Below are 57,671 nucleotides of genomic sequence, written 5' to 3'. Positions count from 1 at the left end.
CAGAGTTTTTGAAGATGCATATCAATTGTATGTCCAAAAATATGAAAATAATCTTGCGCTAAAAAAGACACTTCGGTTAACGTATTTATTAATAGCACTGTACAGCAAAGTATTTGATTTAATTGAAAAAATAAAAGAAAGTCAATTGTACCGTTTTGAAAATTTGCCTTAATTACAGGAGCACTGTTATACCGCAGAACTTCACAATGAACAAAACCCATGCTAACTCACTGTGATATATAACAAATTTTCAAGAAAAGAACTTTCATCAACTATTTTATGAACTAAAGTAAACTAAACACAGCAATTCAATATATCTAATGCTCCTACAACGTCCTAAAACCTATCCAGATGAAAGCCTTGAAAGCTTTTTTATCCGTGTAGCCAACAAAAATGGCTACGATGATATCCAACGATTTTTAGAAGCACTCAAGCGTTTCCTGATAGACAAAAACCCTAGGCAGTTCCAAACATTTCCAACTAACATCTGTAAAATCAACCCATACTCATCTAAAAATCATTCTATTTCACGAACAAATGCTCTCCTTGAGCTCAGCCATATGACATTCAACGAACCAGCCAATTTATTGGGTATGGCATTGAATAGAAACCAAATGAAGTTCTCACCATCAACGACTGCCCTAATACGTGGTGCTGAAGTTATTCCACGCTCACTTTTACTTAAAGACTCAGTTCCATGTTGCCCAATGTGTCTTCATGAAAAAGGATATGCGAATTACCGATGGCATTTCTCCGGCTACGATTATTGTCACGAACATAATGTTAAGTTAGTGAGTCACTGCACTTGCGGATCAACGTATGATTACCGAACAGCAGGCTTGTCAGGAATCTGCCCTGAATGTGGTGACATCATTGCTTCGGCTCAAGTCCATGATGATTCAAGTGGCGTAAAAATCGCATCTTGGTTGTCCGGCTTCGATGTGGATCCGTTGCCAATTATTCCTCAGAGTTACCGATGGGGGCTAATTCATTGGTGGTCTCAAATGTTCGGGGCAACTCAAACCAGTGACTCTGAAAAATTTGTGACTTTTTGGGAACAATGGCCAAACTCCTTCCACGACATGATTGAAACTGAAATCGAAACCGGCTTTGAATACGCCGTCGTTAGTCATACCGAATTACGAATAAAAAATGTTCTGGGCAAAATATTATTTAGCTCGATTAAACTTCCTGACCGAAACTTTCGCTCTAATATTATCTTGAAAGAACTCTTTCAGTATTTAGAAGCACACTTGTGGGATAATGATGGAAGGCTGGCAAATCTGAGACTGAATACGTCCGATATATGTATCGTGCTGAACTGTTCTAAGGAACAGGTAGCGTCGATGGTTGAACAGCGGATTCTTATCCCAACTCGACACCCTAAAAGTCGGGGAATCTTAATCGACACAAATTATGTCTATTATTTCGGCGATATTTATTGTCTTTGGCTTTCAGAATTTCAGACCGATGAGTTTAATCGCTCTTTCTATGTGTCGAGGTGGTAAATGAGGACACTGGCAGAAATACTAAAAAGCGAAACGGACGATCTCAACCGAGACTTACGCAGAGCATTTCGACCGCTTTCTCCTCCTGTGGATATATCAGATTTCCCTAGCGAAGCTTTAACCATACTAATAAACCTGACAGATACGGTCAAAGAACAAAAAGAGCTGCTTGACCGAAGTAAATGTAAAGAAAAGCTTAGAGATGAAAAATGGTGGTTAAGCTGTTTAAAGACCGTTAAATACCGTCAAAGTCATAATCCCAAGTTCCCTGACATCAGAGCAAGTGGAATCATCCGAGCTATCCCTATGGGTGATATACCACCTTTTATGCTCTCTTCAAGTAAGTTAGCAAGATGTAATTGGGCTTATGCTAATGATTCAAGTCAGGTTAATAAATCCTCATTTTTAACCAGCGAGTTTATCTGGCATAACCGTGTTCACTTCTTAGGGGAACTACTCACTGATATTGAACATCCTTTGTGGAATATCTTGAAAAATCTCGGGTGTTACGTAAAAACGTCCAAAGAAATATCTAAAAAACTGGCACTTATTCCTCCACATGAAATTAGCACACCGTTAGCAAGAAATTACCTGACACAGATATCTCTTCCGGATAATGAAGATTCATATATTTCATTGTCACCAGTGACATCCCAATCGATACAAAATAATTGTTATGAGACACTGAAAGAACACTACCGATTTTCTTCACTCACTCGGTTCAGTCGAGCAACAAACATGGGAACGCTGGCTATGAGTTGTGGTGGTAACTTCAGAATGATTCATTCATTACCTCCGATAGAAAAATACAAACACCATCATTTAACTGATGCAGAACAATGGCTCACGAAAAAATCGGTAAAGGCACTACGAGAATATACAGAATCTACCCATTGGATAATTTCACCAAATAAACTAGCCAAAAAAAGAAAATCCATCATCGAGAACATTCGGCTAATGCTTACTCAATGGTTAAATACAATTAGCGAAAGGGAGTACTCAAATAAAAAAGAATTAACTGAACGCTTCAATGCCGACTTAGCGAAAACAAAGTTCGCAAGTCGCTATGCTTATGACCCCCAGTTAACTCAATTAATCTACAACTCTATAGGTTCAATCATTCAATCACCACCTCAAGAGGTCCCAAAGCCTGAGGGAACCGAAGAAAATTACTTACTGTTGCCAAACCTTAAAATCTCTGGTGCATCTGCCATGAACACTCCTGTGAGTATTGGATTACCTTCTATGACGGCATTTTATGGGTTCGTGCACGCCTTCGAGAGAAATCTACAAACAGTAATTCCCAACTTTAAAATAGAAAGTTTTGCCGTATGCATTCATAACTTACACACAGAAAACCGAGGATTAACAAGAGAGTGGGCTCTCAATACCAAAGATGAAATTAAGGCTCCTGCAACGCGAGATGATTGGCAATCTGACCTTAACGTAAGTCTTATTCTTCAATGCAGCAATTACTCTCAACTAGTACCACGTGATTTCATGTACCAATTACCCAGAAGACTAGCCAGAGGAAAGGTAACGGTTGCGATTTCAGCCATTGAACGCTTAGGAAGAAGCTTAAGCTTAGCTGAAGCAATCAAAACAATACCAGTTGATACAGGCAGGTGGCTCAGCCTGAATAGCGAAGCGGTATTAAATGGTATTCAAGATATCATTGATGAATTGAAAGAAAACCGAATGCAAACAGTCAACTGCATTGGTTATCACCTGTTAGAACTTCCAATTGAAAAACGTTGCTCACTTCGCAGCTATAAACACGCTTTCGCCGAAACCATACTTGGCGTCATGAAATTATTCGCAATTAGTGAAAATACAAATCCCGACCAATACTTTTGGAAATATCACTATTCGAAGCAAGGCCCAATTTTACTTCCCAGGAGTCTATCCGATGAAGCTTCCTAATAGCTTGTCTTATATGAGATCTATCGACCCTTCTGATACTGTATTTTTTGTTAACTGGCCTAACGGCAAGAGAACACCACTCCCGTACTCCAGCCGAACAGCACTAGGTAGGAAAGAAGGTACATCATCTGCATATAAAAACGATGATGAAATTAATGAGGATGTCACCGAATATTCTTTAGCCCATGGTAACCCACACGAAATCGACTATTGTTGTGTGCCTTACGGTGCAGAGAGTATTGAGTGCGAATTTTCTGTTTCATTTGCCTCGAGTCTTCGTAAACCATTCAAATGTTCCGATCCACAAGTAAAACGAACCCTGATTCAGTTAATTGAGCTCTATGAGCAAAAAGTAGGTTGGGAGGAACTAGCCACCCGATTCCTCGAAAATATTTGTAATGGTAGGTGGCTTTGGAGAAATAACGAACGCACATACTCTACATCAATCAGTATTAAACCATGGCCATGGAAAGACGAGGAAGTCATTATCTCGTTCAACGACATACGAAGAAACTATACTGATATTAATAAGTTCAGGGATCATGAAGACTGGGAGGCTTTAATTAAGTTGATCACCGACGCTTTTTCCAAACCAAATGGACTCTGTATTTTCGAAGTCAACGCCACATTTCGTTTAGGCAAAAACGCCCCCATTTATCCTAGCCAAGTGTTCAAGGAATCCATCCAAGGAGAAAAAAATCGCATTTACCAAAAAACTGAAGTATGCGGAGAGAAAAGCCCTATACTAGGTTGCTATAAAACAGGAGCGGCAATAGCCACTATTGACGACTGGTATCATCCGGATGCAGAAGAACCATTACGTATCAGTCACTATGGAGCGCATAAGGAAGATGTTTACTGTTATCGTCACCCAAATACCGGAAAAGATTTATTTACGCTTTTGCAGCGAGCCGATGAATATGTCGAACAGCTTGATGCCGGAGATGTGTTATCTGATGAAACAATTAATGACCTGCATTTTGTTGTAGCAAACCTAATTAAAGGCGGGCTACTTCAACGAAAAGGAAGCTAAACTTGGATTGGTACTATAAAACTATCACCTTTTTACCTGAATATAGAAACAATGAAGCTATAGCTGCTAAGTGTTTGAAGGAATTACATTCTTTTAATTATGAATACAAAACTAGGTCAATTGGTATCTCATTCCCACTCTGGAACCAAGAAACAGTGGGACAAAAAATAACATTCGTTAGTACCAACAAAATGGAATTGGATTTTTTGTTGTCACGAAGGTATTTCACACAAATGACAAAACTTGGCTACTTCAGTATATCTACAGCTCAAATCGTCCCAGACGATTGTTCCTACGCTCTATTTAGGCGTAAACAATCTATAGACAAAGCCACACCTGCGGGCCAAGCAAGAGAACTAAAGCGACTTGAAAGAAGAGCGTTAGAACGTGGCGAGATATTTGAACCAGCGAATTATTCCCAAAACACTACTCACGCGTTCCATAATTACCACTCACTTGAAGAAAATAGTAGCGGTGGCAATGGGTTCCGACTAAATATACAAATGGAACAGTTAGAAGATACTTTAAGCACAGGAAAGTTTAGCAGTTATGGGCTAGGCAATACAGATAACTCATTACAGGTTGTACCTTTGATTTAACCTTACTTCTAAACCCTCTTCATAACCTATTGATTTTAAAGCCTATAACGTAGCATTAGGTTTAAAAGGGTAAATTAGTAGAATAAACATTAACTAACTGATGTTCATGTGTTCATGAACTATAATTAAATCGATAATAGTGTACTACCGCATAGGTAGCTGATAATGATACACAATGTTCAATTCCATCAAATGGTTACACACTGCCGAATAGGTAGATATCTTTAAAAAATCAATACTATTACCATCTCCAAACAGCTAACTCTTTAGCTGTTTGCTTTAGCTTAATATGAGGACTATAATCCTCACTACTACTGCAAAGTAGCTGATAATAAATTTACATCTCCCGCTCTGCCAAAAAACGAATACTGCCGAATAGGTAGACTATCAAATCAACAACAGCGGAGCTTTTACCAATTTTCTTACGGCAAAAGCTCTCGAACATCGCAACCAAGAACCGTTGCAATCTGATAGACTTTCTCTAGTGTGATGTTCACTTCACCTCGCTCAATTCGTCCTACATAGCTACGATCAATGTCAGCCGTTAAAGCCAATTTATCCTGTGAAATACCTTTGTCTTTCCGCATAGAGCGGACATTGTGACCAAATTTTTTCGCTAAGTCTTTCATTTCAAACGTACATTAAAAAGAAAGACTATCGGTTCTTGCTGCATACATTACCACGGACTATAATCCGTATTTAATTTTAACTATTCTTATCAATTGCTGAGAGTTTATACGTGTCAAAAGTCTTTACTGTTCACCCAGACATCATTGATATCCTAATTCAACCTGACATGGAGGAATTTCAAATTCCCGAAATTCGAGATCTACTGTTAGCGTCTAGTATGCAAATTAAAAACAAAGACAATGTACGTTCACTTGTATCTAGGCAGCTAAATGCAATGGTTAAGCAAGGACTATTAACGAGCACGGGAACCCATCGTAATAAAGTCTTTCGTAAGACTCCGTTGTTTGGTCAATCCAATCTTAAAATGCTTGAAACGAATGAAGACCAAAACAGAAATAAAGCTAGCATTCCCAATATGTTGAAACCTAGTCTCTATCTAAGTGAACTAGAGAAAATAAGAAGCCGACTTAATGCGGAGCTAGCGATACTGATAGCTGAGATGGACGAATATCGTTCAATTATGGAAAAATTTCCACAGGCTCAGGAAAAGGTAAGTAAACTGCATAAAGAGTCAACACAGCATTCTGCAACTTTAACCGGTCAGATAACCGCTATAACGAAAACAATAGAACTACTCCAATCGGAGGCTGCTTAATGCTTCGTAAGTGGCAATCTAACTGTATCAGACTAGCCTTAGAAAAATACAAATCAGGTAACAAACACTTCCTTACTCAAGCGACTCCCGGAGCTGGTAAAACTGTAATGGCTGCCCACGTAAGCAAACTATTATTAGATGAGAATATGATTGATCTGATCATTTGTTTTTCACCGTCAGTAAATGTTGCAAACGGATTTACAGAAACCTTTGCCCGCATATTAAAATGCCCGTTTAATGGAAAACTAGGTTCATTAGGAACCTCACTTACTTATCAAGCTATTCAATATCTTGATGAACAGTTTTGGGAAACGGTTTCAAAGTATAGAGTGTTAGCGATATTCGATGAAATCCACCATTGTTCAGGAGAGACACTATCTGAAGCCAATGCTTGGGGTGAACAGATTATTTTAAAGGTTCAGAAAGCAGCCACATACACATTAGCACTTACAGGCACGCCTTGGCGCTCAGATAGCCTGCCAATATCACTCAGTTCATATAGCGATCCCGAAGGAAAAATCATCTGTGATTTTCAGTACACCTTAGAGCAGGCTATTTTTGACAAAGTATGTCGTAAGCCGAAACTGGTGTTAGTTGATAACGAACAGCTGCAATATACCAGCCCAGATGAACGTAAATCTTACGCTTCTATTCAGGCCTTATTTAAAGAACAAAAGATCAGTTATTCCAGCATATTAGAAGATAGTGATGCATTAGCTCATATTCTCAAGCTTTCGGTAGATAAGTTACATTCGATTAGATCGACAAATCACAATGCTGCAGGGCTTATCGTTGCTTCGTCCGTAGTACACGCAAGACAAATTCAAACGACTCTTAACGAACAATTAAAGCAACCCAGCATGATGGTTTCTTATCATGACCCGAATGCTCAAAGCATTATTAATCAATTTAAAAATGGTTATTCACCCTGGATTATCAGTATTGGAATGATCAGTGAGGGAACTGACATACCAAGGCTACAAGTCTGTTGCCATTTGAGCAATATCCGCACTGAGTTATATTTTCGCCAAGTATTGGGACGTATTTTAAGAATCACAGATGGCGACAATCAAGAGGCTTGGTTATATACCTTTGCCGAAGAGAACCTTGTGAAATTTACTGAAGAAATTGAGCAAGATATTCCTGAGTCTTGCCTTTATGTAAAACAACCTGAAGACAAAGAATCAGAAGACCTACAATTACTTGAAACTAGCTCATCCGCTACTGGTAGTACCACCGTGAAATCAGGAGAATTGAAATGGAACACCTGCGATACCAGTGTACAAATTGGTAGCGAAGATTCTATTCCTTATAGGTCATTCACTCTGGGGCATTTTAGAGAACGGGTTATTGAGGCGTTTATTGGGATTTAGAATAGCAATCGAAAACCAATTAATAGATAGATTATTAATCAAAAAAATCCGGTCGACCTTTACCTTTCTTTTTACGACTGTTATTTTGTTGATAGTAGTCTTCCCACCCAATACTCTTTGGTGGCGACCGTAACATATCTTTGGTGACTTTGACGCCTTCTATGAATGGATTCTTCCAAAATGTTGACTTGTTACCGGAAGTTAGCTGAGACGCAAAAAGAAAATCATCCTTAGTTATTGACTCATGATGATTATCGATAGCTTCAATCGATGCGTGATAAATAAGGTCCCGAAGAGAGCGCATATTGCCTTGTGAAAACGCATATAGTTTTTTCTGTAGCCCCTCGTTAGCCAAACCAGCTTGTTTTTCAAATGGTAATGCCTCATCAAGGTGCTGTAAAAATGTTTTGAATGTTCCCTCACCTTCTTGATAACTGAAGGGGCGCAAATCGAATTGAATTGAGAACCGACCATGAAGCTGGGAGTTTGCTTGCAATACAAGTTTAGAGTATGGCATTCCAAAAAGTACGATTGGGCACTTCGACTTGTTTAATATTCCTTTCAGCCAATTTCCAACTTGCGTAAGAATTTTATTTGATGATTCTTCAACTAAATGCTGAAACTCATCGATAATAATCAGTTTAACACCTAACGCTGGAATTAGTTCAACGATTCTTTTAGTTAACCTAGCCAGGTCGGTATCGTAAAGGGCGAGTGGGTCCCCCATTTTCAACAACAATTCTCTTGCAGCATCGACTGGTTTCGCATTATCCGGCAGCTCTATATGAACTACTGGAATAGTATCCCCATCAATATCGGAATCTCCCTCATTTTTCTTCAAATATTTTTTTATTATTGTTGTTTTACCTACTCCTGACGCTCCATAAACTATCATACAAGTAGGCTCGGAATCCATGTCTGAAAAGTCCCTGCACCTATCCATATACCTAAGAACCTTAGCTACGCTTGGAGTTATAACAAATGCTTTTTTTGCTCTAGCAATTCGAATGTCCCTACTATCGTCCATATAAAATCACTTCCTTATAAGTAATCAATACCCCAAGCATTTTCGTCATAAACGTCCTCTTCTTGATGATGCCCCTGTTCTGCTTTTTCAAGTGATTTTTGATTCTGAGATTTTGCCCTTTCAGTATTCTCTTGATACCTAGCACCACGACGCCTATTCCTAATTTTCTTGGTTTTAACTATAGATTCTTCTGCTACTTCTTCCATTCGTATTTCCGCGTCAATTTCAGCATCTTCATCATAATCCGCTGAGTTTAAGTTTCTTTGATATTTGATATTAAATTTGTGCTGCCATAAAGAAATAGAACTCGCGTATTCGTAATCAATAGCAGGTACTGTAAAGTACTCATTGGCATCTTCATCTAACACCCAAATATGCCCCATACACTCGGGATTATACTTAAATGTAACTACATGATTTCCTTTACGTCCTCTATATTCAGCCAAACGGTCGCTAGTGTACGTCAAATCAACATAGACGGTTATTCCAGACTTATTCAGTTTCTTTTTATCTAATATTGCGAATTTGAAGTCTAGTTCGGCTGCTGTACCAGTAAACTCTTCTGGTTCCCATTCCTCACATCCTCTTTTCCAGGCCACATTTGGGCAGTTAGTGCCTCTTTGGTTGGGTTTTCTATGATATTTATCTACTAACCAAATAAGATATACCTCTTTCAATTCACTCAGTGTCAATGTTGCTTCACCAATTGAATCATACCCTTCTCTCTGGATGTAGTGACTAAATGCTTTCCCTGGTAAATCATCTAACACATTAGTATTGACGGTTCCATAATTGCGTTCGACGTGTGGTTTGTTATCTGGAGTTTCCACTTTATTTTGATGGACGGTTATCAATAAAGTCTCGCACGCGGCATCAAATGCTTTTGACAGAAACTCTTTGCCGTTATCAGTAACTAATAAATCCATAATCCCATAGCACAACCATTCATTTTTGACAGAAGGGTATGATGACAACAATGAGTCTTTCCGCTGTATCGCATTTTTTAAAGCTAAAGAAACTGAAACATAACTCGGTGGCTCAAATCCTAGATAAAAGCCAACCACAGCTTTACTATAGCAATCGACCAACTGTGTGAGATAAGGTCTTCCTAGAGGGATTCGATATTCTTCATGTACAACGAACACGTCCAAAACAGTATGATCCACCTCCACCCTTTCGAGGGCATAAGACGTAAGAATTTTTTTGCCCATCTTACGAAACTCTCGTTTAGCTACCCGTACCCCTTTTTTTGCAGACAAAATTTCAAATGGGGTCTTTTTGTTGACTCTTTTCCTTAGTGACTCATACTTTGGGTACTTGTGTTTAGTCCCGTTCTTCACGTTGTACTGTCGAACTTTCCTACGAACACGACGATAAGCTGAGCTAATATTAATTTTTTTACCTGAGATAACTCCCTCGACAGCTTGTTCCATCAGCGCGTCAACGATTTTTGGCACTTTGGGTTCTCTATTACCTCGGCCTTTGAAATCAGGCGCTAGACATGTAGGATTAAAATCTGACTGACTAAAATTTAGCCACCACCTATAAATTGTAATAGCACTAGGGATTTTTTTGTCATTGCACCTTTGCAATTCGACCCGATGTGGTTCAATGGTTTTAGGAGTAATCTTGTCACACTCTTTTCCTAAATACTTAAGAACCTTTAACCGGTAAGAAATTTCATTCGCAACTTTATCAGGAAAAGCTGTCAAGTCTTTATATGTGATGTCCTCTGCTAAAGCATCATTTAAAGAACTATCAATATCGACCAGATCTTCTTGATAGTCTGAAACTTCTAGCTTTGCTTTCCTATTAAAATTACTAAATGATTTTTTAGGCATAGCAATTTACTTTGAATTCGGATTTAAGGGATAATGGAGAATCTAATTCGGTTTCCAACAAATTTCGTGATAACAAGTTGCAAAGTACTGGCATAATTGCTCGCCTTGTCAAGCCCGCCTTGTGAATCAAATGTTGTGCCGACTGTGGGCCGTTGTCCCTGAGAATATTTAATACCAAATTGTGTGTATCAGTTAAGCAATCTCTTGAGGCATACCTATACATCAGCTTAAGATTCTTTAACAATGTCTTGTTTCTTATCTGCTTCTCTTCAACCAACTCCAGTTCCAAACCCATTTCCTCTGCAGCCTGTTGCTTTGCGCTCCACTCATCAAGAAAATCGGGTGAAGATGCTATATCATCGGGCTTTATTTCGTATAGAACATATTCACCAGTATCAAACTGTACAAGGAAATCAGGCACATACGTATGCCATTTGCCATTATAGTAATATGAATATCTAATTGGTTGAGAGCAAAACCGAATAATGTCTTTTTCAAAATCGAAGTGATAACAGGCATCACACTCTAAAGCTGACTCAACAGTAACCCTTTTACCCATCTTGGCACTAGCATAGCGATGTATGTTTTTACCTCGAGACTTAGTCAACTTCCGGGCAGGATTATGAAAAGCATTATCTAACGCTAATGTAATATCTTCAGAAAAACTATCATATTGACAGAGCATAAAAATCGCCTTTTCATGAAATTGTCGTAAACTTACATAAGTTTAGACAAAGAATAGGCAATATCAATTTATGGTTGTGATAAATATCACTTTATGGTTGTAAATATCATTTTATGGTTGTATCAACAACAACGCACAAAGGAATGACAGATGAGCAGTGGTCAAAGAGACATTACCCTTCGTTTTCTTGCTGAGCCGGGAGACGTTAACTTCGGTGGGAAAGTACACGGTGGCGCCGTGATGAAATGGATCGACTTAGCCGCTTACGCATGTAGCGCGGCTTGGAGTGGTAAATACTGTATAACTGCTTACGCGGGTGGTATTCGTTTCGTTGCTCCGATTCATGTTGGGAACTTGGTAGAGGTAAGTGCAAAGGTTATTTATACCGGTCGCAGTTCAATGCATATCGCGATTGATGTACAGGCTAGCGATCCTAAAGAACTTAAAAACCGCCTCACTACGCATTGTATCGTTATCATGGTTGCGGTAGATGAGAATGGAAAACCTACTGACGTACCTAAATGGATACCTGAATCAGCTGAAGACAAAGCTCTAGAGCAGTCGGCAATACGCCTTATGAACATGCGCAAAGAAATTGGCGAGGAGATGGAAGCTCACGTCAAGTATCTCAAATAGAGTGTTTTAGTGTGGAGCGATAACTTCCTAAGCATACTCGCTCCTTAGCTCTCAAGGTTTTCTTTCTTTATGGCTTCATTTTGAGGGCTCAGCTCAGTTCCCTTCCCTTTCCACTGTCATATTTCTTTCACTTTATTTTGCTTAAATCTCTGCACTGTCAGGAAGCTTGAGCTTAAGCCTTGAAAATAATTACAACTCTCAGTGAAACCACTCTTACTAATCTTAAAGCCGTAGAGTATCAATGGGTAAGAACCATGTATGTCGAAGGGTATAACGATGATGAAATAAACCATTACATCCAAACTTGCTTTGGAGGTGATGCTACTTTTGCCGATCTATTCCGTCGCGTCGCATTGCAACAAACAAGCATATATACATTGCTTCAATACGTAGGGTGCGCGCCATCCAGCAGAGAGTTTTAACTTTCTCCTCGCGCTTAACGGAACCGAACAACCTCCCACTATTTATGTGAAGTGCGACGCACAGCGTTCTAACCGTGCTGTGTAATCCTTTGCAAAACGGCTAATCTCACCTGACTAACCAAACGATTTATAGATATAAAAATGCCCGAGCTAAAACTCAGGCAATGGTTACAAAAACTGTTAGTGATTTTCATAGTAAGGAACAGAGCTAACAGCCAGCTATGCGTAACGCCAATATTGCTGATATTACTGATCGGCGGCCAAACCAAAAACGTAATATCGAAGCAAATACAAGGGCGACCAAGCGGTCGCCCTTATTCTTTTTATTCTTAATCCTTAGCGACCCACTAAGATTAACCTTTCACACCACCAGCTGTTAGTCCACCAACTAACCAGCGCTGTGCAAGCAAGAATACTACTGTGATTGGCACTGCAGAAAGAACTGCTGCTGCGGCAAAGTCACCCCACAGGTAGTTCTGAGGGTATAGGTATTGCTGCATACCAACCGCTAGAGTGTATGAGTCTACATCAGAAAGCAGTAACGATGCTACCGGAACTTCACCAATCACCATAATAAATGACAAGATGAACACTACCGCTAGGATTGGCACAGACAGTGGTAGTAGTACCAGGCGGAACGCTTGCCATGGTGTCGCACCGTCCAATGCCGCAGCTTCTTCTAGTGAAGAGTCAATGCTCTCGAAGTAACCTTTGATTGTCCATACGTGTAGTGCGATACCACCAAGGTAGGCAAAGATCAAACCACCATGCGTATTCAGGCCAAGGAACGGAATGTATTGTCCAAGCTTGTCAAACAGCGCGTACAATGCCACCAATGCCAATACAGCCGGGAACATTTGGAAGATCATCATCGCTTGCAGGATGGTGTTCTTGCCCTTGAACTTCATACGAGCAAATGCGTATGCCGACGTAGTAGACAGTGCCACAATCAAGATTGAAGAAATGCCGCCAACCTTAACTGAGTTCCACAACCAAGTTAGAACTGGGAACGGCGGTGGTGTCACCGTGCCATCCGCATTGGTAACAGCAATACCTAAGGCCAGTTTCCAGTGGTCCAGCGTTGGGTTATCTGGGATCAGGCTACCCGTTGCGAAGTTACCTTCACGGAATGAGATAGCGATGACCATTAATAAAGGGAAAATAATCAGTGCTAAGAACGCCCACATTGCGGCGTGCGTAGCCCATACACGATACTTTAATGACTTACCTTGTACCATTGCCATTGTGATGTCTCCTTAATCTTGAGCTACTTTAGTTACACGCAGGTTGATAAGTGCTAGTGCGCCAACCAACAGGAAGATAAGCGTTGCTACTGCACTTGCCAGACCAAAGTCCTGACCGCCCGCACCTTCAAAGGCGATACGGTATGTGTAGCTAACCAATAAGTCGGTGTAACCCGCAGGTTCTGAAGTACCGATCATGTTCGGACCACCACCTGTCAACAATGCAATCAGTACAAAGTTGTTGAAGTTAAACGCGAAGCTGGCAATCAGGAGCGGCGTTAGCGGCTTGATCATCATCGGCAGCGTGATACGCGTAAAGTTAGAAACAAAGTTAGCACCATCAATTGCCGAAGCTTCATACAAGTCTTCAGGTATCGCTTTTAGTAGGCCCATACACAAGATCATCATGTAAGGGAAACCTAGCCAGGTGTTCACAATTAAGATCATGGTTTTTGCCATGAATGGGTCAGAGAACCACGCTGGGCTGATACCAAACAAGCCTTCAAGCAACATGTTGATCTCACCAAAGCTTTGGTTAAACAAACCTTTGAAGATCAGGATAGAGATAAACGCTGGTACGGCGTAAGGCAAGATAAGCAGCAAGCGGTAGATGGAACGACCTTTCAGTTCTTCCCATTGAACAACACTCGCTAATACCAAGCCGATAATCAGAGTAAACAATACTGATAGTGCAGAGAACAAAACCGTCCAGATGAAGATACTGATGAACGGCTCTTTGATGCCATCATCTTTCCATACACGTTCAAAGTTGTGTGAACCAATCGTTACGATGAAACCTGGCGAAACAGTATTACCGACAAATTGACCGCTTTCATCGACTGGCTGGTAGTAACCCACTTCCATGTTAGGCAGTAGAGTTTCACCTGATTTATTGTTGTACAGTGACTGACCATCTTCCTGTAGTGTGAACAGTGGTACCACAGCAGCGAACTTACGTAAGCCACTCATACGGATATCATCACCACTAGGCAAATGCAGATCGACGCTGCTCAGTGCACTACGGTTTTTCACGATCGTTTTGATCGTTTCTTTCTCACCGCTAATCTCTGTCACTGGCGTCAAATCAAGATCTGAGACTGACATACCTTTAAGCTGAAAACTTGGCGTAGCAAGTAGCTCACCACCTTTTTCAACTACGATCTGGTGACCTTGTTCAGTTTTATAAAGGGTAAATGGGTAGCTGTCGCCACTCTGATAAGTTCTGTCTAATAGGACGCTTTGAGCACGTTCCAGCGAGAGTTGGTTTTTCGCGCTGTAGTTGGTAAACGACAAACCAACGGTGTACGCCAATGGGAAAAGGATAAACAGAATCATTCCGGCAATACCCGGATAGATATAACGGTGGGCGTAGGTCTTTTTACTACCAAAGATATACAACGCCAATGCAGTAAGAATGAGCGTAAGCAGTGCAAACGCAATCTCACCACGAGAATACATTAGAATAGTAGCGTAACCATTTATAAAACCGATTGAGCCTAATAGTGCCCACTTGATAAACACTTTTTTGCTGCTCGGAAGGTTTGCATCTGGTGCTGTCATAGCATCTGTACCTTGAACTGACTGCATAGGGAACCTGCTAGCGATATAGAATAAATATAGAAAAGTAAGGAGGAGTTGCCTCCTCCTTAAAAGGTATTACTGAATTATTTTGTCATTTGTTTTTCTGCATCTGCTAGAGCAGCATCTACAGTTTGACGACCGTCTACAACGTTGATGATCGCGTTCTTAGCTGCACCCCAGAATGCGTTCATTTGTGGGATGTTAGGCATGATTTCGCCGTTCATCGCGTTATCCATTGTTGCCGCGATACGTGCATCTGAATCTAGTTCACGCTGGAATGAGTTAAGTGCTACTGCGCCTAGTGGCTTGTCGTTGTTAACCATACGTAGACCATCGTTAGTCAGTAGGTAGTTCTCGATGAACTCTACCGCTAGGTCACGGTTAGGTGATGCAGTGCTGATACCAGCAGTTAGAACACCAACGAATGGCTTAGAAGACTGACCTTGGAACTTAGGAAGAGTTGTTACGCCATAGTTGATGCCAGATTTCTCGATGTTGCCCCAAGACCATGGACCGTTGATAGTCATCGCAGCAGTACCTTGGTTGAACGCTGATTCAGATACTGAGTAGTCCATATCTGGAGAGATAACTTTGCTGTCAACTAAACCTTTAACGAAGTTCATTGCGTCTTTCACGCCTTCTTTCGCAATACCAGCGTCTTTCACATCGTAGCCTTCAGACGTGTATTTAAACGCGTAACCGCCGTCAGCAGCCATTAGTGGCCATGTGAAGTACGGTTCTTTTAGGTTCCACATGATTGCAGACTTGCCTTCTTTCTTAAGTTTTGCATCTAGTGCTGCAACTTCTTCCCATGTTTTAGGTGGGTTTGGAACAAGGTCTTTGTTGTAGATTAGAGATAGAGACTCAACCGCTACTGGGTAGCCAATTAGTTTGCCATCGTAACGTACTGCATCCCATGCAAAATCAACGATGCCTTCTTGGATTTCTTTCGAAGGTTTGATCTCAGCAAGTAGACCTGCTTCTGCATAACCACCGAAACGGTCGTGAGCCCAGAATACGATATCAGGACCATCACCGGTAGCCGCTGTCTGAGGGAATCGGTCTTGAAGGCCATCTGGGTGAGCCACTGTTACTTTAATACCAGTGTCTTCTTCAAACTTTTTACCAACTTCTGCTAGACCGTTGTAGCCTTTATCGCCGTTGATCCAGATTGTTAGTTGTCCTTCTTCGATGGCAGCATTAGCACCAAAAGAACCCAAAGCAACAAGAGTACCTAGTGCTAGAGCGCTTAATTTTTTCATGTTCGTATCCTTTTTATATTTTTGATGTAGGGCTAGTCCATTGAGGTTCAGCCGTATTTCGACATATATCATCTGAAATTATCCAATATGTCTCATCCTCCTAATCCCTACGCCCTTGTAATTATGACGTATTTTCGTGATCTGAATCGCCAAGGGTTAGCGACCCAAATCACAAAATGAGCACTTCTTGTGATCGAATTCACCTTTGGGTCACGCAATAATGTGATATCCGCCCAACTTGCTCTCTACTCCTCCTTTTTCACTCCTCCCTGCCTACTCCCCCTGCAATTATTTCTATTGGGAGGATGTATCAGTGAACAGAATCTTAGAAACTGCAGTCATCCAAGAGTGGATGGTAAGAACCCTTTCCCAGCAGTACCTACCCTATAGGTTACAAGATTTGCTGGTTTTGCATTGCCATACGAGTGGAATGTCATTATTGGTGTTGTTTGTGGTAATTATTTCACGGGGGAGACAACACGAATAATGTGGGGGAGAGAAACTCGTACTTGGCCTTGGTGGGTAGCGCTCGTTAAGAGTTTTACATGAGCGCTACCCTGTTTTCTTACCTCCATTAATTACTTACCAATTCCTACTGTTACTGCTCGCTAGATAATTCATATAATGATGAGCGGTGAATAATAAAAATTGATCGAGGACGAGCTACATGGCGAGTGTCACGTTAAAAAATGTTTGTAAAGCGTATGGCGACGTACTGATTTCTAAAAACGTAGACCTAGAGATCAACGAAGGTGAATTCGTTGTCTTCGTAGGCCCATCAGGTTGTGGTAAATCTACCCTGTTACGTTGTATTGCCGGTCTTGAAGACATTACTTCAGGTGACTTGTATATTGGTGACCAGCGCATGAATGACATAGAACCATCACAACGTGGTGTTGGTATGGTATTCCAGTCTTACGCTCTTTACCCACACCTGAACTTATATGACAACATGTCATTTGGTCTTAAGCTGGCAAAAGCAGACAAAGCAGAAATCGACAAACGAGTTGAGCACGCGGCAGAAATCCTTCAACTTGGTCACCTACTAGAGCGTCAACCAAAAGCGCTATCTGGTGGTCAACGTCAACGCGTTGCAATTGGTCGTACCTTGGTTTCTCAACCAAACGTATTCCTTCTTGATGAACCACTTTCTAACCTTGATGCAGCATTACGTGTAAATATGCGTGCTCAAATAACAAAACTACAACGCCAGCTAGGCTGTACCATGATCTACGTAACTCACGATCAGGTAGAAGCAATGACAATGGCAGATAAGATTGTAGTACTGGATGGTGGTTACGTTTCTCAGGTCGGTAAGCCTCTAGAGCTATACCACTACCCACAAAACCGTTTTGTAGCGGGCTTTATCGGCTCACCAAAAATGAACTTCATGAGTGTGTTCATTGATGAAGTAGAAGCGGAGCGCGTGAAAGTACAGCTTTCGAATGGCGTGTCATTCTGGATCCCAGTAGACGGTACAACTGTAAACCGTGGTGATCGTATGTCTCTAGGTGTTCGTCCTGAGCATCTACTTTCAGCATCTGAGTCTGACGCAACCATTCACGGTGAGGTAATGATTGTAGAGAAGCTAGGTAACGAAACTCAGGTTTACCTAAACCTTGAAGGCGCAGACGCAGACGTTATCTACCGTCAACCTGACACATTACCAGTGGAAACTGGTGATAAACTTGAAATTGGTATCCCAGCTCATCGCTGTCACCTTTTCCATAGTGATGGTCGTGCATGCCGACGCCTATACAAAGAAAATGGCATCGACGTAGAATAAGAATTCAATCACCTTTGCTTGCTACCAATCCCTCTCATTCGAGAGGGATTTTTTATTTTCAAACCAATTAACCACAATCGCTAACTTAGACTCTCTACTTTGTTGTGAGATTAAATAAGTAACAGTAAACCTTAGTCTTTAATGCAAAGTCCTTCCTCTACCACTTTTTCCACTCAACTTTCCAAAAGTACCATTTTTTTCTTAACTCAACTGAATTCAGCTCAAAGCGAAATTTCATGCTTATTTCCACTTAACGAAAGAGTGTGAATTTCTACACTATTTTGCGCTATTCAGCTCCGCCACCCTTAGTTGTGGCACTTAGTAACAAGCCGAACTAGCCCTTCTAAACCACCCTATAAATCACGGATTTTGAGAGACGAAACTCAAGGGCGGTAGCATGCGTAAAAAGGAATTAGCTTATGAAACACAAAGGTTTGATACGCTCTCATGAAATGGAATTCGCCTTTCTATATAGAGTTGCAGACTTATTCGTCATTATTTCTCTTATGATGGTATTTCTCATCACAGGCCCTCAAACTGTCGCAAAAGACTCTATCATCCTATCTGGCGTAGCGAGCCTTTCATTTTTGGTATTAGCCGAGAGCGGCAAGCTCTATCGCTCGTGGCGTACCAGTTCGTTTAAAGAGCAAGTCTTTATCGTTTGTATTTCTTGGTTTGTTAGCTGTGCTTTCTTGTTCATCGTTGTTTATTACTCGCAAACTTATACACTGTTCAATAAATCACTCATCACAAGCTGGGTTCTATCAACACCAATCTTCTTAATTTCATGGAGACTGATTGTGCGAAGCTTGCTCTCTTACCTACGTAAACAGGGATACAATACTCGCACCGCAATTATTGTCGGACAAACACCTCACGGGCTGACACTAGCGCAAGAACTGAAAAAACATGGCGAGCACGGCGTCGTATTCGATGGATTCTATGATGAACGCACACCGGATCGTCTTCCTAAAACGCCGAACTATCCAATTAAAGGTGACGTAGCCAGTGCTCTTGAGCGTGCTAAAAAAGGTGAGGTTGATTACGTCTATATCGCGATGCCAATGCATGCAAACGAACGCATTACGACTTTCTTAAATCAGTTTTCTGACACAACGGCGAACACCTATCTCATTCCCGATTTTTTCACCTACAACTTACTTCATTCACGTTGGGATCAAATTGGTGACGTACAAACATTAAGTGTTTTTGATACACCGTTTTCTGGCTTTGCGACGTGGGTAAAACGAGTAGAAGACATAGTGCTATCGAGTCTCATCTTACTGCTTATTTCTCCTGTTCTACTCGCTATCGCTTTAGGGATAAAGCTGACGTCAAAAGGACCCGTTATTTTCAAGCAAGACCGATATGGGTTAGATGGCCGCAAAATCGCCGTTTGGAAGTTTCGCTCCATGACCACCATGGAACAAGGTGGTGACGTAAAACAAGCAACAAAAAACGACCCTAGAATTACACCATTTGGAGGATTTTTACGCCGCACTTCGCTTGATGAATTACCTCAGTTTATCAACGTACTGCAGGGCACTATGTCTATCGTTGGCCCGCGTCCACATGCGGTAGCACACAATGAAGAGTATCGTCAGATCGTTGACCGCTACATGCTTCGCCACAAGGTTAAACCAGGTATTACAGGATGGGCGCAAATTAACGGATACCGTGGAGAAACGGACACCCTAGACAAAATGGAAAAGCGAGTTGAATTCGACCTAGATTATATCCATCACTGGTCAGTATGGATGGACATCAAAATTATCTTTATGACTATTTTCAAAGGATTTACTGGCTCAAATGCGTATTAAATCACTTGCTCTCGCCATGATTTCTTTACTGGTGTCTTACAACCTAAAAGGTGAGCCGATGTCGTACACGACGGAATCAGGAATAGAGCTCACTCCTAAACTAACGTTGGACTACGAGTACAATGACAACATCGCTAGGATCGAGAAAAACCATTCTCCTGCCGTATCGGTTTATTCCGCTATTCCAAGTATCGATATCGCAATTGAACGCAACTTATACAAAAGCTTACTTAGCTATAAGTTGGATTCGGGGATCTCTTCCGATGAAAGTAACGACTTCAATGATCATACCGTTAGATGGTTAAACCATTTCGAGTTCAATCATAGAAACCGATTTAATGTGCGATACCAGTATCAACGCAAACATGAGAATCGTGGTGAAGGTTTGACTGAAGGACAAGGTGACACACTTCCCGACCTTGTTTATTTTCAAACTCATCAGTTGAACACCAAATATCGATTTGGCGCCAACGGCGCACGTGGAAACATCGAGCTAGGCATCAACTACTTTGATAAACGCTATACCAACTACCGTGAAAACCTACCATTTTCACTAACTAAAAAAGCTAAGTACAACGACTTTCGGTCGCCTTCAATGACAGCTGAGTTCTATATGAGAATGGCCGCAGATACTTATTGGTTGATTGGTACCGAACAAAAGAAAACAACCTACATAACACCTAATCCAAACCAAATCTCTCGTGACGGTTTATCTTCAACGTATTTTACTGGTGTAAGTTGGGCGATTTCCGGAAAAACAACGGGGGTTGCACGCATAGGTGTACAAGACAAACACTTTGATTCAGTGCAGAGAGAAGACTTTACCGGCCTTAGTTGGGATATCGGTGCAGAGTGGGCACCACAAAATCAAACTTTAGTCAGCCTATCAACCAAACAAGCGGCAATCAATCCAGATCTATATGGCGACTACAACCTACAAACCCGCGTTCATTTGACGATTGAACACAATTGGAACAGTTACCTTAAAAGCGACTTTTCTACTTCCTACCTCAATGAAGACTATACCGGAGTCGACAGGGAAGAAGACTCATACACATTGAAGGTAGGAGTCGATTACCAGTTTAGACGCTGGCTTAGTGTTAGTGGCCAATGGAAATTCATAGAAAAAGAGTCTAACTGGGCTGGTTATAGTTATGACCAAAATCTGTGGTCTCTCGCTTTTAACCTTTCCCTGTAGCAAGGATGGAACAACATGTTCAGAACTATTTTTATCTTATTTTTCAGCCTCATACTCACCCCCGCACTAGCCGAAACTATCGAGCAAAACTATGTTCTTGATACGGGAGATACTATTTCGATTCAAGTCTACGGTGAGCAAGACCTGTCCATCGAACGCATTCTGATTACTTCTGACGGCTACTTTGACTACCCCTATTTAGGCCGTATCAAAGCGATACAAAAGACACCCAAACAACTAAAGGAGGAACTTGAGGCAGGCTTAAAAGGCGACTATTTGGTCACCCCTAAAGTCATGGTTACCATCACAAGTTTTCGCCTATTTTTTGTCAACGGCGAGGTAAGAAAACCAGGAGGTTTTGCATATCAACCTGGATTGACCATCGAGAAAGCCATCGCGCTTGCAGGAGGATTAACCGATCGAGCCTCACGAACGAAAATTCACCTAACGCAGCACTCTACAGGAAAAACTATAGAGAAAGCGAAGATGACAAGAGCAGTTAAGCCAGGCGACATTTTATTTATCGATCAAAGCTTTTTTTAATTCGCAGGCAACACCAATGAATGGAACTCACATGACAAGCCCTCAATCAAATACCGCTGAACTCATTCGCTTTAGCCTGCATTGGCAAACACTAAAAAAGCACTGGTTTAGTATCGCACTATTTACACTGATCTTTTCTTTAGCCTGCACATGGCACATCTACTCAAAAAAGTCCGTTTATCAAGCGACAGCTACTCTGCTTATACAAGAGCAGCAAAAAAGTGCTCTCTCCATTGAAGAAGTCTATGGTGTAGACACCACGCAAAAAGAGTATTTCCAAACTCAAATTGTAATACTGAAATCCAACCATATTGCTGAAAAGATCATCAATGAGTTTGAGCTCACTCGCCACCCAGAGTTTACTGGAACAAGCAAAGTCAAAAAGCTGTTTAATCAGCTTAAATCGATACCATTTGTTCAGCAGGCCTTGAATGTATCACCAAACCCTAAAGAAACGTCACAATACACAAACACGTTTTACCAGGCACTCCATTCATATAAGCGCAAGCTAGATATTGAACCAATACGAAATACACAGCTCGTAAAAATACACTTTCGCTCAACTGACCCACAGCTAGCTACCGATATCGCCAACGCTATAGGACAGGCCTATATCGAATCTAATTTTGAAGCCAAGTTAGTCGTGACACAGAACGCGGCTTCTTGGCTAACAAACAACGCTAGCAAGCTAGAAGACCGTTTGCGCGCATCAGAATTAGCATTACAAAATTACCTTCTTCAAGAAGGTCTGATCGATATCAATGGTATCGATGATATCTACGCTAACGAGCTAGAAGAGCTCAATAAGAAGCTAAACATTGCCGTTAATAAGCGAATTGAGGCACAAACTCTCATCGAGCTACTGCAGAGTAAATCATCACAAAACCTGGATAGCTTATTATCCATCAATGAATTTGCAAACCACGCGCAAATTAGAGATTTAAAACACTCTGAGGCTCAAGTTCAAAAGTCGCTGTCTGAGCTTTCACAGCGATATGGGCCCAAACACGACAAAATGATTCAAGCAACAGCACAGCTTAAGTCTATTCAAAGTCGAGTACGTCAGTTGATCCAAGAACTGTCCATGAGTAAGCAACAAGACTTATTGGCAGCACAGGCTCAGGAAAACCTCCTGCGAACGGAACTAAATAACAAAAAGTCTGATTTCCAATCCCTTGGGAAACAAAAAGCAAAATACGACCAACTAAAAAGAGAAGTCGAAACCAACAAAAACCTGTATGAAACATTCTTGAGCCGCCAAAAAGAGACAACCGCAACTAGCGACTATAAGAATGTAACCGCTCGATTTACCGATCAAGCGATCATCCCTCTGCTACCCGTGGCTCCAAAGCGCATCAAATTGGTGGCTATCGCATCAATATTTGGATTCATCATTGCCTGCGTGTTAGCCGTTATCATTGAAACACTGAGAAATGTAGTAAGAACACCGCAGGAAGTAGAAGAAAAACTGGGGGTGATTTGCTTAGGCTCAATACCTAAAGTTAAACAGTTTAAATTGCGTAAAAACGGTATTGATCACCTCGCATATAATCATGAGAAAGAGACGCTGTTCAGGGAAGCTTGTCGCTCAGTTCGTACTTCCTTACTACTTAAAATGGTGAACAAGAAACAGCAGGTCATCCCTTTCACATCTGCTATTCCGAAAGAAGGAAAAACGTCGACCGCCATCAGTATGGCGATGTCACTTTCATCGATGGAAAAGGTAATCATCATTGATTGTGACCTAAGAAGGCCTTCGGTAGCCAAACGCTTTGAGCTACCAGAAGATAGCATAGGCTTAACACACCACCTAACCATGGGGATCCCATTATCAGACTGTATTTATCATATAGATGATACAGAACTAGATGTATTACCAGCAGGTCTCCATGCACCAAACCCACAAGAGCTTCTATCTTCACCTCAATTTAAATCCCTGATAGAGCAGCTTTCGACTAAATATGATCGAATTATCATTGATACTCCGCCGCTTCTGTCTGTCTCGGACGCGCTCATTTTAGGCAAAATCGCAGATGGTTTGGTTACTGTCATTCGCTATGAATCAACCAAAGTTTCACTGGTTAAATTCGCCCTTTCAAAGCAGTTTAACCACTCAATTCCTATCTTAGGCTCGTTAATTACTCAGGCTCAATTCGATATTGGTGAAACACAATATATAAAACGATACGCATACCAGTAATTATACGGGAACCGTTTACATGAAAATTTTACATATTATTAATGACTTATCAAAAAATGGTGGAGCGCAACGATTCCTAATAGACCTCGTATCGCACTATGACCCGCATTTCGAGATCAAGGTTTTAATCCTTTCAGATGAAAATGAGTATCAGGCGGAGCTAAAAGAGTGTGGGGTTGAATACCTAAGTTGGAAATCCCTAACTTTTCAACAAAAGTGGAACCTACTGCGTTGGCCAGACCTAGTCCATGGTCACCTCTATCCTTCTATCTATCTAGCCCTACTCGCCATTGGGAAAAAAAGGTTACAGACCGAGCACAACACGACAAATCGCAGAAGAGACTACCCAATGCTCAAATTTATGGAGTATTGGTTGTATAAAAGTTTCGACATGACCATTTGCATTACGGGTCGAGTTCAAGAAGAGCTCATTAGGTTCATGCCCCGATACCAAAGCAAATATAGCGTCGTTTACAATGGTGTTGAGTTAAGTAAATTTACAATGCAGCCGAAAATCCGCAGCGATTTTGCTAAAGATAAAGTGTTCAAAATAGGCATGGCTGGCCGCCTACATAACTATAAGGATCACGAGTCTTTATTACGGGCCATGCAATCTTTGCCGCAGAATTATGAGCTACATTTGGCAGGTGGAGGCCCTAAACAAGAAGAGTTGCAAGCACTTGCTACATCGTTAGGAATAGAGCAGCGAGTACACTGGTATGGTGTTATCTCTGATATACCGAATTTTTTAAATAGTTTGGACGTCTACGTCCAGTCATCTTTGGTAGAGGGGTTTGGCCTAGCCTCTGTTGAAGCGATGGCAAGTGGATTGCCCGTATTGGGCTCTGATGTTCCAGGGCTCGATGAAGTAATTGGCGACTCACGCTACCTTTTCCCTACAGGATCGCCCACTTTACTTGCAGATAAAATTCTTACCATCACCAATGATACCGACACATATAACGAGGCGAGCCGTTACTCCGTAGAACGAGCCAGCCTATATACTATCGATAAGTTTCGGGAGGGATATTATGCAGCCTACGCTCAACTATGTCCCGAGAAGTAAGTCATATAGTTATTTGGCTGCGTTGATCCTGGCTTTATTTTTTATCCCCGTAAAAGTATCAATGTTTGGCGTAAAACTGGCGCTCTCCGATATCGCCAGTCTTGCTTCACTTGGCCTCTCATTACTTATTATTCTTGAAGGGAAAGCCACAAAGCTCTATCACCCATTTTTTGGCTTTATACTCTGCTTCATTGCCTATATCGGGCTTAATGGTTTATTAAATCAAGTGCCTGCTAGGTTTGTAATAACAGAGGTAATTCAATGGCTAGCTATCTTAAGCCTGCTCAGTGTTCTCTATGCTTACAAGTGCTTTGAAGACAAACTCACCATCATTTGCTTTATTCAATGGCTGTTTTTGATTTGCTTCGTTGTCGCAGCATGGCACTTCATACAAGGATACCAATCTGGCTTTAAGTTACTCGGAACCAGTAAGTATGCATTCGGTGCTCTCTGTGCCCTACTTTACATCTATCGCAACCATGTGCCTTGGTTCAAAGTTATGATGCTATGTGCCTTTGCTATGCTGATTCTTTCCCAAGAGCGAAAAGCACTACTCGCATTTTTCTGCATGGTCACTTTTGATCAAGTGATATTACAAAAAGAGCTAAATAAACGGTCAAGCAACTTGCACTTTGTTTTGCTCATATCAACCTTTCTTTTAATCGCTTTGGCCTGCTGGTCTTTTTTCCTTTACTTCGGTTCAGAGCAGTTGTCAGAGCTACTAGAAATTACCCGAGAAGACATCGTTTTTGCTAATCAAAGTGAGGCCCGCTGGGTATCTAACTTACATAGAAAACTATTGTTAGTTAATGGCACTGACATTTTGATGAATAATATTATGCTTGGCGTCGGTGCAAAAATGCTTCCTTCTTATATGATCAATTACTTTACCTACGATCAACTCGCTATTTATACCCATAATTTTATACTCGACACATCTATTGAGTATGGTGTGATTGGTATTGTTCTGTTATTTGGAGGTTATTTATCTTTCATTTTAAAAGGATTGAGAACACTAGATAAAAACAGATCAACGGTACTACTTTCTGTCTATGCCTTAATAATGGTCTTTTTTGTTGCTGTTAATACAACCATTATTTTACTGCTTTTGATACCGGTAGCCATGAGCGAACACTCACATGTATTTCAAAGCAAATTTACTGCAATCTCTGAATGAGATTACTATTTAAAAATCAAGGAAGAATTAATGAAGTATTCTATTCGTCGACAATTAGAAAAAAACAAATATCTTAATGATGAAAATTTTGTACTTGTTTATCAAATGGGCAAAGTTGGGTCGTCTTCGATCGAGCACTCATTAAACTTAAACAATATCCCTAGTTACCATATCCATACATTTGATGATCATGAAGAGTTTCACATGTATCACAATACCCATGATGTCAAAAAGTTTTTTGAGCCGACCAAGAGATTTGCTTACCGTATGGTTCTTAAGCACCGCAGGCACTTGCTTCAAAAAAGAGATAACTTAAAAATAATCACATTGGTTAGAGATCCTGTTGCTACGGTCTTGTCACGTTTCTTTCAAGATTTACATATACAATTTATCGAAGGAAAAAAGAACGAATCTATCCATAGGGATATGAATGAAACTTATCTTCACCTCGAACATTGCTTTGATAATCACATTAATAAAAGCTACTTTTCAAATTGGTTCGATAATGAACTAAAGAGAAATTTCAACATAGATATCTTCACCGAAGAGACGGACTGTTCACAGCCATCTTTCCGATTCACCCACAACAATCGGGATGTTCTATTAGTTAAGTGCGAATCACTATCAAGTCTGAATAATGAATTATCTGATTTTCTTCAGATAGAAGACTTTGAATTAACAAACAGTAATGAAGCCAAAAACAAATGGTATTCAAACATATATACATACTTTAAGAAAAGGTATGACTTCTCAAAACTATTTTATATGTACGATCTTCCTCTTTATCGCCACCTCTACTCCGCTCAGGAAATAGAACAATTTAAGAATAAGTGGTTAACGGCGATGGAAGGCACTCGATAATGAAAAAGATTCTCCACATAACAGAAGCATTTGGTGGCGGAGTGCAAACCGCACTTTATAGTTATCTTCAATCTTCTCGAGCCGAGCCATACCAACATTTTCTCTTTGCCCGTGCTCGCCAAGAAGATATGACTAGAGAAGGAGGCGAAGACGGTTTTAGTCACGTTCAATGGAGTCAAGGTAATGTCCTCCAATTTATGATGGATGCAAATAGGTTTATCGATCAAGTTCAGCCCGACATTGTTCATTTGCACTCAAGCAAGGCTGGATTTCTTGGTCGTTTCCTACGTTTAGGTAAAGCGCAGCTTGTCTACACGCCACACTGCTACTCATTTGAACGTAAAGACATTACTCCTCTTGAAAGAGCGGTTTATCGGACTCTAGAAAAACTCTTGATTCGGCGTATCGATGTTGTTGCAGGTTGCAGTCAGCGTGAATGTGATTTGGCATTACAGCTAGGAGCCAAAAAGTCAGAGCTGTTAAACAACTTCGTGACGTATACCGATATTGCTAGTTCCCCTTCTATCGATACAGATACCGTAAAAATCACAATACTAGGTCGCGTAGCACCCCAAAAAGATCCTCAATTTCTGATTGATACTCTTACAGAGCTAAAACATCTACCGGTAGCTAGGAAGTACACCATTAATTGGATTGGTGGAGGAGACAATGAGCTAGAAGCGGCGATGAAAAAATGCGGTATAAATGTCACTGGTATGCTGCCTCGTGATGAAGTAATGATTCGGCTAAAAGAATCCGATTTATATTTACACACTGCTGCTTGGGAGGGGATGCCATTAACGATCCTTGAAGCATCCAAACTGCACGTCCCAATGGTAATCCGCTCTATAGGGGCAACCGAAAATCTCAATTACCCATTTTTGGCTAAAACATCCGTCGAAATGGCTAAGCAAATCGCTCACTGTATAAATAATTATGATGAGATAGATTTCAAGCGTTATTCACAGGAGGTCAATCATTCTTTCAGTGAAAATAATCAACGCCTCGCACTCGTTAACATCTACGGGTAGCAATGCAAATTAGAGCCTTTAGTTATCTAAAAGAATATAGCCGCTACAAAGATAGGTTATTCAGCTCGCTGGCAATTGCTGGAGCGTTGAGAGTGGTTAGCTCAGCTTGCGCTATTTCACTAACCATTTTGGTGGCGCATATTTCAAATGCTCAAACCACAGGTGAATTTTTCCTTATGTTCAACCTGTTGTTTTTTCTATCTATCGTTGGTCAGCTCGGATATGACCATGCCTTACTGAAAACGAATGCAATTGCTCATAGTCACCAACACAGAACACAGCAATGTCAAAATCTTCACGTAGCTCTACAAAATAGTCTGGTCTTCTGTATCGTTCTTTGCAGCTTATCGTTCATGGCTTTTCGATTGTTTATGCTGCAAACAACGATACCAGAATTGGCCTTTATAATGATGCTTTGCGGTGTACCACTGGTCGCTTTCAGCCAGCTTATTAGTCGCGCCTTGCAGGCACAGAACAAGCTGTTTTCATCGTTGTTTTCATTTCAACTTGGAATTAACAGCTTAATAGTATTAGTGCTAATCAGCATACCGCTAAAAAGACCATTAAGTAGCGATGAGCTTATGGCAGTTCTGCTAACAGTAATTGCAGTAGTGGCGATACTCTCCACCATTTTTGGAATCAAATCCGGTGCTCTTACTTCGATAAAGCCAGCACGCAACGGAGCATTGACTAGGTCTGCACGGAAAATATGGGCAGGGAATGTTGTCCTACACTCTACACAGTGGCTTAGCCTTCCGCTAGCAGCGACGTTAGTGACATCAAGTGAACTGGGCTTACTAGCAACAGCTCAAAGAACATCACTTGTTGTCGGTTTTATACTAGTCACAATTAACTTTGTATTTGCACCGAAATTTGCTTCTTTTTATCAACAAAAAGAGCTCAACAAACTCAAAAAATTGAGTCAGGTATCTTGCCGATTAAGTCTAATCGCATCGATACTGCCTGTGCTAGCTTTACTCTTCTATTCTGAGTACATCATGCGATTGTATGGTGACGAATTTGCCTCAGCAGCGTCTATCTTAAAAATACTCACGCTAGGGCAAATGGTTAATGCGGCTACTGGCTCAACAGGCTGTCTCTTACTGATGACAGGATTTGAAGAAACAGTAAGAAAAATCTCCTTCACTTCATCATTTGTTCTCATACTTTCGCTTGTTTTCCTCACCTATCTTTATGGTGTAATCGGTTCCGCGTGGGCAATGACGATTAGTATGACACTGCAAAATCTGCTATCCCTTTACTACGTCAGAGTGAGGCTTGGATTTTCACCCATAGGCTAAAAAATATGTACCTCTCGATTTCACGAATCATTTTTATCATTGTCATTCTCATCGCCTTGTCTCTCACCACATGGAAGAGTTCAAGCTTTTATCATCCAGAATACCTTCACTTCGAGAACTTTTTTGGAGGATCCGTTACATTTCATGCCCTGTTTAGCTTCTTAATTGGACTCACCTCCGTATTCAGTTTTCCGGCTCTCGCTCGTACGGCAGGCCATGACCTTTTTGGGATTCGGCTCCTAATCCTTTTACTGCTCATTGTCTCCTTAGAGGAGTTCAGCCAACTATTTATTGCAACTCGCTCTTTTAGTTTTGATGACTTAAGCACTAACTGGATCTGGATTATATTAGGTTATTTCTGTGCAAAACTTATGAAACTCATTGTCAAACAATAATATTTTCAGCGCACTCACACTCTAAAGCGACAAACTACATGCCTCGAAATAACAACTCAACATAGGCGTCTTTGGTGAGCACTTTTTTGGATATTTTTCTTAAAGGGCGAGATATACTCTCGCCCTATTACATTAATATGAGCATCGGTTATGTCTTCACATCCAACTAAAATCACGTTCTTTGAATTCCTAACGCCACTTATCACTGCAGGTAAAAAGACGATCACGATTCGTGATGAATCAGAAAGCCACTACGTGCCAAACACCGAAGTGGAAGTATTTACCCTAGAAACAGACCGCAAAGTATGTGACATCAAAATCCTATCAGTTGCACCACTGAAGTTTGATGACATCAACGAGTTCCACGCAGAACAAGAAGCGATTGAACTGCCAAAACTGAAAGAGCTTATTCGCGAGATCTACCCGAACATCGATGAGCTGTATGTCATTGAGTACGAGCTGATCAAGTAAGAACCATAAATTACTAGACGACTGGTCTAATCGCTTTTATAGTATTGCTCATGAACGTAAAAACGAACGATACACGCCAACACATTCTCGATGTCAGCTACCAATTGGTAGTGACCAAAGGTTTTACCAGTGTTGGGCTCTCCGAACTGTTAAAGGCAGCGGATGTGCCGAAAGGCTCTTTCTACCATTACTTTAAGTCGAAAGAGCAATTTGGTGAGGCATTGATTGAAGATTACTTCTCTCGCTACCTTAAGATGATCACAGCCCACTTTACTGAAAGTGAAGGCTCTGGTTGCGACCGCCTTTTGAGCTACTTTGAGCGCTGGATGGCGATTGAAAATGGCCAATGTAACGCCAATAAATGCTTAGTGGTGAAGTTGAGTGCAGAAGTCTCTGATCTGTCAGAAGCGATGCGCGTAAAATTGGCTTCGGGTGCCACTCGCGTGGTGAAAACCATCGAAGATTGTGTCCAAGCGGGCATTGAAGACGGCTCTATCCAAGTTGAGTCAGCAGAGCAGACTGCCCACTTGATTTACCATCAATGGATTGGTGCAAGCTTACTCAACAAATTGTATCAGGATCGTTCCGGTTTAATGCGTAGCTTTGAGAGCACTCAAAGTATGCTAAAAGGCAAATAACGAACCACACTTAATCCGCCTTATCTTTACCCAAAAAGTACGGCGGATTTTTTAGGAATCAAAACTAGACGACTGGTCTAATAATTAATATAGGAACTTACCATGACCCAAACGCTTAACCGTCAAATCGTATTGGCTAACCGTCCAAAAGGTTCGCCAGTCCCAGAGAACTTCCGTTTAGAACACACTGCCATCCCTACTCCGAGTGAAGGTGAAGTGCTTTTGCGCAGCGTGTATCTGTCTCTTGACCCATATATGCGCGGCCGTATGAATGAAGGCAAATCCTACGCAGATCCTGTAGAGCTAAACGAGGTGATGGTTGGCGGGACAGTTTGTCAGGTGGTGGAATCGAAGAACTCTGATTTCCAAACTGGCGAATGGGTTGTGGCTTACACAGGCTGGCAAGATTACGCGCTATCTGACGGCGAAGGTCTGTTTAAATTAGGCAGTGAACCGACGCATCCGTCTTATGCCCTTGGTGTGCTTGGTATGCCTGGCTTTACCGCTTATGTGGGTTTATTGGAAATTGGTCAGCCTAAAGCTGGCGATACCCTAGTTGTCGCAGCTGCAACTGGTGCGGTGGGCTCTATGGTTGGTCAAATCGGTAAGCTAAAAGGTTGTCGCGTAATCGGTGTCGCAGGCGGTGCAGAGAAGTGCCAGTATGCAAAAGAGACTCTAGGCTTTGATGAATGTCTTGATCACACTGCAGATGACTTCGCAGAGCAACTAGCAGCAACATGTGACAAAGGCATCGATGTCTACTTCGAAAACGTAGGCGGAAAAGTCTTTGATGCCGTGTTACCTCTGCTAAATGTCGGCGCTCGCGTGCCACTTTGTGGTTTGATTTCTCAATACAACGCGACAGCATTACCAGAAGGTCCAGATCGTATGTCGATGCTGATGGGTAACATTCTGGTTAAACGCATCAAGATGCAAGGCTTCATCATTTTTGACCACTACGAGCAAAGCTACACAAACTTCGTCAAAGATGTAAGCCAATGGCTAGCAGAAGGCAAAATCCACTATCGCGAACATCTAGTAGAAGGTTTAGAAAACGCGCCAGAGGCATTCATCGGTCTTCTGCAAGGCAAAAACTTCGGCAAGCTTGTTATTCAAACCAATCAACCTGTATAAGAAAGGATTCTTCTATGATTAAACTGCATCATTTAAATCAGTCTCGCTCAAAACGCATCATTTGGTTGTTAGAAGAATTGGGGGTAGATTATGAGATCGTGCCTTATCTTCGTGACAGAGTCACCTTCCTTGCTCCACCTGAGCTCAAGAGCATTCATCCACTCGGCAAGTCACCTGTATTGGAAGATGGCGAGGAGATCGTTACAGAGTCGGGTGCAATCACTGAATACTTAATTGAAAAGTACGCGGACGGGCGTTTTGCACCAGAACGTGGTAGCAAAGCTTACACGCAATACATTCAATGGATGCACTTTGCAGAGAGCTCAGCCATGGTTCCCCTGCTGTTTAAGATGTTTGTTGCCAAAGATGGTGCACAGACCAATTTCCTTGCGGACTACGCTGATGCGGAAACCATGAAAGTCATGGGTTACGTTGATCAAAGCTTAGAGGGGAAAAGCTACTTTGTTGAAGAACGCCTAACTGGCGCTGATTTCATGATGTCGTTTGTCGTCGATGTCCTGAACAAGTTTGGTGTTATTGAGCGTTTCCCTAACATCCAACGTTATGGCGCACAGCTCGCTACGCATCCCGCGTTTACTAAAGCAGAAGAACTTGAGGTGAAATTCGGTTAATCGAGTTGAGGCCTTCTCAAACCATTGAGAATTTCTGCCTATTTTGAACGATTTAAAATAGGCAGGAATTATTCACACAGACCACAGTTAGAAGTTATCTTTAATCCATACGATAAATAATGTTAATTGACACAAAGACATTAATTAACAACCACTTAAAGCATAGGTGATACCTATCACACTGATTGCTAATAACAGTTTTTTTATTCTCAGTTGCAGCGCTATTCTCCTCGCATAACTTTCGAGCAGTTGCCGAAAAGTCGATAAATAATCACTATATTGCAAGGAAACTCAAATGAGCAAAAAACTGACTACAGCAGCAGGTTGCCCTGTCGCCCATAACCAAAACGTTATGACTGCTGGTCCTCGTGGCCCTCAACTACTACAAGACGTTTGGTTCCTTGAAAAACTAGCACATTTTGATCGTGAAGTGATCCCAGAGCGTCGTATGCACGCGAAAGGTTCTGGCGCTTACGGTACGTTCACAGTAACGCACGACATCACAAAATACACTCGCGCTAAGATCTTCTCTGATATCGGTAAAAAAACCGAACTATTCGCTCGCTTCACTACTGTTGCTGGTGAGCGCGGCGCAGCAGACGCAGAACGCGACATCCGTGGTTTCGCACTAAAATTCTACACTGAAGAAGGTAACTGGGACTTGGTTGGTAACAACACACCAGTATTCTTCCTACGTGACCCACTAAAATTCCCAGACCTAAACCACGCAGTAAAACGCGACCCTCGCACTAACATGCGTAGCTCTACCAACAACTGGGACTTCTGGACATCACTACCAGAAGCATTCCACCAAGTGACTATCGTAATGAGTGACCGTGGTATCCCAGCGTCTTACCGTCATATGCATGGTTTTGGTAGCCACACATTCAGCTTCATCAACGCAGAAAACGAGCGTTACTGGGTGAAATTCCACTTCAAAACTCAGCAAGGCATCAAAAACCTCACTGACCAAGAAGCTGAAGCGATCGTAGGTAAAGACCGCGAAAGCCACCACCGTGACCTTTACGAGGCAATTGAGCGTCAAGACTTCCCTAAATGGAAGATGTACGTACAGATCATGCCGGAACTAGAAGCGGATGAAGTCAACTTCAACCCATTCGACCTAACAAAAGTATGGTCTCAGAAAGATTACCCACTGATCCCAGTTGGTGAGTTCGAACTGAACCGTAACCCAGAAAACTTCTACGCAGAAGTTGAGCAATCAGCATTCAACCCAGCAGCAGTAGTACCTGGTATCGGCTTCTCTCCAGATAAGATGCTACAAGGTCGTCTGTTCGCTTACGGCGATGCACAGCGTTACCGTCTAGGTGTGAACCATCATCAAATCCCAGTGAACGCACCTCGTTGCCCTGTTCACAGCTATCACCGCGATGGCGCAATGCGCGTTGATGGCAACTTTGGTTCAACACTAGGTTACGAGCCAAACTACAAACAGGAATGGGCAGAGCAACCAGATTACTCTGAGCCACCTCTACGCATCAATGGCAACGCTGATCACTACGATCACCGTGTAGACGAAGACTACTTCAGCCAAGCGGGTGACCTATTCCGTCTGATGAACGAAGAGCAACGTCAAACTCTGTTCGACAACACAGCTCGCGCAATGGACGGTGTGCCAGAGTTCATCCAACAGCGCCACGTTCAACACGCATACCAAGCGGACGAAGCGTACGGCAAAGGTCTTGAGATTGCACTAGGCTTAAACAAGTAAGCGAACGCTGTAATCATCACACTGTGTGATTAAAAGACATAAAAAAGGAGGTGCCCTACAGCACCTCCTGATTTCAAATCATTAATCACTAATCAAAAACCATGCTCAAGGAGATTCATTATGATTAACTTAGATTTCTTTAAGCTCTTTGATACCAAAGAACTGTTTATCTATTACTGATTCATCAACTACTGATTTTTAGCTACCGCTTTAATCAGTACTGATGTATCCATGCGACCCAAACCATCTCGTTGAAGGTCTGCGTATTGCTCATCCACTTTCTTAGTCAGTGGAAGTTCTAGACCCACTCGCTCTGCTTCTTGCAGACAGAAACCCAAGTCTTTGCGCATCCAATCAATAGCGAAGCCAAAATCGAACTTATCTTCCGCCATCGTATTTGCGCGGTTTTCCATCTGCCATGAACCTGCAGCGCCATGCTTCAACGTTTCTACAACTTGAGCGATGTCCAAACCTGATTTTTGTGCTAGCAGCAAAGCTTCACTCAGACCTTGTAAAACGCCACCAATACAGATTTGGTTTACCATCTTACAACGTTGGCCCTGACCGTTTTCACCCAGTAGCGTCATCTGCTTCGCGTACACATCCATCGCTGGAGAGACACGGTCAAAAATGCTTTGTTCACCACCACACATGATGGTTAGTACACCATTTTCTGCACCCGCTTGACCACCAGAAACTGGCGCATCAATGAAGTGATTGCCGTACTTAACACACGCTTCAGCCAGCTCAACCGCTAGGTCTGCAGAAGTCGTTGTATGGTCCACTAACACTGCATCCGCTTTCAAGCCGACCAGAATGCCTTCTTCACCGTAAACAACGCTACGAACGTCATCATCATTACCCACACAGGTAAAAACGATGTCACAGCCTTCTGCTGCTTCACGTGGTGTTTCACAAGCTACGCCTTGGTATTCTTCAGCCCATTTGTCGGCTTTCGCTTTTGTGCGGTTGTATACTTTGGTTTCAAAGCCCGCTTTACTTAGGTAACCAGCCATTGGGTATCCCATCACACCCAGACCAATAAATGCTACTCTTAGTTTTTCCATTGCAAGCCTCCTTGAATTCGAAATACGTTACGTTTTGAAACTATTACTATTTGAAACAGTTAATATTTGAAACATGTTACTAAAGATTTCAGAACATTACTTGCAATAATTTCGTCTTAAATAAGCGCAACAAACTCAATCAAAGGCGAAGCCACCAAAAGTGATAATAAAAGCGTCACAATTGACGGAATCGCATCTTTCCAAGTATCAAAACGAAAATGGAAAAACATCGCACCAACTGAGGTGAAAACAATAAAACTTGCACCTATCGCACTTAACAAGTTGTTCGTCGATAACAAGCCAATTAACATCAAAATTGCACCCGTTACCTCAACCAGTCCAACCAAAAACATAGCGGCACTTTTCTCAGCGATAAAAAAAGCTCCATCAAAGGGATGGAGCTAACTAGCAGATAGCCGGGGGCTATATACCTAAGGGATTCTTTTCGCCTGTAACAGTGCTGCGGCATTGAGCATCGCGTCTTTAGTGCTGACATCCAACACCTTCATTTTTCTGAATCGTTCTGGCTCTTTGATGGCTACATCGTGAGCGAAAATAACAAACTTCGCCTTAGCGATATCTTTGTCAGTGATGCGGTTGATGATACCGTTCGCTCCTTGCGTTTCGACCTTGATCTTAATGCCTAACGCACAGGCAGCTTTCTCTAATGACTTCGCCGCTAAGAAGGTGTGCGCGACACCAGACGGGCAAGACGTCACGGCAAGAATGTCTGCTTCGCCCTCGCCTTGCACAGACGTGTAAGCTTGAGATTGACCAACCGGACTATCGTCTTCTGTGACTGTCTTCTTAAGTGCAATAACAATCAATGCTGTGGTAAACGAGCCTGCGATTGTGCCAACTATGTAGCCAATCTTGCCGTCAACGACTGGCAGTACAATCCAGCCGCCCCACGGAGCATGGTTAATCACATGGAACATAAATCCAATCACGTTACCGACAATGCCCCCAGCAACAATCGCAGGCAGGACGCGAGCTGGGTCACCAGCAGCAAACGGAATCGCCCCTTCACTGATGCCAATCATGCCCATGATGCCCGCCGCTTTACCCGCCTCACGCTCATCACGTTTAAATTTACTTGGCGATAGGAAAGTCGCTAACGCCATGCCCAGAGGCGGGGTACAAATTGCAATACCGACACCACCCATCAGCCACGGCTGAGTATTCACCTGAGTCTGAGCAAACAAAGTCGCCACTTTGTTGATGGGGCCGCCCATGTCAAACGCAGTCATTGCACCCAGTACGGTGCCCAACATCACTTTGCCTGAGCCCGCCATACCCGTGAGCACATCGTTCATGGTCGTCATTGCGCTGGCGATCGGTGAGCCGATCACCCACATCACTGCACCACAGGTGACAAACGTTCCAACCAGTGGGTAGATAAAGATCGAGCCGAGCGAACTCATGCTGTCCGGCAATTGAATCTTCTTCAGCAACCAAACCACAAAGCCGGCGAAAAATCCGACCACAATTGCTCCCAAGAAGCCGGTGTTGTAGTGACTAACCGCAATCCATGAGCCAATCATGCCCGGAGCAAGCCCTGGCTTATCCGCAATCGAATAGGCAATGTAACCGCCTAACACCGCGGTAAACAGCGTCAAACCTGCGATACCCATCTCAGCAATATCTGCCAAAATACCTTCTTTTGGAACGCCGCCATGGCCTGAAATCATCACAGAAAGAGACAGCAACACGCCGCCCGCGACAATAAACGGGATCATGTGAGAAGTACCGAACAGCAAGTGCTCTTTCATTCTACTCAGCTTTTGCGCCCAAGGACTAAGAGGCTCAGGCGCAAACTCCAAAGGGTCTAACCCTGAGTCATTCGCATTCGATTGAATATCAGTGAGTAGCTCGCGAGCTTCATCCACTGACTCCGCTGCTTTTAACTTCTTGACGAAACCATCTTCAATGATTTTTGTGGAGATTTGTGCCAAGACTTCAATGTGGTGGTGATCATCCCCATCCGGAGAAGCCAGCATGAAAAATACGTCAGACAGTTCGCCATCATCAGCGCCGTAATCAATACCTTTTCGGCTGATGCCCACTGCGACTGCGGGTTTAGCGACCGCATTACTTTTGGCGTGAGGAATGGCAATACCCTCGTCAAAGCCGGTATTGCCAATCTCTTCTCGTTTCCAAATGTCCGCCAAGAACTGACTTTTGCTAGTGAGCTTGCCCGCCGCGTCCAACAATTCGACGAGCTCTTTGAGCGCTTCATCTTTGGTTTGAGCCTGCAAATCCAAGCAAATGGTTTCTGGCTCAATAAGGTTTAATATGTCCATTGTTTGTACCTTGCAATGTTCACGCTCGTGAGTCATGAGTTAAATTTGTCCATCTATGACTGCGTACAGAGTAACCAACACTCGTCCTTTTCAATACAGGACAAAAAGTGCATTAACTGGATTAATGTAACATGAGATTTAAACTGTGATAGAGCTCTTGTGATTATCTGCTTTAAATCCATCTTTTCGACGACCACTATGCTAATATCCACAAAAATATAAAGTGGATAGAACATGAAAATCGTAGCGGTGACAGCGTGCCCTACAGGCATCGCTCATACCTATATGGCAGCAGATGCTCTTATGAAAGCTGCGCCTAAGCATAACGTACAAATTAAGGTCGAAACGCAAGGTGCGATGGGTATTGAGAATCAGCTCACTCCCCATGACATTGCACAAGCGGATCGTGTCTTAATTGTGTCCGATATCGAGATTGAACAGCCAGCTCGCTTTGAAGGCACTAACAAAATCCAAATCCCAATTGAAGACGTGCTACTTAATGTTGATAAGGTGTTCCTTGTACACTGTCGATGATACTCTTTGCAGATGAACGAATACCAGATTACCTTTTTTGTCGATGATATTAATGCTAGTGCTCATATCGCACAGCCCCTCAATCGCGTCGCCAAAAAGTTCAAAAGCACCTTACACATCATCAACATAACCCAAAACCGCATCGCTGAACTTACCAAGTCAGTCGCGGTTTTACAGGTCGGCTTGCAACAAGGCGACCTGTGCCAAATCACTGCCATCGGTATTGACGCCGAGCTTGCCTGTTTCGTTATCAAAGACATCATCGCCGAAAACTTTACTGTTGTGGGTTCCCACATCAATTACGAGTTCTCAAGCCAACTTGCCGGGCGACTTCCGCAAATTTGTCCGCCGTGTGAAATCCAATGGCATTACGCCAAAGCACACACCGAGCTCACCAAATTTGAGTGCTTGAAAGGGCTAGCTCAGCTTATTCATCCGATTCACCCAGACGAACTCATTCTCGCCTTTATCAAACGCGAAGAACGCTCTTCAACTGCCGTAACTCCGGGTATTGCCCTACCCCATGTGATGTTCGAAGGTGTAGAACACATTTCCATCGCGGTTATCGCCAACGAAATCCCAATGGATTGGGCGTCCAAAATGGGTGAAGTTCATCTCGCCATAGCACTGGTGATGCCAGCTAAGCCCACTCGAGAACAAATCATCGCCGCCACCAACCTAACCCGCAACCTGCTCACTGACCAAATGGCGGAGCGTTTACTGCTAACAAAAAGCAGCGTCGACTTACAGGCGCTTCTGATGTACGCCATGTCGAGGCTGCTTGCTTAATGATTTCCGTCCTAGATTGAACCGCGATATTCCGTCGGCGTTCTGCCCGTTCGGTTCTTAAATACTCGGCAGAAGTAGTTCACATCTTTGAATCCACAGCGCACCGATACCTCATTCAACTTAAAGTTGTATTTCTTGAGCATAAACTTCGCACGGTCTACCCGTACCCACGTAATGTAATCGGCTAACGTCATGTGACCTTGCTGACGGAACAAACGCGACAAATGGTTAGAAGAGATGCTGAACCTCGACGCAATACTGTCACGTGTGATTGGGCGGTGGAAGTTCTCTTGGATATAGATACAAATGCCCTGATACAGATCTTGCACTCGGCTGTGCGCCTGCGTCTCAATAGGCGCATCTAACATCGACTTAGCGTATTGCAACAAGGCTTGCAGCAACAACTCATCCATTGGCTTTTTATTGCACTCACGAGCCAATGAACTCAGCGCTTCCAAGATATTATCAATCGCAAATCCAGAACGAGTTTGAATACTGTGCTTTTGGATATCGTAAAAGCTCGCTTCCCCTTTACGTTTGGACACAAGACTCAAACCCAATTGACGGCGACCAAAGAGAATACTTAATACCGAGCAATCTGTATCCCAGTCAGGTTTATTCCAACAGTTAGGTGGAATAAATATCGCATCACCGGTTTTCGCCACAATATGCGTCACTTTGCGATCATGACTTTCCATTTCATTAATATATTCACCAGACAAGACTAATTCTAATCGAGGGAAGTTAACCTGATAGCTAAATTCAGGTGGTGTATGAAAATCACCAGCAAACCATATATTGTGAAATGGTTCTCGCTCGTTTAATACTGATGAAATCAAATCATGAAAAATCATTTTACGTACTCTTAAACACGCATCCATGATGCTATACCTATAGATATACACCCTACTGGATTTTTGTGCTATTGAGCAAAATCACACTTCCATTTTAAGGTTACAAAAATCCAGTTAACGCATCAATTATCCAGTCTAGTAAATCATCAAGAAAGCTCTTAAAGCCTTATATATGGGAGCAATAACACATTTCACTTATGGTTCATCGACTTCCACATAATGTCACAGATATGCAGTAAGCTTATCCAGTAGACGATCTACATCACACTCTAGTCGGGCGGTTACAATCGTCCAGTAAATGCATTTTTTCTTCACTACTGTCTCCGCTTGGTTAATTTCAAAATACCCCTGAAATAAAAATTATATTTATAGGGGTTCGACAATGATCACCAAACTAATAAATGAAGACTTGATTAAGCTTGATCTTCAAGCAACTTCAAAAGAAGACGTATTTAAAGAACTGGTTGCAGTTCTACACGCCCAAGGTCGTATTTCAGACCAAGAGCAATTTCTAACAGATATAAAAGCACGTGAAGAATTAGGTAATACCGGATTTGAAGATGGCGTTGCTATCCCACACGCAAAAAGTGCAGCAGTCATAGAACCAGCGGTTGTGATCGGCGTAAGCAAATCAGGTATCGAATACGGTGCAGAAGACGGTTTGCCTTCACAACTGTTCTTCATGATCGCTTCTCCAGACGGTGGCGATAACCACCATATCGAAGTTCTCGCAGAGCTGTCTTCAAAACTGATTGAAGATGGTTTCATTGATGCATTTTTAGGTGCAGCAAACAGCCAAGACGCACTGGCACTGCTGCTTGCTAAAGAAGAGCCGCAAGCAGTGGCAGACGCACCAGCAAACCAAGGTTTCATCATTGGTGTTACTGGTTGTCCTGCAGGCGTTGCGCACACTTACCTAGCGGCAGAAGCGCTCGAGAAAGGTGCAGCGGCGATGGGTTACGAAATCAAGGTTGAAACGAATGGTTCAATCGGTGTCAAAAACAGCCCAACCGCAGAAGAAATCGAACGAGCAGACGCAATCATCGTGGCATGTGACAAGCAAGTCGACATGAACCGCTTTGCGGGCAAACGCGTGGTAAAAACCAACGTAAAAGCCCCTATTCGCGATGCTCAAGGTCTGATTAACGAAGCGTTAAGCGCTCCAGAATACCAAGCAGATGCAAGCAGCAATGCGCAAACTTCTGTTGCCAACAAAGCCTCTCAGGCTCGCTCGGACCTATACCGCTACTTGATGAACGGCGTATCACACATGATCCCATTCGTTGTAACGGGTGGTCTGTTGATTGCACTTGCTCTTGCAGTTGGTGGGCAGCCAAGTGAAGCCGGTATGGCTATTCCTGAAGGCAGCATGTGGAACCAAATCCTCAACGTCGGTGTAGTTGCCTTTACGCTGATGATCCCAATCCTAGCGGGTTACATTGCTTACGCGATTGCTGACCGCCCTGCTCTAGCTCCTGGTTTAATCGGTGGTTGGATTGCAAACAACGGTTCTTTCTACGGCGCAGAAGCAGGTACAGGCTTTATCGGTGCCATCATCGCAGGTCTGCTTGTGGGTTACTTCGTGAAGTGGATTACGTCGATTAACTACCACAAGTTCATTCAACCTTTGGTGCCAATCATGATTGCGCCAATCACAGGTTCGCTATTCATCGCTGGTCTTTTCATCTTCGTTATCGGCGCGCCAATCGCAAGTCTAATGGACGGTCTGACTGCGCTACTAACGAGTATGAGCACAGGTAACGTCGTTCTACTAGGTATCGTACTTGGTGGTATGGCTGGCTTCGATATGGGTGGTCCATTCAACAAGGTCGCATTCCTATTCTCTGTGGGCATGATTGCGAGCGGTCAAACTCAATTTATGGGTGCGATGGCGTGTGCAATCCCAGTTGCACCTCTAGGTATGGCACTGGCAACGGCACTGGGTCGTAAGTTCGACCTGTTCGAAGAATCAGAAACCGAAGCGGGTAAAGCAGCAGGCGCAATGGGTCTAGTTGGTATCTCTGAAGGTGCGATTCCATTCGCAGCGCAAGATCCAATGTCAGTGATTCCTGCAAACGTACTTGGCTCAATGGTGGCGGCAGTAATGGCGTTCTCATTCGGCATTACCAACAGTGTTGCTCACGGCGGTCCAGTTGTCGCTCTACTTGGCGCAATGAACCACCCAGTACTTGCTCTGATTTGTATGGCAGCTGGCGCAGTGGTTACCGCAGTAACGTGTGTAACTCTGAAGAAAGTTCGCAAAGCAAAAATGATGCAAGCAGCCGCTTAATTTCCCCTCCCCCCCCAAATGGCTCCTATGGCTTGGGCAATGTCGCCCAAGCATGATTTTCTCTCATGGTGACACTCTATGTCTGATTTAACGATGTCCGATACACAAACGATTCAAACTCAAGCTAAGCATCCGATGTTTTTCCTGATGAACAACGTGATTCAAAACTACGCTTGGGGCAGTACTACTTCTGTTAACCAACTGTTTGGCATTGAAAACCCAACGGACGAACCACAAGCAGAAGTATGGATGGGCGCGCATCCGAACGGTTGCTCATTGGTGATGGTAAACGGTGAGGAGACCAAACTGTCTTCACTGATTGCTCAAGACATGAATGCCTTTCTGAGTGAAGAAGTCACAAACCGTTTTGGTGAACTTCCATACCTGTTTAAAGTGCTTGCTGCTGAGAAAGCGCTGTCGATTCAGGTTCACCCAAACAAACAACAAGCAGAATTGGGTTTTGCACTGGAAGAAAAACAAGGCATTCCTCTAACCGCTGCAAACCGTAACTACAAAGATCCAAACCACAAACCTGAATTGGTTTACGCGCTAACCGAATACCAAGCGATGAATGGCTTCCGCCCAACCAGTGAAATCATCAGCTTCTTCTCTGAGCTGACGATTCCTGAGCTGCAAGGCTTGGTGGATGACCTTATCGCAAACCAAACGCCAACGGGCTTAGCAACCTTCTTCTCGGGTCTACTGTCACTAGAGGGCGAACAGAAAGAGATGGCGTTGACGGTGCTATTGGCTCAAGCTCGCATCACCGACTTACCTCTGTTCAACCTGATTCTTGAACTAGAGAAGCAATACCCTGGCGATATTGGTTTATTTGCACCACTGATGCTTAATGTGATTACCCTACAACCGGGCGATGCCATGTTCTTAGATGCAGAAACGCCACACGCTTACTTAAAAGGTACAGGTCTTGAGATCATGGCGAACTCAGACAACGTACTGCGCGCGGGTCTGACACCAAAATACATGGACGTGAAAGAGCTCGTTGCATGTACACGCTTCAACGAGAAGCCATTCGACAGCCTATTGCTCGCACCGAATGAAATCGACGATATGTTGGAATACCCAATTCCTGTCGACGATTTCAAATTCGCCATCGTTAAGCAAGCTCACCAGCGCACTCTAGAAGTTCAAACCGCTGAGATCCTTATGCCTCTGGATACCAAACTTGTGCTGACTCACGCTAACGGCGAAACATGCGTAGTTGAAAAAGGACTATCAGTTTTCATTCCGGCTTACGCAAAACAGGTCACTTTGGATTGTGAAGGTCGTGTCGCACGCGCTTACAGCTAATCTTTATTATTGATAGTACGCCACTAAAACCAACGCCTCGCCACTCGCGGGGCGTTTTGCTTTTAACCCTAGTAAAGCAATGGTTAATTAAGCACTATAGTCTTGATACAAAACAGAAAAATTTACCTACAAAACCAAGAAACTGTGTAAGACTTATTGAGTAGCCCTGTTGATAAAGGTGGCAAGATGACTCATAGAAACGCTCGCTCTCTTCATGCCATTATCGGCGCACTCGTCGGTGATGCAGCATCTCTCGGATTTCATTGGCTTTACGATCAAGAGCTCATCAGGCAGTTTGGTTCTCCGCATCCGGAATTTCATCAACCTAACCGAACTGAATACCATGACAAAGGTTATTTTGCCCACGGTAGCAAGCAAGTCGGTGACCTCACCCACTATGGCGCACAGCTTGTTGCCATGTTAGACGCTCTAGTTCAAACCGGACACTACGACGAGGCGCGTTACATTCGCTCCTTTCGAGAATGGTTTGATTTTGGTGGTAAATGGCAGGGTTATACAGACAAACCGACTAAGCAAACAATGCTCAACATTCATGAGTTGGAAGCCAAAGAGCTGCGTGTGACCCTATGTGGGGCTGACGACACACAAAACCCTGCATTATCTAAGATTCCGCCGTTGGTGGCTTTTCATTCCGATGATGACAAACTCGCTAAACTGGTTGATTCCGCGGTGCGGGTTACCAATAACAACGACACCGCAGTTATGTATGCCCAAGCTGTCGCAGTGATGATTCAGATGGCGTTGCAAGGCGCTGCGCCCAAAGCGTGTGTGATGGCAGCTCAGACGGTTTCTCCGACGATTGCCAACGACATTCAACGTGCAGAAGCGATGAGCGGCAGAACCGCCACCAGCGTTGCGGAGTCGATTGGGATGCATTGCGGTTTAGACGCTTCGTTTGTGGTGATTTGTCATTTGTTGATGAATTCCGAAAGTTACGAAACCACCATGCGTGAGAATATTTACTGTGGCGGCGACTCAAGTGGGCGGGCTATTCCGCTCGGTGCCATTCTTGGTGCAAGTTACTACGACACACCAATGTCGATTCCAAATCACTGGATGGATAAAACATCGCTTCCTCGTCGTTTATTGCAGTGTTTATAGATGCAAAGAAACACTTATTAACACACGATTCCCTGAAGACAGAAAAAAGCGATATCAATATTGATATCGCTTTGGATAAGGTTGCTAGACCAGTAAATATTCCGGAAAAATCGATCGGACCCCTCCATCTCTCTAAACGGATATTAATAGCCCGGCACAAGCAACAAACCTAAAATCACTTTTACTCTTTAACCGTTCCCAACAGCCTCTATGTTGAGAGATACGCTGTTTTAGCTAGCTCGAACGGCCGACAAATTACGTTATAACATAACACTTATTTCATTGGTGAGTAGCGATTGCTTAGTGATAATAGTCACAAAATAAACTCATGAATGACTTAAAGCCCCTACCTCAGAAACAAATAAAGAGCAGAGACGAATCTCTGCCCTTTTACCTACGCTTAATGATTAAGCTTGATAGAACACGCTTCTTCCCGACACATTAGCGCTGTATTAGGGTCTGTTGACCTTTCGAGCTGATTTTTGCAGCGAATTGTTGGATATTTATACAAGGCAGAGACTTTGCTATGTAGCTAGCCTACATGAGAAGTCGATAACGCAGTAGAAATGACCAACAAACGCTGCCCAAAGGGTTCGGCTAAAATCGTTTTATGCTTTGTTAAGGAGTATTTGCTTAGAATGACTAGGCGACACACTCCTTGCCTCACCTAAAACGATTTTATCTCGAACAAAATTTAACCGCGAAAGATCAACAGACCCTAACTTCTGTATGCATTATTTCTTCGTGTGGAACATCGCTTGTCCACTCTTGTCTTTATTCGACCAAAAATTGATGTTGAACTGAGCATCATCACTCATCTCAATACAGTGCCAATATTGTGGAGGGCTGGTAGCAAACTGGCCTGCATTAATCACCACCATCACTTCTGCTTCTGTAGCATGTTCATCAGCAAAGCCGTAGTAAGTCACTTGCCCTTCCATGACGCACAGCTGTCCAAATACACCCTCAGCAGTATTGTGATGAGTCAGTAGCGCTGGTGGTACATTCTCTTTAGTGAAGAAAGGCGTTGAACGTTGAACGGTCCAGTCTTTAGGAATTCGTAAATGCGACATAATGATACCCTCTCTAATTACAATTCTTTTCGTTAAAATCGGTTAAGCCTGACCGGCTTGAGACAACTCTCGAAGTAGTGGAAATGCTTGCGTAACTTGTTCTCCCGTCACGACGAAGCCCATGAGTCGGCTATTTTCATCTTGTGCTTTCGCGGCAATGCCAGTTTGAGAAATCTGCACACTCCAATTCGTCACCGAACTAAAATCGCCTGCCAATTGAATTGGGTAGCTCGGCGTTTTCACCTTTACCATCATAGGCGGTAGTTTCAACTCTGCTTCTTGCCCTAGTAGCTGTTTGCCCAAAGCACTGGCACTTAGCACGATCGGTTGGAGATAAGGCATCATTCGACCCTGGATTTCAGCACAATCGCCTAATGCGAACACATTGGCTGCTGATGTCTGTAATCGGGCATCTACCTCGATGCCTCTGTTCACGCTCACCCCACAAGCCTTCGCTAACCAAGTGTTAGCACGTAAACCCGCCGCTGAAATCACTACATCGGCTTCGATTGCTTTACCTTTGTTCAAACTCGCCACCAGCGAATCATCTAAACGATTGATCGCAACAACCCCAGTCTCCAAGGCAAGTTGAATACCTTGCTGCTTAAGTTGGTTCTCCAGCGGCAATGCAACGAATTCAGGAATCAAGTTAGCGAGCAAACGGGAATTTGGCTCAACCACCGTAACCGCTTTACCACTGGTTGCGAGATCCATGGCGATCTCGACGCCGATCAAACCACCACCCATTACTAGAATTCGTTCCGCACGGCTGATTTGCTCTTCCGCTAATTGATATTCTTGTAGCGAGTTCAGCGTTATCACCTCAGGTGCTGCCTCACCAGATATTGGCGGCACAAAGGCTTTCGCGCCTGTCGCAAACACCAGCTTGGAGTAAGGATAGACTTGGCCATTGGCTACCACTTGCTGAGCTTGCACGTCGACATGCTCAATCATGGTATGTGCGAACAGTTCGATGTTGTGTTCCTGTGCAAACGCCTCACCACTTCTAACCACTAAGTCTTGGGCCGTTTGTTTGTTACTGAATACATGACTCAAATCGGGCTTGTTGTATTCCGCGCCATCATCAGCAGTAAACACTTGCAGCGGAATATGTGCGTCCATTCGACGCACTGTTTTCACCAATTGGTAAGCCGCAAAGCCGCTACCAATAATCACAATAGGTGCTTGCATATTCGCCCCCTTACCCGTTGTATTCGACAAAGACGTCTTTACCCAAGTGGCATTCTGGGCACAAGAAGTAATCTGGCACTTCAGACCATGCCGTGCCAGGTTCAACGCCTTGATTAGGCTCGCCTTTAGCTGGGTCGTATACCCAATTACAAACGGTGCAAACCATGCATTGACAATCTGCGGGATGCGCCTCAGTACTAGGATTGCTAGGAGCAGCATCTACTACCGCCTGTGTTGTCGCTGGCGCAGCGGGTTGTGATTGAACTTGTGGTGCCGGAGAAATAACAGAACTTGTCAGGTCATGCTTTGCCCACAATTTCGCGATGTTCTGACCATGTTCACGGCACTCACGCATCGCTTTACCATCTGGTCGCCATTTGGTTTTCAAGCTCACTGCGGTTTCAAAGCCTGCGTCGGTCAATCGAGCATGGATACGATCCACCGCACCACCGTTCCAACCGTAGCTACCGAATGCAGCGGCCTTCTTCGCCTTAAAGCGCAGACCGGTAATTTCTTCTAGCATGCCTGCGATTTTCGGCATCATGACGTTGTTCATGGTAGAAGAACCAACCAAGATGCCTTTTGAGCGGAACACATTGGCGAGAATTTCATTCTTATCATGTTTAGAGACATTGAAGACTTTAACCGCCACGCCAGGATCGACATCGTGAATACCCTGCGCGATTGCATCAGCCATCATTCGGGTGTTGTTTGACATAGAATCGTAGAAAATCGTAATGCGATCTTCTTGATAATTGTCTGCCCATGCTAAGTATTGCTCGATGATTTGAACTGGATTATCGCGCCATACAATGCCGTGTGACGTTGCGATCATGTCGACAGGCAAATTGAAGCTCAGCACTTCTTTGATTTTGGCGGTTACCAAACTGCTGAATGGCGTTAGGATGTTTGAGTAGTAACGCAAACACTGTTCCATCAACTCATTTTGATCCACTTCATCATTGAATAAGCGTTCATCGCAGTAATGCTGACCAAATGCATCATTACTGAATAACACCGCATCGCCAGTTAGGTATGTCATCATGCTGTCTGGCCAATGCAGCATCGGCGCTTCCACGAACACCAATTGCTTACCGTTACCAATATCGATGCTGTCGCCCGTTTTTACGGTTTTGAAGTTCCACTCAGGATGGTGGTGATGACCCACAATCGAATCAATCGCCGCTTCTGTACAGTAAATTGGCGTGTTCGGAATCTTCTCCATCAAAGCCGATAATGCGCCTGAGTGATCTTCTTCAGCATGGTTTACTACGATAAAGTCGATAGACTTAAGGTCGATTTCCATTTCTAAATTTTGGATGAATTGTTGACTGAATCGATGATCGACCGTATCAATCAGTACGGTTTTTTCTTCACGAATTAGATAACTGTTGTAGCTGGTACCTTTTGTCATTTTGTATTCTGTACCGTGGAAGTCTTGAACTTCCCAATCGCGTTGACCTACCCAGTGAATGTTGTTTTTTACGTGAATTGTCATAATTACTACCTTGAATGACGGGATAAACAAAAATAATTTCTTCTTGTATTGCACTGGGCGTGCCAACTTTTAATTGCTATATATTTCAATGCTTTAATTCAAACCCAACTTTAACAACTGTCATTTAGACACAGTTGAAAATTGTCATTAAGACACTACAATAGTCATATTGACACAATCGGTATTGGCTATGACTTCTTTAATCGCGCAATGGCTACACATCACGCAAGACCTTAACTCGGCGCTCACTCAACAGGCTCGCTTTGATACGTTATTAACCACGATTCGAGAGGTATTGAAGTGTGACTCTTCTGCCCTTCTTTTGTATGAAGACCAGCACTTTAAACCTCTAGCGATCAATGGATTGGCGAAAGAAGTGCTTGGACGCCGTTTCTCCATTGAGCAGCATCCAAGATTAGAAGCCATTGCCCGAGCTGGCGACATCGTGCGCTTTCCCTCTGACAGCGACTTACCTGATCCTTATGATGGCTTGATCCCAAACCACGAAGACAAACTCCATGTCCATTCGTGTATTGGCTTACCTTTGCTGATCGACGATCAATTGATTGGCGCAATAACGATCGATGCCTTCGACCCCAATCAATTTGATGGGCTGCGCAATCAAGAATTACGCTTTGTCAGTGCATTGGCAGCAGGTGGCTTACACACTGCACTCCTGCTAGAGCAATTAGAAACACAAGCGAGCTTGCCACGTGATTCTTACGCTGAGAAACGCACCCTGAGCAATGAAATCATTGGTCATTCTCAAGGCATGAAAAATCTTCAAGAGCAGATTGATGCAGTCGCCGATACTGAATTGTCCGTGCTGATTACGGGCGAGACAGGAGTGGGTAAAGAGTTAGTCGCTAATGCTATTCATCATCGATCCAGTCGCTCTGGTAACACTTTGGTTTACCTAAACTGTGCAGCGTTACCAGAATCGGTTGCTGAAAGTGAGCTATTTGGGCACATAAAAGGCGCGTTTACTGGGGCCATCAGCAATCGAAAAGGCAAATTCGAACAAGCCGATGGCGGCACACTGTTTTTGGATGAAGTCGGCGAACTGTCGTTAGAGCTGCAAGCCAAGTTACTTCGCGCCCTGCAATATGGCGACATCCAACGCGTAGGTGATGACCGCCATATCCGAGTCAACACGCGCATTGTCGCTGCGACCAACCGTGTTTTACATGAGGAAGTCACGGCAGGCCGTTTCCGAGCCGACTTGTATCATCGTTTAAGCGTCTTCCCGCTTCATGTTCCACCTCTTCGTGAACGTGAAGACGATGTGGTGTTACTAGCAGGCTTTTTTGCCGAACATTTAAGAAGCAAACTAGGACTGAACAGCATTCGTTTGTCTCCCACTTTGGTGCAGGCACTCAAAGACTATTCATGGCCTGGCAACGTACGAGAACTTGAACATGTCATTAAACGTGCTGGTGTTTTGGCAAAAGCACGTACTCACGCTATGAACATTGAGTTAGTTGAGCAAGATTTTGACATCCGAACACCAAATCAGAACAGCAAATACGTCGAGGAAACGGAGCAAAACTCAGGGCTAGAGCTGCCAGAAGGCGGATTGAAAGAAGCCACAGACTCATTCCAGAAAGCAATGATTGTTCGAGCACTGGAAGAGAACCAAGGTAACTGGGCTGCAACGGCACGTCAGTTGGAACTGGACAACGGCAACTTACACCGATTAGCGAAGCGTTTGGGTATAAAGTAAAAAGCAAGTAAGTAAATAGAATAACCAAAGAAAATTCCGTTAGCTTATGTCAAAATACACTATCTCAACCGACAAGTCGTAAAGTGATGAATTACCAAGCTGCTATATTCGACATGGATGGTCTACTACTCGATACTGAGCGAGTTTGCATGCGCATTTTTAAACAAGCGTGTGAAGTTCAGAACCTACCATTTCATGAAGACGTCTACCTCTCCATCATTGGTCGCAACGCGGCTGGAATCGAGGTAATTTTCCGTAAAGCTTATGGCGAAGACCTTGATCGTCTGCACAAGGAGTGGCGCACTCGCTACAACGCAGTAGTACAACACCAAGCCATCCCAGTAAAGCAAGGGGTCATAGAATTACTGGAATGGTTGAAAAAGAATGGCATCCCGACTGCAGTAGCGACATCAACAGCTAATGAAGTTGCGAAGAAAAAACTGGAACTGGCTGGCCTAAGTAAATACTTTGACAACCTAACTACAGGTTGTGAGGTCACGCACGGAAAACCGGATCCAGAAATCTACTTACTTGCAGCAAGCCGCTTAAATGTTGACCCAACGAAGTGCTTAGCCTTTGAAGACTCCAATAATGGTGTTCGTTCTGCAGTCTCAGCTAAGATGATTACATTTCAGATTCCAGACCTCGTCGAGCCTTGTGACGAAGTCCGCGGGTTTGGTCATGCGATTGTCCCTTCACTGCATCACGTATTAGCTGAGTTAAAACTGGCATAACCAATGACCACTCATCTAACCGACTAAAAACGCTCCGACTTTCGGAGCGTTTTTTGTGAACAACAGTTATCCAAACAATTTTAGAAAGCTTGGGTATCTTTCGTATTGCTCTCAAGGATACAAACTGGCGAGCCTATTTCAATTTCAAACCCTGTTGGCTTAAACATCCCACTCTGTTCATCACGTTGGAAACTAACAATATTATTTGAATGCTGATTTGCAACAATTAACCACTTACCATCAGAGCTGATCGTGAAATCTCGGGGAAACGCCCCGCCACAATCAATATCATGGATTCTTTCTGGTTGCCCACTCTTCACATCGAATAGCACAATTCTATTTTGGTGCCGACACGATACGTATAAGAATTGCTCACATGAAGAAAGCTTAATCGCAGCCGCCGCCTCTCCTTTCTCGCTATCATTTAAAAGATCACATTCATGTTCAATACACCATTCATTAGCCTGTTTTGTTAGCGTAACGAGTGTTTCAGACAGCTCGCAAACGATGTAAGCAATGTCTTCGTTCTTATTCAATACTAAATGTCGAGGCCCTGCGCCCGCAGGCAATTCTATTGATTGGCATAACTCAAATTGACTATCCGCATAGCCATAGATGTACACACGATCAGCGCCAAGATCGACAACCCATAACTCGGAACTCTGACACAAAAACTTGACTTGATGCGCGTGCGGTGAAGTTTGTCGCTGTAAATTTGGGCCACAGCCTTCGTTGAATAAGTTTGCTATCAGGTAGAATGGTTTACCCTCACTATCAAGTTGGTAAACGCTCACATTCCCTGACCCATAATTAGCTACGGCAAGCAAACTCTCTGAACTGTCAGAGTCTAAGTGACAAGGATAGTCGCCATTGATATCAATATAATGGGTTTGCTGCTTGTTCAAAAAAATAAGCTCGCAGCCTTCTGCTTCTTCCACTTCATTAAAACTATATAGACCATTTTTGGTCAGGTGCAGATATGAAGGGTTAGAAGTATTCAACAGAGCTGGGTGACTCGATAGTTGACCAGTCGCTGTATCTAATGAAATAGACTCAATTCCTTTACTCAAGGAATCTGTGTATGTGCCAACAAAAAAACGTAAGCTGTTGCTAACTTCCATGAAAACTAAACCTAAGAGGGACTAAAGAGGTGACTTTGCCTACTCTTCGTGAGGACTACAAGGCCATAGTTTTGGTTTCATGGCGAAATGTGACAATAAACAAGGGGGAATAAATCTCTAGCATTTCATAGTTAACCACCTTACATTAATAAACTCTAAAATAACTATTTACCTAAATAATAATTGAGTTTATTATTTATATATACATACCACTTCAACTAAAATAACTAAATATCAATAACTTGATAACCAACTTATTTTACAGCGCATTAAAAAATTTCGAGACACCCATCACACAATATTATTATTACAAGAATTAGAATCCGATCTTTTACAACCTATACATTCAGTGGAATTATGAATTTATCCAATTTAAGTGTTAGAAAAAAAATCGGAGCGCTGATTTTAGTTATTGCATTCTCAGTTATAGCGCTGTCATTCTTTTTTGCTTCTCAAATACAAACAATTGAAGGCAAGTTGGTTGTATTTTCAGAAACAACAGTACCAAGTGTTATTCTAGTAAAGAATACCGAGATTGAACTTGGCATTCTTAGAAAAGATGAGTTTTCTTTACTTACAAACGTTGATCACCCTGAATTTCAAAGCTGGGTAAAAGGTTTGGAAGACACAGAGAAAAAAATCGACCAGTATTTAGATGAATATGAAAAAGGCTTATGGGACCAACGAGATCATAATGCCTTTAATAAAGTTAAAGATGCTTGGATAAGATATCGCGCATTCAACAATAATTATGCACAATTATTGTTGAATGATAACATAGACGAAGCTAATAGAATTCTCCTCAATGGTTTCTCTACGTTCAATGAGTTATCGCAAGCAATTCGTGGGCTTGTTGAATTAAACCAAACCTATATTTCTGAAGACATTAACGGTGCGCATATTGTTGTCGCCAACGCAATCAAATACAGCATTGCTGCAATTGTTGGTTTGTTAGTTTTAATGTTTATTGCAGGCATGTACTTAACCAAACAAATCTGCACACCACTTAATTATGTTGTTGAAATGGCATCAAAAATTGCATCAGGTGATCTGACTTATCAATTACCTCGTGATCAAATCGGCAATGATGAATTAGGTCTATTGGCTGATGCGTGTGTGGACATGCAAGCAAAGCTTCTTAGTCTTGTCGACAGTATTGCTTCAACAACGGCTCAGGTAAGTACCGCGACGGAAGAAGTTAGCGCTATTTCAGAACAAACCTCTTCGGGCATGGATGAGCAGCAACAGCAACTGAACTTAATTGCTACTGCAATGAATGAAATGCAAGCCACGGTCAATGAAGTAGCCAATAATACAGAAGCTGCCTCGGAAACAGCGAATGGCGCTTCAAACGACGCTAAACAGGGTTTAGAAGTCGTTCAAGTATGTATCGATCAGATTCAAGAAGCATCTGTGGCCATTCAGTCTGTTGGCACCATGGTGACCGAACTTGAGCATGACGCCTCCAACATCAGCGTTGTAGTTGATGTTATTCAGGATATCGCTGAACAAACCAACCTGCTTGCTTTAAACGCAGCAATTGAAGCAGCACGAGCTGGTGAACAAGGCAGAGGCTTTGCGGTGGTTGCCGATGAAGTACGAACCCTTGCAAGTCGTACCCAATCATCGACAGAGGAAATCGTAGCCATCATTAGTAAGCTGCAAAATTGCTCGAAAAGTGCAGTATCGGCAACCACGAACAGCAGCGATTTAATTCAAATCTGTGTCGAACAAGCCCAAAAAGCTGGCACTACCATCGGTCAGATCGAGCAAAGTGCAGACAACATTGCCGAGAAGAGTATTCAAATCGCAAGTGCATGCAGTGAGCAAAGTTCTGTAACAGAAGAACTGCATCGTAATGTTGAGCACATAAATCAGTTCTCCAGTGAAGTGGCGACAGGCTCTCGCCAGACTGCAATTGCTTGCCAAGACCTAAGTGAACTTGCGGTTGGTCTACAAGAAATCGTTGGCCAATTCAAAACTGCGTAACCCTAGTTTATCTCCCTGATAAACTTATCTCAAAAGCCCGATGTTCCCCCTCCGGGCTTTTTATTTGCTTGTTAAACCGAAAATCGGATCCCGATCTCGATTCTCCAACTAATCCTCTCTAACGCTACCTTATTTAAGCTAAGCCACTATATTTGAATAAGAATATTCTTAGAAACGCATTCAATAGTGAAGCCAATTCCGATAATTAATCAATTGATGAATATTGAAGGAATTATCTTCCTAGCCGGACAAAACTGACTCACGTTACACTGAATACCGTCCCACACTCTTCTATAGCTTGATACGAACTCGAGCTCACCTTCTTAGAGGAAGCGTCGCATGATGAAGCGAATTATTCTGGGCTCCTTGGCCCTTACTCTTTTAACTGCCTGTTCCAAAGATGACGGACAGCAAGCCCTTGGCACACTAGAACGTGACCGCGTAACCTTTACCGCAACCTCTAGTGAAATAATCCGCGCCCTACCCATCAAGGAAGGCAGCCAAGTGACTGAGGGTGAAGTACTGGTTCAGCTCGATACTAAGAACCAAGAAGCGGTTTTAGCTCACGCAGTCGCCGAACAAGCCAAAGCGGACGCTTACCTTTTGAAATTGACCAATGGTGAACGACCAGAAGACATCGCAGCCTCTCAAGCTCGCGTTGCCAGAGCCGAAGCTCAATTGATAGAAGCGCAAAAGAACTACCAACGCAAAGCGGAGCTGGTTCGCAAGAAACTCATCAGTCAATCTGAAAAAGACACCGCCTTAGCAGCAAGAGACTCAGCACGCGCTGAACTTGACTCCTCACAAGAGGAATTCAGTAAACTCACCGCCGGCTCGCGTCTTGAGGATATTGAGCAAGCGAAAGCCGCACTCATGGCAGCGAAAGCAGACGTCGCTCTGCAAGCACAAAAGCTAGCGGAATTGACCATCACCGCCACGCGTGATGGCCTACTTGATAACTTGCCCTTTAATCTTGGTGAGCGCGTTCCTGTAAACGGTATTGTTGCCGTAATTCAAGCAAGCCGTGTCCCATACGCCCGCGTTTACGTTCCTGCTAACTATCGAGTCGACTTTGTTCCGGGTAAAACGGTTAACGTGCATGTAGATGGCGTTGAGCAACCATATAGCGGCACCGTTCGTTGGGTTGCGACTGAGCCTTCATTCACGCCTTATTTCGCGCTCACTGAGGAAGAGCGCTCCCGTTTGATGTACTTAGCAGAAGTCGACCTTCAAGACTCCGCACAATCCTTGCCTTCAGGTATTCCAGCGCAAGTGGATTTGGTGGAGTAAGCCAATGACCGAATACGCGATAAAAGCTGAAAACGTAGTGAAAAAGTTTGGTGACTTCACTGCCATCAACAACATCACGCTTAATGTGCCCAAAGGCAGTATTTATGGCTTTCTTGGTCCCAATGGTTGCGGTAAATCGACAACCATTCGTGTGTTAACAGGCCTACTCAGCCCAAGCGAGGGCAATGTGGATGTACTAGGACTGGAGATCCCAAAACAATCTGAGCTTCTGCGCCTTAAGATAGGTTACATGACACAAAAGTTCTCCCTCTATGATGATCTGACCGTTCAAGAGAATCTTGAGTTTATTGGACAAATCTTTGGTATGGAAACCAAGGCGCTGAAAGCTCGCATCGAAGAACAGCTATCCACCTACGGACTCGACCAACTGCGTCAACAGCGCGTCGGTGGAATGAGTGGCGGCCAGAAGCAACGCTTATCTCTCGCCGCAGCGACCATGCACAAACCAGAACTGTTGTTTCTCGATGAACCCACATCTGCGGTAGATCCAGAGAACCGACGCGATTTCTGGGAGCAGTTGTTTGACCTCTCTGACCAAGGCACGACGATTTTGGTCACAACGCACTACATGGATGAAGCAGAGCGCTGCCATCGTCTTGCGATTATGGAAGCGGGTGAAATCCGCGCCGATGGTGAGCCTGAAGAACTCATGGCACAAATGGGCGTGAACATCGTTGAAGTAAAAGCGGATAACTTACGCGAGCTGAAAGAGAAAGTCCTTCAACGTGAAGAGGTGCGCTCAGCCGCACAGCTAGGAATCCGATTGCGCATTTTAATCCACCAGCGCATCGAACAACCGATAGAATGGTTAACCCATACCTTTCCCGAGCTTGAAGGCTGCGAGATGAACATTGCTCGTCCTAGCTTGGAAGATGTGTTTGTCAGTGTTACGGGAGAAGGTCGCCAATGATGAAATCTATTGCCCGTATGAAAGCGGTGATGATCAAAGAGATCCGCCAGCTTTCACGCGACCGCATTACCTTTGGCATGGTCGTGATGATCCCGCTGATTCAGCTTTTGCTGTTCGGCTTTGCCATTAATACCGATATTCGCAACATTCCCGTTGGTGTCGTCGATCAAAGTGGCAGTACCGCCGGGCGCGTGATCACCGAATCCGTCAAAGTGACTCAAGTGGTCGATGTGGTAGAAACCTTCGCTACCGCAGAGCAAGCAGAACAAGCCATTCAGGATGGTGTTGTTCGTGCGGCTTTGATTCTGCCTAGCGATTTAACCCAACGTATGGTGCAAGGTAGAGAGCTTGGGCAGTGGATTGTGGACGGTTCAGACACCATGATCAGCTCTGCGATTCTTTCTCTGCAAACCATGCCGTTGACGGACTTTGATTTTGAGATACGCCCAGCTCCAACCAAAACCTTTGAAGTTGCGCTGTATTACAACCCGAGTCGCCGCTCAGCGGTGAACATTGTTCCCGGTTTATTAGGTGTAATCCTGACCATGACGATGATTTTGTTCACCAGTGCAGCCATTGTTCGAGAGCGGGAGCGAGGCAATTTGGAGCTACTGATTACGACGCCAATCCATTCCATTGAACTCATGGTGGCAAAGATCATTCCCTACATCTTCGTTGGTTTAATTCAGGTGTTCATCATTCTTGGTCTAGGTCACTGGATATTTGGCGTGCCGATAAACGGTGCCATTAGTCAGATCTTGTTCGGAACTCTACTATTTATCGCCGCGAGTCTAACCCTAGGTCTGGTGATCTCAACCATCGCCACTACACAGCTTCAAGCGATGCAAATGACAGTGTTTATTCTGCTGCCATCCATTTTGCTATCAGGATTTATGTTCCCCTATGAGGGGATGCCCGTTGCAGCACAATGGATATCCGAAGCGCTCCCAGCGACTCACTTTATGCGCATCATTCGCGGTGTGGTGTTACGTGGGGCAGATTTGATGGAGCTTTGGCGAGATACGCTTTGGCTGCTTGGGTTTACCGTTATCGGTCTCTTTGTTGCTTCACTTCGCTTCAAGAAGTCACTCGATTAACCTACCAGGTTCCAGAACTAAAAACGCCTCCAAATTTGGAGTAATGCTGATCGGTTTAGAGACTTGAATGATCTTGGGATCGTATGATAATCCCCACTAACAACGTTAGTGGGGATTTTTTATGTTTGCTCAAGAGTTGGTTTTGGCTCATGAAACAATAGAGGATGGTAAAAACTACGAGTCTGTAGTTAATGCCATTCAACTTGAATGGATAGAGCAAGCTTTGCTTGATACATCTAAAGCAAGTATTAGGCGACGACGTTTACCAGCGCAACAAGCGGTTTGGCTTGTTATTTGGATGGGACTGCAACGGAATAAATCAATTAAGGAAGTGTGTAGTTCTCTTGATT

The 57,671-nt window shown here is 43.3% G+C and carries 50 protein-coding genes and 1 pseudogene (1 of these 51 running past the window's edge); 36 read left to right on the top strand and 15 right to left on the bottom strand.

The window, feature by feature from the left end:
* From B853_RS21350 to cas6f, 5 genes are all read left to right on the top strand, one after another.
* Positions 1 to 172, top strand: the 3' end of a protein-coding gene (locus tag B853_RS21350) for a hypothetical protein (protein ID WP_038887628.1). The gene continues 287 nt to the left of window position 1, outside the view; the window shows 172 of its 459 coding nt (coding positions 288–459); its start codon lies off the left edge, out of view; it ends in the stop codon at positions 170 to 172.
* Positions 173 to 320: 148 nt separating this feature from the next.
* Complete coding sequence (locus B853_RS21345; RefSeq protein ID WP_038887767.1) at positions 321 to 1,508, top strand: TniQ family protein; 1,188 nt, start codon at positions 321 to 323, stop codon at positions 1,506 to 1,508.
* On the top strand, positions 1,509 to 3,431 hold the full coding sequence (locus B853_RS21340) for a type I-F CRISPR-associated protein Csy2 (protein WP_038887771.1): 1,923 nt from the start codon (positions 1,509 to 1,511) through the stop codon (positions 3,429 to 3,431).
* Positions 3,418 to 4,464, top strand: a complete 1,047-nt coding sequence (gene csy3 / locus B853_RS21335; RefSeq protein ID WP_038887773.1) for a type I-F CRISPR-associated protein Csy3 — start codon at positions 3,418 to 3,420, stop codon at positions 4,462 to 4,464. Before B853_RS21340 ends, csy3 begins: the two co-directional genes overlap by 14 nt.
* A gap of 2 nt (positions 4,465 to 4,466) precedes the next feature.
* Positions 4,467 to 5,063, top strand: coding sequence for a type I-F CRISPR-associated endoribonuclease Cas6/Csy4 (cas6f, locus tag B853_RS21330; RefSeq protein WP_038887774.1), 597 nt, complete (start codon positions 4,467 to 4,469; stop codon positions 5,061 to 5,063).
* 422 nt (positions 5,064 to 5,485) lie between these two features.
* Here cas6f and B853_RS21325 read toward each other — a convergent pair whose 3' ends face one another.
* Positions 5,486 to 5,692: a helix-turn-helix domain-containing protein gene (locus B853_RS21325; protein ID WP_038887775.1), complete on the bottom strand. Its 207-nt coding sequence runs from the start codon at positions 5,690 to 5,692 to the stop codon at positions 5,486 to 5,488.
* A gap of 110 nt (positions 5,693 to 5,802) precedes the next feature.
* Here B853_RS21325 and B853_RS21320 point away from each other — a divergent pair, with 110 nt between their 5' ends.
* Together B853_RS21320 and B853_RS21315 are read left to right on the top strand one after the other, a co-directional pair.
* Positions 5,803 to 6,348, top strand: a complete 546-nt coding sequence (locus B853_RS21320) for a hypothetical protein (RefSeq protein ID WP_128827008.1) — start codon at positions 5,803 to 5,805, stop codon at positions 6,346 to 6,348.
* Positions 6,348 to 7,721: a DEAD/DEAH box helicase gene (locus B853_RS21315; protein WP_038887776.1), complete on the top strand. Its 1,374-nt coding sequence runs from the start codon at positions 6,348 to 6,350 to the stop codon at positions 7,719 to 7,721. Before B853_RS21320 ends, B853_RS21315 begins: the two co-directional genes overlap by 1 nt.
* Positions 7,722 to 7,755: 34 nt before the next feature.
* Here the strand turns inward: B853_RS21315 and B853_RS21310 are convergent, their stop codons facing one another.
* Genes B853_RS21310 through B853_RS21300 form a run of 3 tightly spaced genes read right to left on the bottom strand, consistent with a single transcriptional unit; the run spans position 7,756 to position 11,274 of the window.
* Positions 7,756 to 8,748, bottom strand: coding sequence for a TniB family NTP-binding protein (locus B853_RS21310; protein ID WP_128827007.1), 993 nt, complete (start codon positions 8,746 to 8,748; stop codon positions 7,756 to 7,758).
* A 14-nt stretch (positions 8,749 to 8,762) separates the two neighbouring features.
* A complete protein-coding gene (locus B853_RS21305) occupies positions 8,763 to 10,589 on the bottom strand; it encodes a Mu transposase C-terminal domain-containing protein (protein WP_038885460.1) in 1,827 nt (608 codons plus the stop codon).
* Positions 10,582 to 11,274: a TnsA endonuclease N-terminal domain-containing protein gene (locus tag B853_RS21300; protein WP_050568976.1), complete on the bottom strand. Its 693-nt coding sequence runs from the start codon at positions 11,272 to 11,274 to the stop codon at positions 10,582 to 10,584. The genes B853_RS21305 and B853_RS21300 overlap by 8 nt, the downstream gene beginning before the upstream one ends.
* 150 nt (positions 11,275 to 11,424) lie before the next feature.
* On the opposite strand from B853_RS21300, the gene B853_RS21295 reads away from it, so the two are divergent.
* Positions 11,425 to 11,910 carry an acyl-CoA thioesterase gene (locus B853_RS21295; RefSeq protein ID WP_038885461.1) on the top strand — a complete coding sequence of 162 codons (486 nt, stop codon included), beginning with the start codon at positions 11,425 to 11,427 and terminating at the stop codon, positions 11,908 to 11,910.
* Between the two features lie 775 nt (positions 11,911 to 12,685).
* On the opposite strand, the gene malG is transcribed toward B853_RS21295, so the two are convergent.
* From malG to malE, 3 genes are all read right to left on the bottom strand, one after another.
* Positions 12,686 to 13,576, bottom strand: a complete 891-nt coding sequence (gene malG / locus B853_RS21285; protein WP_010452709.1) for a maltose ABC transporter permease MalG — start codon at positions 13,574 to 13,576, stop codon at positions 12,686 to 12,688.
* A gap of 12 nt (positions 13,577 to 13,588) precedes the next feature.
* Positions 13,589 to 15,163, bottom strand: coding sequence for a maltose ABC transporter permease MalF (gene malF, locus B853_RS21280; protein ID WP_038885462.1), 1,575 nt, complete (start codon positions 15,161 to 15,163; stop codon positions 13,589 to 13,591).
* A gap of 77 nt (positions 15,164 to 15,240) precedes the next feature.
* On the bottom strand, positions 15,241 to 16,419 hold the full coding sequence (gene malE / locus B853_RS21275; protein ID WP_010452714.1) for a maltose/maltodextrin ABC transporter substrate-binding protein MalE: 1,179 nt from the start codon (positions 16,417 to 16,419) through the stop codon (positions 15,241 to 15,243).
* A gap of 667 nt (positions 16,420 to 17,086) precedes the next feature.
* Between malE and malK the strand changes: the two genes are divergently transcribed.
* The 16 genes from malK to katE2 all read left to right on the top strand — a co-directional run bounded on the left by malK (position 17,087) and on the right by katE2 (position 34,404).
* Positions 17,087 to 18,205 carry a maltose/maltodextrin ABC transporter ATP-binding protein MalK gene (gene malK, locus B853_RS21265; protein WP_010452716.1) on the top strand — a complete coding sequence of 373 codons (1,119 nt, stop codon included), beginning with the start codon at positions 17,087 to 17,089 and terminating at the stop codon, positions 18,203 to 18,205.
* Between the two features lie 419 nt (positions 18,206 to 18,624).
* Entirely contained in the window at positions 18,625 to 20,025 is a 1,401-nt protein-coding gene (locus B853_RS21260) for an undecaprenyl-phosphate glucose phosphotransferase (protein ID WP_038885463.1), read from the top strand.
* The gene (locus B853_RS21255; RefSeq protein WP_038885465.1) at positions 20,015 to 21,223 is read left to right on the top strand and encodes an outer membrane beta-barrel protein; all 1,209 of its coding nucleotides are present in this window, start codon (positions 20,015 to 20,017) and stop codon (positions 21,221 to 21,223) included. Before B853_RS21260 ends, B853_RS21255 begins: the two co-directional genes overlap by 11 nt.
* A gap of 15 nt (positions 21,224 to 21,238) precedes the next feature.
* Positions 21,239 to 21,766, top strand: a complete 528-nt coding sequence (locus tag B853_RS21250) for a polysaccharide biosynthesis/export family protein (protein ID WP_038885466.1) — start codon at positions 21,239 to 21,241, stop codon at positions 21,764 to 21,766.
* A 16-nt stretch (positions 21,767 to 21,782) separates the two neighbouring features.
* The gene (locus tag B853_RS21245) at positions 21,783 to 23,966 is read left to right on the top strand and encodes a GumC family protein (RefSeq protein WP_038885467.1); all 2,184 of its coding nucleotides are present in this window, start codon (positions 21,783 to 21,785) and stop codon (positions 23,964 to 23,966) included.
* Between the two features lie 19 nt (positions 23,967 to 23,985).
* Positions 23,986 to 25,032 (top strand): glycosyltransferase, encoded by a 1,047-nt coding sequence (locus B853_RS21240; RefSeq protein ID WP_038885468.1) that lies wholly within the window; start codon positions 23,986 to 23,988, stop codon positions 25,030 to 25,032.
* A complete protein-coding gene (locus tag B853_RS21235; RefSeq protein WP_038885469.1) occupies positions 24,998 to 26,209 on the top strand; it encodes an O-antigen ligase family protein in 1,212 nt (403 codons plus the stop codon). The genes B853_RS21240 and B853_RS21235 overlap by 35 nt, the downstream gene beginning before the upstream one ends.
* Before the next feature lie 30 nt (positions 26,210 to 26,239).
* Positions 26,240 to 27,070 carry a putative capsular polysaccharide synthesis family protein gene (locus tag B853_RS21230; RefSeq protein ID WP_038885470.1) on the top strand — a complete coding sequence of 277 codons (831 nt, stop codon included), beginning with the start codon at positions 26,240 to 26,242 and terminating at the stop codon, positions 27,068 to 27,070.
* On the top strand, positions 27,070 to 28,101 hold the full coding sequence (locus B853_RS21225) for a glycosyltransferase (RefSeq protein WP_038885472.1): 1,032 nt from the start codon (positions 27,070 to 27,072) through the stop codon (positions 28,099 to 28,101). The genes B853_RS21230 and B853_RS21225 overlap by 1 nt, the downstream gene beginning before the upstream one ends.
* A 2-nt stretch (positions 28,102 to 28,103) precedes the next feature.
* Entirely contained in the window at positions 28,104 to 29,402 is a 1,299-nt protein-coding gene (locus B853_RS21220) for a lipopolysaccharide biosynthesis protein (RefSeq protein WP_038885474.1), read from the top strand.
* 5 nt (positions 29,403 to 29,407) lie between these two features.
* Positions 29,408 to 29,797, top strand: coding sequence for a hypothetical protein (locus tag B853_RS26590; RefSeq protein ID WP_038885475.1), 390 nt, complete (start codon positions 29,408 to 29,410; stop codon positions 29,795 to 29,797).
* Between the two features lie 150 nt (positions 29,798 to 29,947).
* Entirely contained in the window at positions 29,948 to 30,268 is a 321-nt protein-coding gene (gene yqfB, locus B853_RS21210; RefSeq protein WP_005432046.1) for a N(4)-acetylcytidine aminohydrolase, read from the top strand.
* A 50-nt stretch (positions 30,269 to 30,318) separates the two neighbouring features.
* Positions 30,319 to 30,906 carry a TetR/AcrR family transcriptional regulator gene (locus B853_RS21205; protein WP_038885476.1) on the top strand — a complete coding sequence of 196 codons (588 nt, stop codon included), beginning with the start codon at positions 30,319 to 30,321 and terminating at the stop codon, positions 30,904 to 30,906.
* A 102-nt stretch (positions 30,907 to 31,008) separates the two neighbouring features.
* Positions 31,009 to 32,040: an NADP-dependent oxidoreductase gene (locus B853_RS21200; RefSeq protein WP_038885477.1), complete on the top strand. Its 1,032-nt coding sequence runs from the start codon at positions 31,009 to 31,011 to the stop codon at positions 32,038 to 32,040.
* Between the two features lie 14 nt (positions 32,041 to 32,054).
* Positions 32,055 to 32,672, top strand: a complete 618-nt coding sequence (locus B853_RS21195; protein ID WP_038885478.1) for a glutathione S-transferase family protein — start codon at positions 32,055 to 32,057, stop codon at positions 32,670 to 32,672.
* A 295-nt stretch (positions 32,673 to 32,967) separates the two neighbouring features.
* The gene (gene katE2, locus B853_RS21190; RefSeq protein WP_038885479.1) at positions 32,968 to 34,404 is read left to right on the top strand and encodes a catalase KatE2; all 1,437 of its coding nucleotides are present in this window, start codon (positions 32,968 to 32,970) and stop codon (positions 34,402 to 34,404) included.
* A gap of 188 nt (positions 34,405 to 34,592) precedes the next feature.
* On the opposite strand, the gene B853_RS21185 is transcribed toward katE2, so the two are convergent.
* From B853_RS21185 to B853_RS21175, 3 genes and pseudogenes are all read right to left on the bottom strand, one after another.
* Complete coding sequence (locus B853_RS21185; RefSeq protein ID WP_010452745.1) at positions 34,593 to 35,471, bottom strand: NAD(P)-dependent oxidoreductase; 879 nt, start codon at positions 35,469 to 35,471, stop codon at positions 34,593 to 34,595.
* Positions 35,472 to 35,587: 116 nt separating this feature from the next.
* Positions 35,588 to 35,830 (bottom strand): annotated as a pseudogene (locus B853_RS21180) (DoxX family protein); the annotation flags it as partial.
* Between the two features lie 72 nt (positions 35,831 to 35,902).
* Positions 35,903 to 37,774: a fructose-specific PTS transporter subunit EIIC gene (locus B853_RS21175; RefSeq protein WP_038885480.1), complete on the bottom strand. Its 1,872-nt coding sequence runs from the start codon at positions 37,772 to 37,774 to the stop codon at positions 35,903 to 35,905.
* 234 nt (positions 37,775 to 38,008) lie between these two features.
* On the opposite strand from B853_RS21175, the gene B853_RS21170 reads away from it, so the two are divergent.
* Both B853_RS21170 and B853_RS21165 read left to right on the top strand, forming a co-directional pair.
* A complete protein-coding gene (locus tag B853_RS21170; RefSeq protein ID WP_005432059.1) occupies positions 38,009 to 38,308 on the top strand; it encodes a PTS fructose transporter subunit IIB in 300 nt (99 codons plus the stop codon).
* A 12-nt stretch (positions 38,309 to 38,320) separates the two neighbouring features.
* Positions 38,321 to 39,097, top strand: a complete 777-nt coding sequence (locus B853_RS21165; protein WP_038885481.1) for a PTS sugar transporter subunit IIA — start codon at positions 38,321 to 38,323, stop codon at positions 39,095 to 39,097.
* Positions 39,098 to 39,108: 11 nt separating this feature from the next.
* Here B853_RS21165 and B853_RS21160 read toward each other — a convergent pair whose 3' ends face one another.
* Positions 39,109 to 39,951 (bottom strand): helix-turn-helix transcriptional regulator, encoded by an 843-nt coding sequence (locus B853_RS21160; RefSeq protein WP_005451367.1) that lies wholly within the window; start codon positions 39,949 to 39,951, stop codon positions 39,109 to 39,111.
* Positions 39,952 to 40,333: 382 nt separating this feature from the next.
* Here B853_RS21160 and B853_RS21155 point away from each other — a divergent pair, with 382 nt between their 5' ends.
* The 3 genes from B853_RS21155 (at position 40,334) to B853_RS21145 (ending at position 44,674) form a co-directional block, all read left to right on the top strand.
* Positions 40,334 to 42,241 carry a PTS fructose transporter subunit IIABC gene (locus B853_RS21155; RefSeq protein WP_038885482.1) on the top strand — a complete coding sequence of 636 codons (1,908 nt, stop codon included), beginning with the start codon at positions 40,334 to 40,336 and terminating at the stop codon, positions 42,239 to 42,241.
* A gap of 78 nt (positions 42,242 to 42,319) precedes the next feature.
* On the top strand, positions 42,320 to 43,552 hold the full coding sequence (gene manA, locus B853_RS21150; protein WP_038885484.1) for a mannose-6-phosphate isomerase, class I: 1,233 nt from the start codon (positions 42,320 to 42,322) through the stop codon (positions 43,550 to 43,552).
* Between the two features lie 186 nt (positions 43,553 to 43,738).
* Positions 43,739 to 44,674 carry an ADP-ribosylglycohydrolase family protein gene (locus B853_RS21145; protein ID WP_038885485.1) on the top strand — a complete coding sequence of 312 codons (936 nt, stop codon included), beginning with the start codon at positions 43,739 to 43,741 and terminating at the stop codon, positions 44,672 to 44,674.
* Between the two features lie 734 nt (positions 44,675 to 45,408).
* Here B853_RS21145 and B853_RS21135 read toward each other — a convergent pair.
* Genes B853_RS21135 through norV form a run of 3 tightly spaced genes read right to left on the bottom strand, consistent with a single transcriptional unit; the run spans position 45,409 to position 48,436 of the window.
* Positions 45,409 to 45,747 carry a TehB family protein gene (locus tag B853_RS21135; protein ID WP_038885486.1) on the bottom strand — a complete coding sequence of 113 codons (339 nt, stop codon included), beginning with the start codon at positions 45,745 to 45,747 and terminating at the stop codon, positions 45,409 to 45,411.
* Positions 45,748 to 45,789: 42 nt separating this feature from the next.
* Positions 45,790 to 46,938 (bottom strand): NADH:flavorubredoxin reductase NorW, encoded by a 1,149-nt coding sequence (gene norW, locus B853_RS21130; RefSeq protein ID WP_038885487.1) that lies wholly within the window; start codon positions 46,936 to 46,938, stop codon positions 45,790 to 45,792.
* A 10-nt stretch (positions 46,939 to 46,948) separates the two neighbouring features.
* Complete coding sequence (norV, locus tag B853_RS21125) at positions 46,949 to 48,436, bottom strand: anaerobic nitric oxide reductase flavorubredoxin (RefSeq protein ID WP_128827006.1); 1,488 nt, start codon at positions 48,434 to 48,436, stop codon at positions 46,949 to 46,951.
* Positions 48,437 to 48,626: 190 nt separating this feature from the next.
* On the opposite strand from norV, the gene norR reads away from it, so the two are divergent.
* Positions 48,627 to 50,159, top strand: a complete 1,533-nt coding sequence (gene norR / locus B853_RS21120) for a nitric oxide reductase transcriptional regulator NorR (protein ID WP_038886225.1) — start codon at positions 48,627 to 48,629, stop codon at positions 50,157 to 50,159.
* Between the two features lie 86 nt (positions 50,160 to 50,245).
* Positions 50,246 to 50,893, top strand: a complete 648-nt coding sequence (locus tag B853_RS21115) for an HAD family hydrolase (RefSeq protein ID WP_010452773.1) — start codon at positions 50,246 to 50,248, stop codon at positions 50,891 to 50,893.
* A gap of 80 nt (positions 50,894 to 50,973) precedes the next feature.
* Here the strand turns inward: B853_RS21115 and B853_RS21110 are convergent, their stop codons facing one another.
* Positions 50,974 to 52,014 carry a lactonase family protein gene (locus B853_RS21110; protein ID WP_038886226.1) on the bottom strand — a complete coding sequence of 347 codons (1,041 nt, stop codon included), beginning with the start codon at positions 52,012 to 52,014 and terminating at the stop codon, positions 50,974 to 50,976.
* A gap of 357 nt (positions 52,015 to 52,371) precedes the next feature.
* Here B853_RS21110 and B853_RS21105 point away from each other — a divergent pair, with 357 nt between their 5' ends.
* The 5 genes from B853_RS21105 to B853_RS21085 all read left to right on the top strand — a co-directional run.
* A complete protein-coding gene (locus B853_RS21105) occupies positions 52,372 to 54,003 on the top strand; it encodes a methyl-accepting chemotaxis protein (protein ID WP_038886228.1) in 1,632 nt (543 codons plus the stop codon).
* Between the two features lie 339 nt (positions 54,004 to 54,342).
* The gene (locus B853_RS21100) at positions 54,343 to 55,293 is read left to right on the top strand and encodes an HlyD family secretion protein (RefSeq protein ID WP_373854522.1); all 951 of its coding nucleotides are present in this window, start codon (positions 54,343 to 54,345) and stop codon (positions 55,291 to 55,293) included.
* Between the two features lie 4 nt (positions 55,294 to 55,297).
* The gene (locus tag B853_RS21095; RefSeq protein WP_038886231.1) at positions 55,298 to 56,224 is read left to right on the top strand and encodes an ABC transporter ATP-binding protein; all 927 of its coding nucleotides are present in this window, start codon (positions 55,298 to 55,300) and stop codon (positions 56,222 to 56,224) included.
* Complete coding sequence (locus B853_RS21090; RefSeq protein WP_081641227.1) at positions 56,224 to 57,321, top strand: ABC transporter permease; 1,098 nt, start codon at positions 56,224 to 56,226, stop codon at positions 57,319 to 57,321. The genes B853_RS21095 and B853_RS21090 overlap by 1 nt, the downstream gene beginning before the upstream one ends.
* A gap of 121 nt (positions 57,322 to 57,442) precedes the next feature.
* Positions 57,443 to 57,671, top strand: a 229-nt coding sequence (locus B853_RS21085) for a transposase domain-containing protein (protein WP_211285389.1), incomplete at its 3' end; no start/stop codon positions are given.

The sequence above is a fragment of the Vibrio rotiferianus CAIM 577 = LMG 21460 genome, from assembly GCF_002741985.1.
Taxonomy (GTDB): Bacteria; Pseudomonadota; Gammaproteobacteria; order Enterobacterales; family Vibrionaceae; genus Vibrio; species Vibrio rotiferianus.
Note: the sequence above shows the minus strand (reverse complement) of the source record. Positions and strands in the feature narration are given on the sequence as shown.

Bases quoted from the DNA above. Each gene is read 5' to 3' on its own strand.
- B853_RS21345 (WP_038887767.1), top strand. From the start codon at position 321: ATGCTCCTACAACGTCCTAAAACCTATCCAGATGAAAGCCTTGAAAGC.
- B853_RS21340 (WP_038887771.1), top strand. From the start codon at position 1,509: ATGAGGACACTGGCAGAAATACTAAAAAGCGAAACGGACGATCTCAAC.
- csy3 (WP_038887773.1), top strand. From the start codon at position 3,418: ATGAAGCTTCCTAATAGCTTGTCTTATATGAGATCTATCGACCCTTCT.
- B853_RS21325 (WP_038887775.1), bottom strand. From the start codon at position 5,692: ATGAAAGACTTAGCGAAAAAATTTGGTCACAATGTCCGCTCTATGCGG.
- B853_RS21315 (WP_038887776.1), top strand. From the start codon at position 6,348: ATGCTTCGTAAGTGGCAATCTAACTGTATCAGACTAGCCTTAGAAAAA.
- B853_RS21310 (WP_128827007.1), bottom strand. From the start codon at position 8,748: ATGGACGATAGTAGGGACATTCGAATTGCTAGAGCAAAAAAAGCATTT.
- B853_RS21305 (WP_038885460.1), bottom strand. From the start codon at position 10,589: ATGCCTAAAAAATCATTTAGTAATTTTAATAGGAAAGCAAAGCTAGAA.
- B853_RS21300 (WP_050568976.1), bottom strand. From the start codon at position 11,274: ATGCTCTGTCAATATGATAGTTTTTCTGAAGATATTACATTAGCGTTA.
- B853_RS21295 (WP_038885461.1), top strand. From the start codon at position 11,425: ATGAGCAGTGGTCAAAGAGACATTACCCTTCGTTTTCTTGCTGAGCCG.
- malG (WP_010452709.1), bottom strand. From the start codon at position 13,576: ATGGCAATGGTACAAGGTAAGTCATTAAAGTATCGTGTATGGGCTACG.
- malF (WP_038885462.1), bottom strand. From the start codon at position 15,163: ATGCAGTCAGTTCAAGGTACAGATGCTATGACAGCACCAGATGCAAAC.
- malE (WP_010452714.1), bottom strand. From the start codon at position 16,419: ATGAAAAAATTAAGCGCTCTAGCACTAGGTACTCTTGTTGCTTTGGGT.
- malK (WP_010452716.1), top strand. From the start codon at position 17,087: ATGGCGAGTGTCACGTTAAAAAATGTTTGTAAAGCGTATGGCGACGTA.
- B853_RS21260 (WP_038885463.1), top strand. From the start codon at position 18,625: ATGAAACACAAAGGTTTGATACGCTCTCATGAAATGGAATTCGCCTTT.
- B853_RS21255 (WP_038885465.1), top strand. From the start codon at position 20,015: ATGCGTATTAAATCACTTGCTCTCGCCATGATTTCTTTACTGGTGTCT.
- B853_RS21250 (WP_038885466.1), top strand. From the start codon at position 21,239: ATGTTCAGAACTATTTTTATCTTATTTTTCAGCCTCATACTCACCCCC.
- B853_RS21245 (WP_038885467.1), top strand. From the start codon at position 21,783: ATGAATGGAACTCACATGACAAGCCCTCAATCAAATACCGCTGAACTC.
- B853_RS21240 (WP_038885468.1), top strand. From the start codon at position 23,986: ATGAAAATTTTACATATTATTAATGACTTATCAAAAAATGGTGGAGCG.
- B853_RS21235 (WP_038885469.1), top strand. From the start codon at position 24,998: ATGCAGCCTACGCTCAACTATGTCCCGAGAAGTAAGTCATATAGTTAT.
- B853_RS21230 (WP_038885470.1), top strand. From the start codon at position 26,240: ATGAAGTATTCTATTCGTCGACAATTAGAAAAAAACAAATATCTTAAT.
- B853_RS21225 (WP_038885472.1), top strand. From the start codon at position 27,070: ATGAAAAAGATTCTCCACATAACAGAAGCATTTGGTGGCGGAGTGCAA.
- B853_RS21220 (WP_038885474.1), top strand. From the start codon at position 28,104: ATGCAAATTAGAGCCTTTAGTTATCTAAAAGAATATAGCCGCTACAAA.
- B853_RS26590 (WP_038885475.1), top strand. From the start codon at position 29,408: ATGTACCTCTCGATTTCACGAATCATTTTTATCATTGTCATTCTCATC.
- yqfB (WP_005432046.1), top strand. From the start codon at position 29,948: ATGTCTTCACATCCAACTAAAATCACGTTCTTTGAATTCCTAACGCCA.
- B853_RS21205 (WP_038885476.1), top strand. From the start codon at position 30,319: ATGAACGTAAAAACGAACGATACACGCCAACACATTCTCGATGTCAGC.
- B853_RS21200 (WP_038885477.1), top strand. From the start codon at position 31,009: ATGACCCAAACGCTTAACCGTCAAATCGTATTGGCTAACCGTCCAAAA.
- B853_RS21195 (WP_038885478.1), top strand. From the start codon at position 32,055: ATGATTAAACTGCATCATTTAAATCAGTCTCGCTCAAAACGCATCATT.
- katE2 (WP_038885479.1), top strand. From the start codon at position 32,968: ATGAGCAAAAAACTGACTACAGCAGCAGGTTGCCCTGTCGCCCATAAC.
- B853_RS21185 (WP_010452745.1), bottom strand. From the start codon at position 35,471: ATGGAAAAACTAAGAGTAGCATTTATTGGTCTGGGTGTGATGGGATAC.
- B853_RS21175 (WP_038885480.1), bottom strand. From the start codon at position 37,774: ATGGACATATTAAACCTTATTGAGCCAGAAACCATTTGCTTGGATTTG.
- B853_RS21170 (WP_005432059.1), top strand. From the start codon at position 38,009: ATGAAAATCGTAGCGGTGACAGCGTGCCCTACAGGCATCGCTCATACC.
- B853_RS21165 (WP_038885481.1), top strand. From the start codon at position 38,321: ATGAACGAATACCAGATTACCTTTTTTGTCGATGATATTAATGCTAGT.
- B853_RS21160 (WP_005451367.1), bottom strand. From the start codon at position 39,951: ATGATTTTTCATGATTTGATTTCATCAGTATTAAACGAGCGAGAACCA.
- B853_RS21155 (WP_038885482.1), top strand. From the start codon at position 40,334: ATGATCACCAAACTAATAAATGAAGACTTGATTAAGCTTGATCTTCAA.
- manA (WP_038885484.1), top strand. From the start codon at position 42,320: ATGTCTGATTTAACGATGTCCGATACACAAACGATTCAAACTCAAGCT.
- B853_RS21145 (WP_038885485.1), top strand. From the start codon at position 43,739: ATGACTCATAGAAACGCTCGCTCTCTTCATGCCATTATCGGCGCACTC.
- B853_RS21135 (WP_038885486.1), bottom strand. From the start codon at position 45,747: ATGTCGCATTTACGAATTCCTAAAGACTGGACCGTTCAACGTTCAACG.
- norW (WP_038885487.1), bottom strand. From the start codon at position 46,938: ATGCAAGCACCTATTGTGATTATTGGTAGCGGCTTTGCGGCTTACCAA.
- norV (WP_128827006.1), bottom strand. From the start codon at position 48,436: ATGACAATTCACGTAAAAAACAACATTCACTGGGTAGGTCAACGCGAT.
- norR (WP_038886225.1), top strand. From the start codon at position 48,627: ATGACTTCTTTAATCGCGCAATGGCTACACATCACGCAAGACCTTAAC.
- B853_RS21115 (WP_010452773.1), top strand. From the start codon at position 50,246: ATGAATTACCAAGCTGCTATATTCGACATGGATGGTCTACTACTCGAT.
- B853_RS21110 (WP_038886226.1), bottom strand. From the start codon at position 52,014: ATGGAAGTTAGCAACAGCTTACGTTTTTTTGTTGGCACATACACAGAT.
- B853_RS21105 (WP_038886228.1), top strand. From the start codon at position 52,372: ATGAATTTATCCAATTTAAGTGTTAGAAAAAAAATCGGAGCGCTGATT.
- B853_RS21100 (WP_373854522.1), top strand. From the start codon at position 54,343: ATGATGAAGCGAATTATTCTGGGCTCCTTGGCCCTTACTCTTTTAACT.
- B853_RS21095 (WP_038886231.1), top strand. From the start codon at position 55,298: ATGACCGAATACGCGATAAAAGCTGAAAACGTAGTGAAAAAGTTTGGT.
- B853_RS21090 (WP_081641227.1), top strand. From the start codon at position 56,224: ATGAAATCTATTGCCCGTATGAAAGCGGTGATGATCAAAGAGATCCGC.